Here is a 57,671-nt window from a genome sequence, read left to right as displayed (position 1 = left end):
ATTCAGAGTGGATGGACGGGCTTGGCGCAGCAGGCATGATTAAGTTAGCGGCCAGCCAGACTGTAGCGCGTATGCTAGAGCGTGATGATTTTAAAAAGCGTTATAACAATGGCCAACCTATTGCCATTCACGAGTTTCTATATCCGCTTGTACAAGGATGGGATTCGGTTGCGCTTGAAGCCGATGTTGAACTTGGCGGTACCGACCAGCGTTTTAACTTGTTGATGGGGCGCGAGCTTCAAAAAGAACAAGGTATTAAGCAACAATCGATAGTTATGGTTCCATTACTCGAAGGCCTAGACGGCGTACAAAAAATGTCTAAGTCATTGAATAACTATATCGGTATTACCGATGCGCCAAACGATATGTTTGGTAAGGTCATGTCAATTTCTGACGATTTAATGTGGCGTTACTACGACTTGCTAAGCTTCCGACCGCTCGATGAAATTGCTGAGCTTAAAGCTCGCGTCGAGCAGGGTGAAAACCCTCGTGATATAAAAATCATGCTGGCTAAAGAAATTATTGCGCGCTTCCATGATGACGCCGCAGCCGAAGGTGCGCATCAAGACTTTATTCAACGCTTCCAGAAAAATGCTATTCCTGATGATATGCCAGAGGTAGAGGTATCATTAGGTGAAGCGGGCATCGCTATTGGCAACCTATTGAAAGAGGCTAGCTTAGTGGGCTCTACGTCTGATGCCATGCGCATGATAAAACAGGGCGCGGTTAAAATTAACGGCGACAAAGTAGAAGATACGCGTTTGATACTTACTGATGAAGGTGAGAATGTGTATCAGGTAGGTAAGCGTAAGTTCGCGCGGATCACGTTAGTAAAGTAGCGCATCTACGGTTCATGATACGAAAAAAGCCCCATTTGAATGGGGCTTTTTTATGGGGGCAGCGTTTAACTATTCATTTTATGGATACTGCAAATTATGCTTCAAACCCTTCTAGAACAAGTTTTCCGCGCGCGGTGTGTGACTCTACTATACGGTGTGCTTCAAGAAGGTTTTCGGCAGTTATCGGCCCTAAGTGTTGCCCTAGTGTGGTTTTTAGGGTGCCAGCGTCAACGAGTTCGCTTATCTCATTAAGCAGGTTGTGCTGCTCAATCATGTCGGTTGTGGTAAATAGCGAGCGCGTAAACATAAACTCCCAATGTATCGATATACACTTTTGTTTGAATTTTAGAATGTCGAACGATACGGGGTCATCGATTAATGCAAATTTGCCTTGAGGCTTAATGCAGGCCACGATTTCATCTTGGTATTGCTCGGTATGTGTAAGGCTAATGACATAGTCAAACTCTGCTAGGCCTTTTTCGATACGTTGTTCGTTTAAACTTTTACTGTGATCAAGGACATGATCAGCGCCAAGTTCCTTTAGCCATGCCACACTTTCATCTCGAGAGGCCGTGCCAACAACGGTTAACCCAGTTAACTGCTTTACAAGCTGAACTAAGATAGAGCCAACGCCACCGGCTGCACCAATAACCAAAATTGACTGCTGTGTGTGCTGCTTGGTTTTCGAAACCTGTAAGCGATTAAACAACATTTCATAGGCGGTTATACTGGTAAGTGGCAGTGCTGCCGCCTGTGCATCATTGAGCGTGGCGGGCGCGCGGCCTGCAATACGTTCATCGACCAATTGAAACTGTGCGTTACTGCCTTGGCGCGACAAGTCTCCCGCGTAAAACACACGGTCACCGATATTGAAAAGTGATACCGATTCGCCAACGGCTTTTACAATGCCAACCGCATCCCATCCCAATACTTTATAGCCGTTTTCTGGCGCAACCTTTGCTCTTATTTTGGTATCGACCGGGTTGACTGAAATGGCACTGATTTCAACCAGTATGTCGTGCCCAGAAGCGGTGGGTGTTTCAAGCTCTATGGCTTTAATTGCCTCTGGTGTTAAGGTTTTTGAATTGCTGCTGTAACCAAATGCTTTCATGTAATTTCCTGATAATGAATATGACGTTTCGTTATTTACACAACGATGATTAAAGTCGAACAACGTTATCTACATTAAAACCGATAAGCGTACGCGAGATTTAAAAAGTCTACGCCGGGGTTTTTACTATTAAGTCCACCGTTAGAGTAATGCATGTATCGCACAGAGGTAGACTGTCGCAACTCGTGGCCAAATGCTAACGTTAATCCAAGTCGGTCTTCAAATTGATAATGTGAACCAATGTCTTTTCCTGCGAAGCGCGTGTCTTCAACAAGTGAAACGCCAATGCCTGCTTCCCATTTCAACGGGTATCGGCCGTCTACATGGTAAAAGGTTTTGCTAATAACAGGCGACAGCGCAAACACAAAGTTTGTTTCATGGTTATTGTCTGCACCGTACTCCCAAAAATTTACGCTAAACTCCCAATATATCTCCACACCATCAAAAAAGGGGATAGTAGTTATGTTGTGTGAATAGGGTCTATACGCCAATCGTACACCTGTTATATCGTCAGCGCCTATAAGAATGTCAACGGCCACTGCTTGCTTGTAAGTTGGACTCGCTAATGCGGTATTTACCGTTAACAGGCTTATTACCGCGGTTAGTACTATCGCTATTAGTGTTTGTTTCATTTTCACTGCTACTTTTTAAATTGGAGTAAGCAGTTATGGTGTTAATTCAATATAACTAAATTTGATAAATTCTATTAAATTAATCGAAAAAAAGAATAAGAGGCAAGGTAGTAGAGAAGGAAGTGAACTAACGCGTTACCGTCTACTTTGCTAAATGCACAAAACGTAAAGGTGGTGGTATCAGTTATTGCTTATCTTCGCCCATTTATACAAGGCATGAAGCGCTACTCTTCTTATGACGGGAAATGGATACCGAGGTAAAGGCGAAGAAAAAATAGGCAGGCTCTGATCGACTTGTTCACCCAACATGCGCTGAGCAAGCCGTTTTCCTGCTTGTGCTGCAAATGACACACCCGAACCACAGTATCCCATCGCATATCCCATACGATTGTTACCGTCCACGTAGACACGTGGCAAACTATCTAACGCGACACTTACCCAACCACTCCAAAAGTATGGCATGCCAATACCATTCAATGCAGGGAAACTTTCTACCATTGCCATGTACAGCCGTTTTCTTTCATTCGTATTGTTAGCATTTTTGCCTGTCACGGCACCGCGCCCACCAAACAATAACCGACCGTCGGGTAGTACGCGGTAGTAATACTTCATCATGCGCGTATCCATGAAACTCATCGGTCTACACAAACCTGTTGCGTGCTGTTGTTCTTCAGTCAAAGGGTCGGTGACCATGATGCTTGATTGGACAGGGAACTGACGTTTGTCTACAAGAGAATGAAAGGTTTTTGGCGTATAGGCATTTGACGCAATAAGAATATGGCGTGTGTTTATTTCACCTCCTGGCGTGGTTACCTTGAACCAATTACCAAACTCAGTAATATCGAGAGCGGGGCTGTTGTAATACAGTGATGCCCCTAACTGCGACGCGATGCGAGCATATTCGTCGGCCAGCTTTAAAGGGTGCAAGCACGCACCCGGCTGAATAACCGCACCGTGAGAGCCTGCAACAGTTAGACGTTTACTCAATGCATTCTGAGTTACGTTTTCAAGTGTGTCGCCATAGCGGTCACGCTGAGCATTGGCAGCACTAAAGAGTCCTTTTGCAGCTTTGGCGGTGTGGCCAATTTTTATATAGTCGCCAGAGGTATAATCTACCTGCATGGCATAGCGGTTTATTCTGTTCTCTAACAACGAAACGGCTTCGGTAAATTCGCTATGCATGCCATCAGCAACGGTGGCGCCCCATTTTTCAGCTATCGCGCTAAGCGATAATCGGCCGCTACCGCTTAATATAAAGCCGCCGTTTCGTCCAGCGCAGCCAAAACCTAGGGTATTACTGTCTATGACCACCACATCTTTTTGTTGCTCAGAGAGCGTAACTGCTGCGCTTAGCCCGGTATAGCCACCTCCTATCACGAGGTAGTCTGTAGATATCCCGCCGGCAAGTGGCGCATAGTGTGTGGGTGTATGAGTGGCATGCCAATAAGAGGGCGGAGATGAGTGTGTAGGGGTTACACCATTACTCACTAATGGGTCGTATATCTCACTGGTATTCATGAGGTAAACGTCAACATCATTTCAGCGCCTTCACATTCGCAATAATCAACACAAACAGGGCAGTCATATCCTTCATAAATAGACGCATGACGCCATTTCCCCGGGTGTTTATTGATAAGTACGCCGCCGTTTTTAGAGAAGTATTTAAAAGCACTGTTTCCTGGGCTGGCTAGCCATATGTGTGCAAGGCCTGCTTCTGCACCCTGTAACTTAGCCTGCTGAATAGACAGACGTAGTAGAGCACTACCTATACCTGTACCCTGCATGTGGGGCGATACGGTATTGCATTTGAAATAGCAAACATGGGACTCTGCAACCGGCCATTTAGACGGTGTACACCAACTATCACGTTGCCATTGGCTGTGCGCATACGTAAGACGAAAACCCACCACATTGCCTTGGTAAAGGGCAACAAAGCTTGCGTTGATGTCCTTATGCCAACCCTTTTGATAAATGGCTTCTAACAAAGACGGGGTTAAGTAATTTTCGCCGTGAACGTCATTCCCAAGTGCAATAACCTGATTGAAATGTGCTCGGGTTAGTGGCGTGTAGGTGATGTCACTTGAGGTTATCGTGGTCATGCTGTTGCTTCATTCCTTCTAAATGAAAATCTAAGGCTTCAACAGAAATAAGTATCTCTCGTACCGACATCCATAACGAATAGAGCAGTGATACGAGGCTTGCCGCGAATATCCAGTTTCCTACGTTTTGATAGTTAAGGTAGATAGTCAGCATCGATACGACGCAAAGGAAAAAGCTGCCCACACCGGCTATTTGCATCCGCTTAATAAGCTGAATACGTAGCCTTAGATTTTTGATTTGTGCCACAGTATTATCGTCTCGTTCTTCTTTTGAGAAGTTACGAATAAGCGTAGCGAGCGTTAAAAACCGATTGGTATAGGCCAACAGCAATAGCGATATAGCTGGAAAAAGCATGGCTGGCGTTGCGATATCAATTGTCATAGCGGGATAAAAAGGTCTGTCGCCTCGTCGATGTTTCTGAGTGTATCAATAGCACGTTGAATTGTCTTGTTAGGAATTGACGCGTTGTGTTGAGCGCGTGTTTACATACGGTCAACAGGCAGGCCTGCCGCACTCCACCCGAGCATATCACCCTCTAAATGCATAACTTCAGAAAAATCGAGCGCCTTTAATACTTTCATTGCTAATTTGGCACGTCGCCCCGAGCGGCAGTAAACAATAACAGGCTTCTCTTTGTTCCCTTCAAGTTCACTAATATAACCGTCTATCGCGTCGTAAGGCATATTGACAGCGCCAGGGATATGGCCTTCAGCGAACTCTTCAGGAGAGCGCACATCAATTAACATCCAGTCGTTGTTTTTTACCCGTTCAATTAGGTAGGGTGAGGGCTGAATTGATGGCTGAGTGGTTGCTTTAGCGGTGTATTGGAGAGAAGCAAAAATGGCGATTGCGATAGACACAAAAAAAACTGCTGTAACTATCCGCATCTTATTTTTTCCCGTCCGTTGTTTTCATTTAAGTATACTCGCTAAAATCGGTGGTTTATACCCTCACATAGCGTTTTTAGTTCATCAGCCAAGCGTAGCGTATACCGGCTTGTAATATCAGGGTTAACAGTAATCACAGGCGCATCGATAAAATCTGCGTGAGGCGCCCAAAATGTATTGAGTTCCTTTGACGACGATTTGCTCGCGGCAACGAGTATTTTTGGTTGTCGTAAAAGGACTTCCTTGATAGATACTTGCGGGTAATCAACAGGGCTATCTTTAAGTAGTGTTTGTGCACCGCAGATATTAAGCAGTTTATTAGGCCAAGCGTGAGGGCCAATTGACATAAGCGGTGCTGTCCACGAGTAGTAAAAAACAGGGATGCGTGCAGTGCGCTTGTAACTGTTCTCGAGCGTCACTATTTGCTGCTCAAAGTTACTCGCCAACGTTTGGGCTATGTCTTCCCGCTCGGTTATTTGTCCTAACGCTTTCAGCTCTTTTGAAATATCAAAAAGTTCATTGATGTTGCTTTTAAATACCCGATACCCCATTTGTTCGAGTTTGTTTATATCACTTGGCTTATTGCCCCCTTCCCACGCCAAAATAAGGGTGGGGGACAATGCCATTATTCTGGCAATATCTGCGCCTTGATAGTCAGCCACGCGAGGAAGTGACTTAGCTTGTTCTGGGTAATCACTGAAGGCGCTTACTGCGACAAGATGGCGCTCTAAATGTAAACTGTATACCCACTCTGTCAAATGAGGCGCGAGGCTTACGATACGCAGCGTACCATCATTTTGTGGCGCGGCATGGGCGTTTAATGAAAAGGCCAATAGGAAGAATGCAGCTATACCCTGAAGCCATTTTGAGGTTAACGTCATCATGTTATAAAAAGTCACCAAGTGATTGAGTGGATACCGCTATGCCGAATAAACATAGGCTAGCGAACGCCGCAACTACCGTCATTGCGCTGTAAATGGTGCGCTTACTTCTAAGCATGTCTGAATGGCGGACTTCACGTTTTCCCCCCACACGGGCATGCCTTACTTTTTTTCCACTGTAAATAGCAGGGCCGCCTAACTGGAAGCCATGAATGCCGCCAAATAACGCAAGTAATAGTGAGGTTTTATCTCTTGCCTTACTGTGCTTTATTGCTCTTATCCCGGCAATTGGATTGGTAATGATAAGCGTGCTACATGCCCCGAGAAACGCGGGAGGCAATAAGAGTATATTTACGATAACCCGTATTGGTTTGCTAAAGAGTGAAAAGCCCGGTAGTTGAGGGTGCCACTGCCACGCGGTGAGTAACAACAGACGGTAGGTTAGTGCGCCTATTGGGCCGGCAATAAGAAAATAGAAAATGACACCGCAATAAAGATACAAAAACTTGAGCCACAATGCCTCGATTGCTGCTTTTGCAGCGCCTACATCTGACAGTATATCGCAATCACGTGCAACGATAGTCGACAGTGTTTCTCGTGTAAGCACTTTCTTGCCTCTCCCTGTATTGGCGGTAACCCGTTTAAATTGCTGTCGCTGATAACGGAAATCTAGCATCGCAATGACGATAACGGCTTCGAAGAAGATGGGGTATTCTGCCATCTGGACGAGCAGTGCAAGACAGGCAATGAGGGGGAGCAGTAACACTGCGGCAGCAAGGCTGCCGGAAATATAGTGTTGCATCGGCGCATATTGTGAACTGGGTACGACGCGTTGTCCCATCCTTAAAATGAGATAGCGCATAAGCGTAAGCGGGTGGCTTTTGTGCGGCCACAGCCATATGGCGTCAACCGCAATCGCAAGCCACAGTACCAGTAATGACTGGTACCCTGCGTCGTTAAAAAAAGCGTCCACGCTGCGTTAGGCGATGTGTTTAATCATCGCCATAACCAATTGGGCAGAGTGTTTTGCAGCAGTTTCTAGATATTCTTTAAAGCTGACCGTCGAGGTTTTTCCAGCAATATCTGAAAGAGAGCGGACCACGAGAAACGGTACATTGAGCATGTGGCAGGTTTGTCCTATGGCAGCGCCTTCCATTTCTACTGCTTTCATATCCTGAAACTTTTGACGTAGTTCCGCCACGGCCTCATCGCTACCAATAAACGCATCACCGGTACAAATCAACCCTTGGCGAGATTGTACACCCTCAATGGAGGTTGTTGCAGATTGTGCAGCCTCAATTAATGCGCTATCGCATCGGAAGTCTTTGGGCATACCGGCACACTGGCCTAGTGCGTAGCCAAAATGCGTAAGGTCGGCATCATGATGAATAACATGCGTTGCAATAACAACATCACCAATGTTTAGGTCTTTGTCGAACCCGCCAGCAGAGCCAGTATTAACCACGGCATCGGGTGAAAACTTTTCAATCAACGCGGTAGTAGCAAGTGCCGAGGCCACTTTACCTATACCGCATTTTACGAGTACGACGTCGATACCGTGTAATTGGCCTTCAAAAAAGGTCAGGTGATTCCACGTTGTTTCTACAACATTAGATAACGATGCTTTTAGCAATGCGACTTCTTCATCCATTGCGCCTAAAATGCCAATTTTTTTCATAGTGATACCATCAAAATAAATACGGGGTGAGCGCTAATCTCGCCATAGGCAATGTGCCAGCAAGGCGGTAAACCAAAATAACAATACAGGCCGTATAATGGCTCGTTTACGCTAAGTGAGCTAATTGTATAAGGAATAGGGAAAAACTGATAGGAAAATGCCTTTGTCGCGGGGGTGGAGAGCGACAAAGGCGGGGGAAATGGTGCGTCTTTGTAAGATGGCTACGCGTTTTATGCCGCCGCTGGGCGACTTGAGCGTAGCGGTCGCGTTGGTCTTTTAGGCGTAGTGGGATTGTGCGTAGGTAACTGTGCCATCTTCTGTTGCAAGCGACGATAAGGGATCAATTTATTCTCAATACACTCACGAATGTCATCGACGCTGTATCCTGATTTCACTTTAATACGCGCATGAGGAACGCCCGCAGCGTCTAAAGCGCCAGAAACAAACCAATCTTTTTGTGCCTTGTAGCCGTCTTTACCTTGGTTATGAACAAGGTCAATGGCTAATACAGGGCTCATGTCCTCTTTGTCTACAAGTACAAAATCAAGTTGTCGAGATGATGCTCTTGAAATAGCCTGACTGGCTGTTTTTTTATTTGTGGTTTGTCGTACCGACACCACATCGCTTAATTTTACGCGACAGATAATGCGAAACTCTCTTCCCATTGCCTGTTCAATTAGGTTGAGAAACGTATGCTCGGCCGGTGTGAAAAGCTGCGCTTTTCGGCGAAATGGGAATGCCACGCCACCGTCTGATAACTTAATGGCACCTAATGCCACTACGATAAGTAACATCATTAAAATAATTGCCAATTCCATCGTAATCCTCACTCATCAAACACTATTGAGCGTCATAAAAATGACGTTTTCGTTGATACCTATTGGTTCATTGATGAAATTGCAAGGCAAGTGCCACTTTTGCAATGGGGAAACAAAATAGCGTAGAGCCCTTTAATTACAAGCGTTGGCACAGGCGCTTAGCAAAAAGATAGGGTAAAGCGAAACAAAACGTACTGCCAATAATGGGGTGCTCTGATTATGAGGGGGAGACTTATTCGGCAGGGTCTTTCATTACCAGTATATCGACTTGCGCGCCATTATTGTCGGGCGACACCACAACACGATACGTATTATCTGAAGAAACTATCAAAACACGTGAATTAATGGGGGTATGAACATGCGCGTTAGGAATGTTGTCTTGGTAGTAGCGGATGGTTTCGCCTGCTGAGTTTTTTGTAAAGTAAACTAAGCTGGCAGGTAGCCCTTCGTTAAAGGCCTGGCATTGGGTGGCGTTACTTGCAATGACTACCTGATGAAAAGCGCTAGGGCATGATGAAATGTCAGGCGATGATGCTGTGTTTGAGGTATCGGCAAGCGCATGCGTCACTAGGAGCCCTGAGCAAGCCATTGCACATGCACCCCATGTCACCATGCGTTTTATTTGCTGGCCTGCACTGGAACCAATAGTTGTTAGGTTGTTGAAATTCATCTTTAAAGCCTCACCACATACTTTAACGGTTGATTTTATGATAACCGCCGGACCGCTTACGCATACCATGATAGTAGATAGCTTTGCGTCACAGAGCAACTGAATATAGGTATGAATAGGAAGTGTCGAGTATATGGCGCATTGTCGGTAAGTGCGAAAAACAAAAAAAGCTCGCTGACATTTATGCCGCGAGCTTCTTATTAAATAACGCAACGTGTTGTTATGCGCCGATATAATCCATAATGCCTTCCGCGGCTTTACGACCTTCATCAATGGCAGTAACGACTAGGTCACTTCCTCTCACCATGTCTCCACCTGCAAAAATTTGCGGGTTTGACGTTTGGTAAGCAAATTTACCGCCACGAGGAGCGCGTACTCGACCTTTTTCATCAAGCATAATGCCAAACTCACCGAACCATGGTGATGGGCTTGGTTGAAAACCGAATGCGATAATAACGGCATCGGCTTCAAGAACGTGTTCAGAGCCTTCAATTTCAACCGGACGTCGACGGCCGTTTGCATCAGGTGGCCCCATTTCAGTTTTAATTAGCCTTACGCCACATGCATTACCATTTTCATCAACGGCAATATCAATGGGTTGTAAGTTGAACTGAAACTCTACACCCTCTTCTTTTGCGTTAACGACTTCACGGCGTGAACCAGGCATGCTTTCTTCATCACGACGATAAGCACAAGTAACCTGAGCAGCACCCTGGCGAATAGAAGTACGGACACAGTCCATCGTGGTATCACCACCACCTAGTACCACTACGCGTTTGCCTTTCATGTCGATGTAGTCGGCTTCATCTTTCTCCAAGCCCATAACACGATTGGTGTTAGCAATTAGAAATGGTAACGCTTCATGCACGCCGTGCACATGCTCGTTGTCGAACCCACCTTTCATCGACTTGTATGTCCCCATACCTAAGAACACAGCATCGTAATCTTTAAGCAAGGTTTCAAACGCGATATCTTTGCCAATTTCGGTGTTAAGAATAAACTCCACACCCATGTCGGTGAAGATTTCACGGCGTAGTTTAATGACGTCTTTTTCAAGTTTGAATGACGGGATACCGAACGTCAGTAGGCCGCCTATCTCTTCATACTTATCAAAAACAACGGGTTTTACGCCATTACGGACAAGAATATCAGCGCACGCTAACCCAGCTGGGCCTGCGCCAACAATAGCCACTTTTTTGTCTGTCCAAACCACATCAGACATATCAGGGCGCCAACCCATCTTAAAGGCGGTATCGGTAATATATTTTTCAATGCTTCCGATAGTTACCGCACCGAAATCGTCATTTAGGGTGCATGCGCCTTCACATAATCGGTCTTGTGGACACACTCGGCCACAGACCTCAGGAAGGCTGTTGGTTTTATGAGACAGCTCGGCTGCCTCTAATATTCTTCCCTCATTAGCCAGACTTAGCCATTGAGGAATATAGTTATGTACCGGGCATTTCCATTCACAATAAGGGTTTCCGCAGTCCAGACAGCGATCTGCCTGGCCTTCGGTTTGTGATTGGGTTAGCGGTTGATAAATTTCGCCGAACTCTTCTTTACGCACCATGATCGGCTTTTTAGGCGGATCGATACGTTCAACATCGACAAACTGGTATACGTTCTTTGCCATTAACTTAACTCCCCCTACTGCGCTTGAATGCGTAATTCAGCGCTAGAACGGCTGATGTGACCAAGCAAGTTCTTCACATCGCTGGTTTTTGGCTTAATAAGCTTAAAGCGTTTCAGCGTCGCGTTGAAATCGGTAAGTAGCGATAACGAATGTTCGCTTCCGGTTTCTTCGTAGTGCTGATTAATTAAACCACGTAGGTGTTCGGCAAGGATTGCCTTATCTTCAATAGACATAATGTCTACCAATTCAGCATTAACACGGTTATCAAGGTCATCATTGTCATCCATAAGATAAGCAAAACCACCTGTCATGCCCGCGCCGAAGTTCACGCCAACCGGGCCAAGGACCGCAATGATACCGCCAGTCATGTATTCACAACCGTTATCACCAATACCTTCAACCACGGCAATTGCGCCTGAGTTTCTAACACCAAAACGTTCGCCTGCGCGGCCCGCCGCTAGAAGCTTACCGCCTGTTGCGCCGTATAAGCAGGTATTACCCATAATGGCACTGTCATGCGCGTCGTATTCAATACCTCTAGGAGGGTGAATAACCAGCTTACCGCCTGTCATGCCTTTACCCACATAGTCGTTTGCATCGCCCGTTAGGTGCATGTGCAAACCGCCGGCGTTCCAGACACCAAAGCTTTGGCCTGCCGTTCCTGTGAGGTCTATTCTAATAGGCGTATCTTCGAAGTCTTGGTTACCGTGGTGCTTGGCAATTTCGCCAGACAATAGCGCACCGACAGAACGATCCGTATTTCGGATGTTATATTTCAGAGAAATAGACTTCGTTTCTACCACCGCTTGCTGGGCATCTTTAAGCATTTGCGCATTAAGTTCGCCTTTATCGATAGGCTCATTCGTTGTCTGAGAGCAGAACAAACGTGTGTGTTCGCCCGCTTCAGGCCGAACTAACAACGGCGATAAATCTAAGCGATTCTGTTTTGCGGTAATGCCGTCTAATACTTTCAACAATTCAGTGCGACCTACTAAATCATCAAACTTAGCGATACCAATTGATGCCATGATTTCACGTACTTCTTGTGCAATGAACTTAAAGTAGTTCATTACCATTTCTGGTAAGCCAATAAAGTGGTCGTCACGAAGCTTTTGGTCTTGCGTTGCTACACCGGTTGCACAGTTGTTCAAGTGGCAAATACGCAAGTATTTACACCCAAGCGCCACCATTGGTCCTGTTCCGAAACCAAAGCTTTCTGCACCTAAAATACCGGCTTTAACAACATCTAAACCTGTTTTTAAGCCGCCATCGGTTTGCACGCGCACTTTATGACGTAAGCCATTCTCAATAAGCGCTTGCTGGGTTTCCGATAAGCCTAACTCAAATGGGCTGCCAGCATATTTAACTGACGTAAGCGGGCTTGCACCCGTGCCGCCGTCATATCCAGAAATAGTGATAAGGTCGGCATACGCTTTGGCAACACCAGTCGCGATAGTGCCCACACCCGGCTCTGATACCAGTTTTACTGAGATAAGCGCCGTTGGATTAACTTGTTTAAGGTCGAAAATAAGCTGAGCCAAATCTTCGATAGAGTAAATATCGTGATGTGGCGGTGGAGATATAAGCGTTACCCCTGGCACTGAGAATCGAAGTTGTGCAATGTACTTATTAACCTTGTCACCAGGGAGCTGACCACCTTCACCAGGTTTCGCACCCTGGGCAACTTTAATCTGTATCACACTCGCATTAACTAAATAGTGCGGTGTTACACCGAAGCGGCCTGACGCAACCTGCTTGATTTTCGAGTTCTTTTCGGTACCAAAACGTGATGGATGTTCACCACCTTCACCCGAATTAGACTGACCACCTAAGCGGTTCATTGCAATGGCGAGTGCCTCATGTGCTTCGGGGCTAAGTGCGCCGATTGACATCGCTGCGGTATCAAAGCGTGGGAACAAGCTTTCTGCAGGCTCTACGTCGCTTACATCAATAGGGTCACAGTCTGGGTTTAACGCAAGTAAGTCGCGGATGTGCGCTGGCGCTCGTTCGTTAACCAGTGTGGCGTACGCCTGATAGTCAGTGTATTGCCCGCTTACCACCGCTTTTTGTAACGTTGTGACTACATCAGGGTTATATGCATGATACTCACCATCGTGGACATACTTCAACAAACCGCCGTGGGAAAGCGGCTTACGCTTGAGCCACGCGATACGGTTTAAATTAATGTGGTCTTGGTGGAAGTCATCAAAGCCAGCGCCCTGAATTCGAGAAGTAACGCCTTTAAAGCATAGCTCCATCACTTCACTGTTCACGCCTACGGCTTCAAACAGTTTTGAGCTACGGTAGCTGGCAACGGTGCTTATGCCCATTTTGGACATAATTTTATACAAGCCTTTGTTTATGCCTTTACGATAGTTCAATGTGGCTTGCATAGCTGAAATATCAAGTTCACCTTTTTCACACAATTGCTCAATAGTTTCATACGCAAGGAAAGGGTAAACCGCTGTCGCACCAAGCCCAATAAGCACGGCAAAATGGTGCGGGTCACGTGCGCTTGCCGTTTCGACAACCACGTTCGCATCGCAACGTAAAGACTTTTCAACAAGACGACGCTGAACTGCACCGACAGCCATAGCTGCAGGGATCACTAAACGATTCTGTTTAATGTTTCGGTCTGAAAGAATCACAAACGCAGCCCGTTTGTTTTTCACGAGCATTTCTACTTCGTTACAAATCCGCTCTATCGCTTTCTTCAAACCTTCTTGAGGTTGGTATTGAAGCTCAACAACCTCTGAGTAGTAGTTGTCAGGGTTGAATTCACGTAGCTGTTTCAGGTCGGTATACATCAGTATTGGTGAGTCGAACAATACGCGGTCAGCGTAACCTGACGTTTCACTGAATACGTTTTGTTCTCGACCAATACAGGTTGCTAATGACATCACGTGATTTTCACGTAAGGGGTCAATAGGCGGGTTTGTAACCTGAGCAAATTGCTGACGGAAGTAGTCATAAATAGTACGCTGGCGCGATGACATTACTGCCATTGGCGTGTCGTCGCCCATTGAACCAACCGCTTCTTGACCGTCTTTGGCTAGAACCTTGACCACTTGCTGTATTTCTTCGTAGCTGTAGGCATGTAGCTTGTGATAAACCGCCATGGCGTCATCATCAAACACGCGTTTGCCGATAAGCGATGCATCAAGTTCTTCGATAGGCGTGAGATGACGTATGTGCTTGTCGAGCCATTCTTTATAAGGGTGACGTGCTTTTAAGTCATCATCAATTTCGTTAGAGCGCCAGATCTTGCCTGTGTAGGTGTCAACCGCAAGCATTTCACCCGGCCCCACACGTCCTTTTTCGATAACGTCGGTTTCGCTGTAGTCCCAAATACCCACTTCAGAGGCAAGGGTGATAAACCCATTTTTGGTGATCACGTAACGCGCCGGACGCAACCCATTTCTGTCTAGGTTACATGCCACGTGGCGTCCGTTTGTTAATACGATACCAGCTGGCCCATCCCACGGTTCCATATGCATCGAGTTAAACTCGTAAAATGCACGTAGATCGCTATCCATGGTCTTGTTATTCTGATACGCAGGTGGGACAAGTAAGCGCATTGCGCGAAATAAATCCATTCCACCAGCTAAAAACAGCTCCAGCATGTTATCAAGAGACGATGAGTCAGAGCCTTCGGTGTTAACGAACGGCGCTGCATCTTTTAAATCTGGAATGAGCGGTGTAGAGAACTTGGCGGCACGCGCCATTGCCCAATCACGGTTACCCTTGATGGTATTAATTTCTCCGTTGTGCGCAAGAAAACGGAAAGGCTGCGCCAGCGGCCAGCGCGGTAACGTGTTAGTCGAGAAGCGCTGATGGAATACGCAGATTGCGCTTTTCATGCGTTCGTCAGCAAGATCAAGGTAAAAGGCTGGCAGGTCTTTCGGCATGACCAAGCCTTTATAAATGGTTACCAAGCCAGATAAACACGCTACATAAAAATCAGGATCAGCTTCTAAGCGTTTTTCCGCACGACGTCGAATCATATATAGTCGGCGTTCAAGGTCGCGTTTACGCCAACCCGCGGGCGCATTAACAAATACTTGCTCTATTTGTGGTACACCGGTTAGTGCAAGTTCACCCAGTACCGATACGTCAACAGGCACTTCGCGCCAGCCGACCACAGAGAGGGTTTCTTTTTCTAACTCTTCGTTTAGTACGTCGCGAGCGATTTGAGCACGTTCAGGGTCCTGACTTAAGAAAATCATCCCTACGCCGTATTTTTTGCTGAGCTTCCAGCCATTTTCTTCGGCAATAGTATGAAAGAATGCGTCGGGTTTTTGTAGCAGTAGGCCACACCCATCACCTGTTTTTCCATCGGCTGCAATGCCGCCTCGGTGCTGCATGCGGTCAAGACCGTGTATTGCAGTTTCTACCAATTCGTGACTGGCTTCCCCTTGAGTGTGGGCGATTAAACCAAACCCACAGTTATCCCGGGAATCGTTGGGATTGTATAAACTCATCTCTTAACTCCTTCAACCTTTTGACTGGGCAAGGTATGTGTTGCGTGTAGATGCGCCTAGGTATTGCGTATCACAACATTGTTCAGACGTCTTTTATTGTCAGGCAGTATTACCCGATACAAGCGCCTTTCTTGTCGTTAATTATTATTAGAGGATTCCAGTCGTATTCCGCATTTTTATGCATTATTGCGTTGCGGGCCGTACAAAATACCCACATTGAAAAGTAAAATCAAACCATAAAATGGCTCATCATCTAGTGAATTAGTATAATTGATATAAAATTCAATAATATCAATTTGTTATAGTTGGTTAAATTTTGAAATGTAACAAAAATGTAAAGACATAATGAACAAGATTAGTCATCCATTTGCTAATTGATAACTCTTCTCAATTAGAGAGTATGTTTGAATAAAAATTCATTCACTGCATGGCTTTATAAAGTCACAGTTTATCGTGGCTAGCGCTGCTAGCGGTATGAAAAGTTACCATTTCTACAGACTTATAAAGACTAAATCTGCTTTTTGCTTACCCCGTTATTAGCGCTTAATAGATATGCTTGGGTTATTAGCGTTTCGCGAACAGTTACCGAATGTTCTTTTTCCTGATAGGATATCGCCAAACTACTCATTAAAAAGCGCTTATGCATTCAGATTCTCCAAATGACTCTTGGGCCATTCGATTCGCTCAGTTTGTACAACGTTTCGGTACATTGAAACTGAGTATTCTCTTTGTGGTTCTTTCCTTGGTATTTACCCTAGGCGGCTCTTACGTCATCCGCGTGAGTATGGGCAGTCAGGTTGAACCTGACGACTTTATCAGCGCTGTTGTGCTTACCATGCTTTCTGCACCCTGGGTGTTGTATTTTTTCAGCGAACTTATAAAGCAGCTAGAGAATTCGAGAACGAATTTGAAAGATGTAGTGAGTCAGTTAGAGCATCTTCGAGAAGAAGATGTGTTCCTTAACCGGGAGCTACAGTCGAATATTAGGCAGCTCAATCACGAGATTGAACAGCGTAAGCAGGCACAAGAAGAGCGAGAAGCCTTATTTAAGGATTTAGAAAACGAGATTCAAGATAAGTCATTGCAAGAAGCTCAGGCAAGGCGCTTGTCAACGCTATTGCGCTCTATTATTGATGCTTCTCCAGATCTTATTTATTACCGGAATGAAGAAGGGCGCTTTGCAGGCTGTAATCGAATTGCAGAGCTAATGACTGGGAAAAGCGAGCAAGAGCTTTTAGGGTTAACGCCACAAGATGTTTATGAAGAAGATTTGGCGCGCCAAATAGTCGCGAGCGACCACGAGGTCTTAGAAACCAACGCAAGTATTACCGAAGAATTATGGCTTCGCTTTGCTGACGGACGTCGACGTTACTTCGAAATGAAACGTGTACCTTTCTTCGACAAAGAAGGCAATCGCCTTGGTTTGCTTTCGTTTGGGCGTGATATGACCGAGCGTAAACAGGCTGAGAATGCAGCAGCGAAAGCCAGTACTGACAAAACACGATTTATAGCTACGATAAGTCACGAACTACGTACGCCGCTAAATGGCATCGTAGGGTTAAGTCGCATGTTACGCGATACTGAATTAAGCGAAGAACAATTTAATTGGGTAAGCACAATTTATGCTAGTGCGATTACGCTTGGCAATATTTTTAACGATATCATTGACCTCGATAAACTAGACAGAGACAAACTTGAACTAAGTTTAAAAACCATATCGCTGAAAGATTTTACGGAAGAACTAAGCAGTATTATTCGCCTGTTGGCTGGCGATAAACAGTTAGCGTTTAAAACACGAATAAAAGATCCGCTTCCTCGTTTGGTCGAGATTGATGGCACGCGCTTGCGTCAAATTCTGTGGAACATCCTGTTCAACGCTGTGAAGTTTACCCAAAAAGGGCACGTGAGCCTTTCTGTATCATCAACGAAGCCTGATGGCGACAAAGCATTCGTCACCTTTGTTATTGAAGATACTGGCGTGGGCATCCCTGAAAGTGAAATAGATAAAATCTTTGCGATGTATTATCAGGTCGACCATCCCGACCATCAGTCTGCTACGGGCACGGGTATCGGGCTTGCTATATGCAAGCAAATGGTTGACTTGATGAATGGTGAAATACACGTATCAAGTACAGTGGGGAAAGGCACACGCTTTGAAATTATATTGCCGGTAAGCATTTCAAACCGACCGATGCAGGTGGCGCAGCTTGAAGTTACTGGGTTAAATATTCTGCTTGTTGAAGATATAGAGCTTAACGTCATGGTGGCAAAAGCGCTGCTTGAGAAGCTTGGTCAAAAAGTTGATGTTGCCATGACAGGGCAAGAAGCAATAGACAAGGCGCGTGAAACACAATATGACCTTATTTTACTTGATATTCAGTTGCCAGATATGACGGGCTTTGATGTGGCCAATACCTTGCACGAAGAAGACTTGGTAATGCAAACGCCTATTGTTGCGCTGACCGCGAACGTGATCAAAAAACGTGAAGAGTATCTGCAAAATGGGATGGATGACGTTATTGCCAAACCTATTAAAAAGTCACGCGTTATTGAGGTTTTTAACGACTTGTTCCATGCGCCACCGGCGCCACTGGAAATTGATGGTGAAGTTGAGCGGCCAGAACCAAACAAAACGTTAAGCAACATTTTAGATATGGACTTGTTGCAGATGTTGGTGGATACAATCGGTGACGATATGGTGCGCGCTAGCGTCAAGGTCTTTCAGGAGAAAATGCCCGAATATATGGAGATTCTCCAGCTTAGTTTGAGCGCTGATGAGAAATCTGAAGTATGTTCACAAGCGCATAAAATTAAAGGTGCAGCAGGGTCTGTTGGCTTGGCGAGAGTACAGCGTATAGCAAATCAAATACAACAAGGCGATCATCCTACATGGTGGGAGAATGTTCATGATTGGGTTGAAGAGCTTCAAATGGCCGTACTTTATGACATGTCTGCGCTGACAAACTGGTTAAACGAGCAGCAGGTTGATGACTAACTGATATAATTTCATTTAGCAAAGAGGTGGGCAGCGCTTTCGCTGCTCTCTTTTCATGTGTAGATATCGCGTTGTTGTAGTGAATAAAGTAGGGGTAAAGAATAATGACAGGGATACCGTCGTCTGCCACAACGACCTTTTCAAATGAACAGCTCACTTCAGAAGGTGTACCTGCGCTGGAAGCACTCGTATTAACCGATGTTTCTCCACGCTATCGTATCGTGAATGTATCGTTGGCGTTGTGTACTACTACATTGCTTTTAACAATAGTCTGCACGCTGCGCCTGCAACCCTTCTTCATTTTGCCCGAGCCCTTGCAAGTGGCCTTTCCTTTTGTACTTGCCGGAATAATCACCCTAGGCGCTTGGTGGGTGACTTATCATGTTCTGGCCGACGTGCGTGTTAAGTACAGTGTTCGAGAGCAAGATTTAAACTTACAATCTGGATTAATTTTTCAAACGCTGGCTTGCCAACCCATTCTTCGCGTACAGCATGTGGAAATAAAGCGTGGCCCCTTGGCGCGACTCGCAGGGCTCGCGTCGTTACAAGTGTTTTCAGCAGGCGGCGCATTGCATACATTTGAAATACCAGGCCTGCCAGTGGAGCGCGCGCAGCAGCTTCGACAGTTTGTATTAGATCACAAAGCGTTAAGTGCGAAGTAACGGCAGTGGATAATGAAAACATCACAAATAACAAAATAGCAGGCTCCGAATCAATAGATACGGGCGGCCAATGGCAGCGTTTATCAGTAATCGCTATTTTATATTTTACCTTTAGCAACCTTAAAAACTTAGCTCAAGGCTTGATATACATTGTGCCTGCGCTAGCCGTCACCGCCAACGTGACGGATAATATCCATTCAAACAGTACATACATCGGTATCGCGGTATTAATGCTGAGTACCACCATTAGCGGTGTTATTAGCTTCTTTATGTATACGTTTCGCGTTCATAATGAACATATTGAAATACATCATGGCGTTTTTTCTCGTCGTTTCACCAACCTCCCTTTTTGGCGTATTCAAAATGTCAAAATAGAGCATCCTTTTTATTATCGCCCGTTTGGTTATGCCTTGGTAGTGTTAGATACGGCTGGCAGTGCATCAGAAGAAGCCAATATTGTGGCGGTACCACACGACTATGCGCAGGCGCTGAAAAAACAAGTACTGGCGTTTAATGCCCAAAATTCGGACCCACACCCAGAAGAAAGTGAAGCCGAGGTGGCAGTACCGCAATACAGTGATGAAGTTGTGCTAAACCGGCGGTCAATCACTGACCTCGTTATTCACGGTATTACGAATAATCGCGTATGGATTTTATTAGGTGCTGCTGCGCCTTTTTACGATGATGTATTTTCACGCATATCCGGGTGGCTCGCCTCAAAGGGGCTTCAACTTAATCAACTTGTTGGCGAACAAACTATCGCGTGGTGGCAGTTTGGTTTATATGCCTTGGTTATTGTAATGATGCTTATGGCGGCCATTGCGTTGGTGAGCGTGGGTGGGGCGCTATTTACTTTTTACGGCTACACCCTTTCAAAACAAGATGACAGATATATTCGCCGCAGTGGGCTGCTAAATAAACAGGAAGTGAGTATGCGCGCCTCTCGCATACAAATGATTACGGCAAAACAAGACTGGTTAGACAAAGTGCTCAAACGGGTAAACCTGTATTTTGAACAAAATGTGTCTACGCAACAACACGGCCAAGAGCTTATGTCGCCCAATAAGCTTATTGTCCCGTCGGTTACTGAAGCCGAAGCGCTGGCGCTTGCCCAAGAGGTAATGCCTAACAGCTCGTATCAACGCCATGATTACCTGTCTATTAGTAAGCGCTTTATCTTACATTGGAGTATTGTTGGCTTAGCTGTGCCTTTTGGTGTTTTATTTACTGTAGGTATCGTTACCGCACATCTTGATATCGTTGTGATGAGCATAAGCGTATGTTTATTACTTCTGGTGGTTATCGGGCTAAGGTGGTGGCGCTGGGGTATTGCGACAGACCAAAAGCACATCTATGTACGTCGCGGGCGAGTAGGCGTGGATTATCTGTGTTTTGAGCCCTATAAAATTCAACAATTGGTTATAAAGCAAAGTATCTTTATGAAGCGTAGAAAACTGGCCAGTATTAAGTTTGTACTGGCCTCCGGCAGTGTAACCGTGCCTTTTCTACCCGAAGGCTATGTGTTCTCGTTAGCCGATAGGGTAGTGCACAATGTAGAGTCGACACAGCGCTCTTGGATGTAGCCTAAGCAAAAGCGCAACGAAGCGCCTTACCTTTATGCTTCATCACGTGTAATGATTTGATTTTTTCCCGCGTGCTTGGCGTGGTATAGACGCGCATCAGCAACTTCTAGCTGTGTTTCAAGACAGGTATGCTTTTCTGCGCATACGCCAATACTGCACGTCATATTAAATTTATGTTGGGTGAATTTGGTGGTTCGTACCGCATCCATAAAGCCTGAAAGCGCAGCTAAATAAGTTTTAGGCGGCCTGATAGACACCACTGAAAATTCCTCGCCGCCATAACGCACGATGAGATCGTCAGGAAAATGCTCACTTAGTAGTGCAGCAAACTCCTGAAGCAAAACATCGCCCGTTTTGTGGCCTAGCGTATCGTTCACATTTTTAAAGTTATCCATGTCTATCATAGACGCGGTAACGTGGGCTTTAGGATGGCCTAAAGAGAAAATCTCCTCGCCATATTCGTATAAATAACGACGATTATAAACCTTGGTAAGCGCATCTAAATTCGCGGAGTCTCTAATGGTTTGAATCATTTCCTGAGACTCAAGGTTTTGCATGATGCGGCAGTAAAACTCCTCGTGATAAAAAGGTTTAGATAAAAAGTCATTGGCGCCGCTTTTTATAAATTTAGAGGTTAGAACGCTGTCACCTGTTGCGGATAAGCCAATAAAGATTAAGTCTTGCAAGCGTCGCTCACGACGAATTGCTTTTACTAGTTCGTAGCCGTCCATATTGGGCATTCGATGGTCGGAGATCACCATTTTGATGTCTTTGTGTTGCTCTAACGCTTTGAGTGCTTCGAGTCCATCTCCAGACTCTAACACTTGAAATCGAAACTTTTTAAGCAGCGAGCAAATATAGCTTCGGCTTGTTTTTGAATCTTCAACGACTAAAACCTTGGTGTCTACATTCTTTCTAAGCCTATCAATAAGCTTAGAAACTTGGATGTAAGAATAACGAGACTCTTTGGTGATGTAATCTAATACACCTTGATCGAGGAGTTGTGCGCGGGTGAACTCATCAAAATTACCCGTTAATACAACGGTCGGAACGTGGTAAGAGAGGCTCAGTTCAACACTTTCACCATTGGGGGCATCGGGCAAATTCAAATCGACAATAGCAGCAAGGAAGTCCTGATCTTTTTCGAGCGCTTCTTTTGCTTCTGCGAGGCTTTCACATAAAACACAGGTGAAGTGAGGGTTATCTTCAATAAGTTTATTAACGATTTTTCGAACCGTTAAGCTGTCTTCTACTACCAATACTTTATACATCATGAGCACCTGTTCTTACAGTGAATCGAAGCATAACGAAAAAAGAGGCGGTCTGCCTCCTTTCTCGCGTCAATGTAGACTGATGTATAATACGGTTCGCGTTTACTTGTCGGTTGGCGGAACTCTTACCCATCCTTCCATCAAGATTCTGGCACTGCGACTCATGATTGCCTGCTCAATTTGCCATTGTCCGCCATTGCATAATGCTTTCGCGCCTACGCGCAACGTACCTGATGGGTGACCAAATGTGACCGCTTCTCGCTCAACGCCACCCGCGGCGCTATTCACCAACGTACCGGGTATAGCAGCTGCTGCTGCAATGGCGACGGCGGCAGTACCCATCATAGCGTGGTGTAGCTTACCCATGGACATTGCCCTTACCAGAACGTCTATATCGTCAGCATTTACAGCCTTACCACTTGATGATGTATAGGATTTTGCTGCTGCAACCATGGCTACTTTGGGCGTGTGCTGACGCACAGCTGCTTCACTAATGTCACTAATGAGCCCCATTTTTACTGCGCCGTACGCCCTAATGGTTTCAAATTTTTCTAATGCTTCAACGTCGTTGTTGATGTCGTCTTGCAGTTCGGTTCCGGTGTATCCGATGTCATGGGCATTAACAAATATAGTAGGAATGCCCGCATTTATCATGGTCGCCTGAAGCGCCCCGATCCCAGGAACATCTAACGTTTCATTAAGTTTTCCCGTTGGGAAAATGGCGCCTTCACCGTCAGCGGGGTCCACAAAAGCGACTTCCACTTCGGCAGCAGGAAACGTGACGCCGTCAAGCTCGAAGTCACCTGTTTCTTGTACTTCACCGTTGGTGATAGGAACTTTTGCGATAATCGCTTTGTTAATATTCGCTTGCCAAATAGTCACCGTAGCAATGCCATTTTCTGGAATGCGGTCAGCATCGACTAGGTTGTTGTTAATCGCAAACGCGCCGACGGCGGCGGTAAGGTTTCCGCAGTTTCCGCTCCAATCTACAAAGGGTTTATCAATGGCCACTTGACCGAATAAGTAGTCAACGTCATAGCCTGCACGCTCACTTTTACTGATGATAACGGTTTTACTTGTACTTGACGTTGCGCCGCCCATGCCGTCGGTTTGCTTGCCGTATGGGTCTGGGCTGCCAATGACACGAAGAAGTAGTGCATCTCTGTCAGGCCCTGGCACTTGTGCCGATGGCGGCAAGTCAGTTAACTTAAAAAACACCCCTTTGCTGGTACCGCCTCGCATGTAGGTGGCGGGAACACGAATTTGCGGTGCATGTACTGTCATGATGTTTCCTGTTTTTTTGCTATTGCTTATCGATGAGGCGATAACACGTAATGTTCAGAATACGGAACCTAACTGACCATAATAAAATGGCCCGTTAGGTTCATGGTGACGTGTTTCTGAAATGCTATTGTATTACTGAGCTTCAGACTCTAAGAAGTCCTTAGCAAAGCGTTGAAGCACACCGCCAGCACTATAGATAGACACTTCTTCAGCGGTATCTAATCGGCAGGTCACGGGGACCTCTACGCTTTCGCCATTGGTACGGTTTACTACCAATGTAAGCGTAGCACCAGGAGAAGGTTCGCCCTTCACGTCATACGTTTCCGTGCCATCAAGGCTTAAGGTTTTGCGCGTAGTACCAGGTTTAAATTCAAGCGGTAATACCCCCATGCCTATCAGGTTGGTTCGGTGAATACGCTCAAATCCTTCCGCGACAATAACTTCTACACCTGCTAGGCGTACCCCTTTTGCCGCCCAGTCCCGAGAAGACCCTTGGCCGTAGTCAGCACCGGCAACAATGATAAGCGGTTGTCGACGTGTCATGTAGGTTTCAATCGCTTCCCACATGCGCGTTACTTTACCTTCAGGTTCTAAGCGAGCAAGCGAGCCTTGTTTTACCTCACCATTCTCCATCACCATTTCGTTGAACACTTTTGGATTCGCAAGCGTTGCACGCTGCGCGGTTAAGTGGTCGCCACGGTGAGTTGCATAAGAATTAAAGTCTTCTTCAGGTAAGCCCATTTTCGCCAAATACTCACCAGCCGCACTATCAGCCATAATGGCGTTTGACGGTGATAAATGGTCAGTCGTGATATTGTCACCCAATATGGCTAACGGGCGCATGCCGGTCATAGTGCGTTCGGCATCCATTGCACCTTCCCAATAGGGAGGGCGACGAATATAGGTGGTTTGCTCTCGCCATTGGTAAAGCGGGTTAATATCTTTACCGTAGTTTACGCTTAAGTCGAACATCGGCTCATACACTTTGCGGAAATGCTCGGGCTTCACGCTGCTCGCAACGATGGCATCGATTTCTTCATCTGATGGCCAGATATCTTTAAGCGTTACCGGCTTACCGTCGTTGTCGATGCCAAGTACATCTTTTTCAATATCAAAGCGAATAGTGCCAGCGATGGCGTAAGCAACAACCAGCGGTGGTGAAGCTAAGAATGCCTGTTTTGCATAAGGGTGTATACGACCATCGAAGTTTCTATTACCCGATAACACTGCGGTTGCGTAGAGATCTCGGTCAATAATTTCTTGCTGTATTTTAGGGTCTAGTGCCCCACTCATGCCATTACAGGTGGTACATGCAAACGCGACCACGCCGAAACCGAGATCTTCGAGTTCGGTCATTAAGTTTGCCTCTTCAAGGTATAACTTAACGGCTTTAGAACCGGGGGCTAATGAACTCTTCACCCAGGGTTTACGCGTTAAACCGCGTGCATTAGCATTTCTGGCAAGTAATCCGGCTGCAATAACATTTCGTGGATTTGAGGTATTGGTACAGCTTGTGATAGCGGCAATAATCACCGCGCCGTCCGGCATTTTACCTTCTTCCTCTTCCCACTTGCCAGCAATCCCACGGCTTGCTAAATCGCTTGTAGATAAGCGAGCATGTGGATTTGACGGTCCTGCCATATTTCGGCCTACTGACGAAAGGTCAAAGGTCAATACACGTTCATACTCTGCGGTTTTAAGATCATCGGCCCATAGTCCAGTGTGCTTTGCATACTGTTCAACTAACGCAATTTGTTTTTCTTCACGGCCCGTTAAACGCAGGTAATCGATGGTTTGCTGATCGATATAGAACATGGCCGCTGTCGCACCATATTCTGGTGTCATGTTCGAAATAGTTGCTCTGTCGCCTAACGTAAGGTGAGATGCGCCTTCACCATAAAACTCAAGATAGGTAGAGACCACACGCTCTTTACGTAAAAATTCAGTGAGTGCTAACACGATATCGGTTGCAGTTATCCCAGGTTGAGGTTTGCCCGTAAGCTCAACGCCAACGATATCAGGAAGGCGCATGTACGATGCTCTACCTAACATTACGCTTTCTGCTTCAAGCCCACCAACACCAATAGCAATAACCCCTAAAGCATCAACATGCGGCGTATGGCTATCTGTTCCTACGAGCGTGTCAGGAAAGGCGACACCGTCACGGGCTTGTACAACCGGTGACATACGCTCTAGGTTAATTTGATGCATGATGCCATTGCCTGGAGGAATAACATCAACATTTTTAAAGGCGGTTTTCGTCCAGTTGATGAAGTGAAAACGGTCGTCGTTACGTCTATCTTCAATGGCACGGTTTTTCTCAAATGCGTCTTCTTCAAACCCTGCATGCTCAACGGCAAGAGAGTGATCAACGATAAGCTGAGTAGGGACCACCGGATTGACTTTAGATGGATCGCCACCTTTTGCAGCAATCGCGTCTCGTAGACCAGCTAGATCGACCAGCGCAGTTTGCCCAAGTATATCGTGGCATACCACTCGGGCTGGAAACCAAGGGAAATCGAGGTCGCGTTTACGATAAATAAGCTGTTTTAGTGATTCTGTTAACGCGTCAGGAGAACACTTTCGTACCAAGTTCTCAGCAAATACGCGAGATACATACGGCAGCTTGTCATAAGCCCCTGGCTCGATATTATTCACCGCTTCGCGAGTATCGAAAAAGTCGATACCCGCGTTAGGGAGCGGCTTACGGTAATCAATATTCATTGCTATAGCCTCTATGCGCGCTCACTAATAGGTGGAACTGGACGAATGTCTTCACCCGTATACTCGGCTGACGGACGAATGATGCGATTATCAGCGCGTTGCTCCATAACGTGTGCAGCCCAGCCCGTTAAGCGAGACATCACGAAAATTGGTGTAAACAACGGCGTAGGAATTCCCATGAAGTTGTAGGCAGAGGCGTGGAAGAAATCAGCATTACAGAAAAGCTTCTTCTCGCGCCACATCACTTCTTCACAGCGAACTGAAACAGGGTAAAGCACTTCATCGCCAACGTCTGTAGCCAGCTTTTCTGACCACTGTTTTATGATTTCATTACGCGGGTCAGAGTCAGCATAAATAGCATGACCAAAGCCCATAATCTTCTCTTTACGCTCAAGCATACCCATCATTTTTTCTTCAGCGTCATCAGCAGACGTAAACCCTTCAATCATTTCCATCGCCGCTTCATTTGCACCGCCGTGAAGTGGGCCGCGAAGTGAGCCTATCGCGCCTGTTACGCACGAGTGCATGTCGGAAAGTGTTGATGCACAAACTCGTGCGGTGAACGTTGACGCGTTAAATTCATGCTCTGCATATAGAATTAACGAAACATGCATAACCTGTTCGTGTAGCTCACGAGGCTTTTCGCCGTGAAGCATGTGTAGGAAGTGGCCACCGATTGAATCGTCATCGGTTTCTACGTCAATACGAACACCGTCGTGTGTAAATCGGTACCAATAACAAATGATGCTTGGGAAGCACGCTAACATGCGGTCGGTTGCATCTTGCTGTTGTTCGAAGCTTTCTTCCATTTCAAGGTTGCCAAGCATTGAACAACCGGTGCGAAGTACGTCCATTGGATGAGCATTTTTTGGAATGCGCTCGAGTACTTCTTTAAGTGCCGTAGGTAGTCCACGCATACTTTGAAGTTTCGTTTTATAAGCGTCTAGCTCAGACTTATTGGGTAGCTTGCCTTTAAGAATAAGGTACGCTACTTCTTCAAATTGACAGTGTTGCGCTAAGTCTTTTACGTCATAGCCACGATACGTTAAACCAGAACCTGATTTACCTACGGTTGATAATGCTGTTTTACCTGCAACTTGGCCGCGTAAACCCGCGCCACTTAACTGTTTAGCCATCTTGTTGTCTCCGGTCTTGTAAAATTTGTAGGGCAATTTATTAAAAATTTGAGAAATAAAAATTATATTGAACTCAGCAGTCGATAAGGGGCGTTGTAACGCTAGGCCTCAATGATGCCTCGTCCCTCATTCGCTTTTTGCTGTTTCGTATTCGTGTTAGTTTTTACCTTCTGCAAAGAGAGCATCTAGCTTTTGCTCGTAGTCGTGATAGCCAAGGTAGTCATATAGGTCCATACGGGTTTGCATGGTGTCGACAACCGCTTTTTGATCGCCGTTTTCAAGTATAGATTTGTACACCATCTCTGCCGCTTTATTCATGGCACGGAACGCACTTAATGGGTAAAGCACCATGTCGGCTCCCCATTCGCCAAGCTCTTCTTTGTTCCATAGCTCGGTTTTACCAAACTCTGTGATGTTGGCAAGGATCGGCACATCCAACGCTTCTGCAAATGCGCGGTAGTGTGCTTCGGTTTGTACTGCTTCAGCGAAGATACCGTCAGCCCCTGCAGCAACATAGGCTTTAGCGCGTTCAATGGCGCTTTCTAGGCCTTCTTGAGCAAAAGCGTCAGTGCGCGCCATAATGAAAAAGTCTGGGTCGGTTCTGGCATCTACGGCTGCTTTAATGCGGTCTACCATTTCACCAGTACTTACAATTTCTTTGTTAGGGCGATGACCACAGCGTTTTTGCGCAACCTGGTCTTCCATATGCACTGCCGCGGCTCCCGCTTTTTCCATATCACGAATAGTCTTAGCAATGTTAAATGCACCGCCCCATCCTGTATCGATATCTACCATAAGCGGAAGGTCGCATGCACTGGTGATGCGCTGAACGTCTGCAAGCACATCATTCAGTGAGGTCATACCTAAATCGGGTAGGCCATAAGAGGCGTTCGCGACACCGCCACCGGATAGATAAATCGCGTGGTGGCCGATGGCCTTCGCCATCATGGCAGTATAGGCATTAATAGTGCCGACAATTTGTAGAGGCTTATTGTTCTCTAATGCGGTTCTGAATTTCTTTCCTGCACTCATGATAATCACTCGCTTATTTGAAAGTAGGGTAAATGGGATAAAAAGAAGCGGCTTTGATGTTATTCATGATTAAGCTTCTTCTCGATATTATTTTTTGAATAAAGAATGTGACGGCGCATTAGCATCTCTGCTAGCTCTTCGTCTCTGTTTGAAATGGCATTTACGATGTGGCGATGTTCCTCAAACGCGGTGCTTACCCGTGGGCCCGCCATACCTAATTGCACACGATACATGCGAACTAGATGGTATAGCCCATCAATAAGTACACTGATGAGGTGATTGTTTTTACTGCCTGTGACAATGCGATAATGAAAGTCGACATCTCCCGCTTCTTGGTAGTAATTCTCCTCGCCTTTCACTTTGTTAAAGTGACTGTCGAGTAATTGCTGCATGGCCGCGATTTCTTCATCGGTCATATTTCTCGCTGCAAGGCGTGCGGCCATACCCTCTAGCGCCTCTCGCACTTGGTAAAGTTGAATTAAACCTTGTGTCGATAACGCGACTACACGTGCGCCGACATTCGCTTTTCGTTCTACCAAGTGACAGGTAGCCAAACGGTTGATGGCTTCCCGAATAACCGCCCGGCTGACTTCATACTTTGTCGACAACTCGGTTTCACTGAGTTTGCTACCTGCGGCGATGACTCCCTCGACAATATCCTTCCTTAATTGGAAGAACGTACGGTCAGCATTGGTTACTGCATTTTCGTTTGATAACGGCACGAGTATTATCTTTATTCTTTATTTGTGTCGACAATATAGGCTTTAAATTGCATTTTGTAAATAAAAGTGGCTTATATTGTCGACATTTTGGGTGGGTGGTTGATTTGATAAGATGAAAGTAGCGTGTCGACTAAAACACATCGAGGTGAAACGAACGTCTCGTATCGTCCCCTTACGTTGTAATAGTGAGCGTAATGATTAATATATAACCACTTAGTCAACTTTTTTCCATAACGGGCTAATTTTACTGTGCATTTGCTTTAAACGTCGGTATCATATCGTTCCAGTCTTCAGGCCTAAATTCAAGTGGCGATGAACGAAGGCTGGAACATGAAGTGCCATGACTCTGAGTGAATTATTCTTTTTCGCGCTCTGGCATTGTGACAGCTCACGTTACGACCCTTTTTCCTTGATTTTCGCTTTAGTAAAAAGCTCCATAGAGAGTTTTGAAGCACCATAGCACCTAACATACCCAACACTCACGCAAAGGGGTTTACCATGATATCCAATACTGATGTGTCTAAGACACTTGCCAGTAAACTTTCGCCTGTCGCTCTTGCAGTGGCATTATCTGTTCCGTCTATCGCATTTGCACAAGAAGCTGATGAGTCAGCAGCAGAACAAGAACAAAAGTTCGAAGCAATTACGGTTACCGCTACGAAACGCCCACAGGTCATCTATGAAGTACCAATCGCACTCAGTGCTTTTGACGGCGATAAACTAGCAGAGCAAGGTATTACTGACTTAACTGACGTGGGTAAATTCGTACCAAACCTTAACGTTACGGGGTTCTCGGCTGGTCATACGTCTTCTGTTAACCCATTCATTCGTGGTATTGGACTTCAAGATCACCTTATTACTACCGATCCAGGTGTAAGTGTTTACGTTGATGGGGTTTATTTAGGGCGTCAGGTTGGCCAAAACTGGAGCTTAAATAACATTAAGCGTATTGAAGTGCTTCGTGGTCCACAAGGCACGCTTTACGGACGTAACTCAATCGGTGGTGCAATTAACATTATCACCAAGGAACCTGATCAAGGCGACGTTACCAAGATCAATACTGAGTTTGGTACACGCGGTCGTGTTAAGGCTGACCTTTTCGTAAACCACGGATTGTCAGACACGCTAGCGTTCAATATGAACCTAGCGTTCAATAAGCGCGATGGGTTAGGCGAATTTATTAATGTACCTAACGCTGAGTACGATGTGGGTGAAACGGAAGATATCTCAGGTCGTATTTCCGTTAAGTGGGAGCCATCAAACGACTTCCGTATGGTATTAACTGCCGATGCAAACAACGGTGACGGTGGTCTTCGCCCTTACACTGTGCTTATTGATGAAGTCGGTTCTGCACGTTATTTTGGCGGCGGAAACGGTCTAGGTGTTGAGTTACGCAATAGTGACGTGACACCAGAAGGATTTGATAGATACGATAATGCGACCGGCACAGAAGCGGTAACTAGCGTATCGAACGAAGCTCGTGGACTTTCATTAACTGCCGAATGGGATGTGAATGAAGATTACACGGCTAAAATTGTCGCCAGTCAACGTAGCTCTGAATATAAAGCGGGCCTTGACGATGATGGCACGGTGTTCTCACTCGACCAATTCCCTGAGCGCGGTGAAGCAGATCAAACTTCAGTAGAATTACAACTGAACGGCTACATCAACGAATATACTGACTTTGTTGCGGGCCTTTATTACTTCAACGAAGAAGGGAGCAACCGTCAGGGTGACGATTCAAACTTTGATGGTGGTCCTAATTTACTTGAATTAGACCAAGAAACCACATCGAAAGCGGCGTATGTTAACGTTCGCCACGATATTAATGATGCGCTAACCGTGTCGGGTGGCCTGCGTTACACCGAAGATGAGAAAGACGCATCAGCAAATGTATTCTCTGCATTGGGTACTATTTTCGACGCAAATGATTGGGACGAGCTTACATGGGAACTAGCCACCAATTATACGTTTGAAAACGGTATGACAGGGTATGCGACTATTCAGTCTGGTTACCAGTCGGGCCAATACCCTGCACGTCCTTATTGCCTAATTGGCCAATTCTTTGGTGCGGGTGGTTTTGGTGATATTCCTGCTGCACAGGCGGCGGTGCGAGCAAATAACTGTTTCACTGCATCTGACAACATTACCGCAACCAACTATGAAGTGGGTATTAAAGGTCGTGTTAATGATTACATTGACGTGAGCGTAGCAGTCTTTAACACCGAGTTTGAAGACTTGCCTTATCAGGTAAGCCGCGTTAGCGAAGGTGGTTTCGATACGGCAAACCTTGTTGTTGAGCAAACGTCGCGTGGTATTGAGCTTGATACGACACTTAACTACGGCAACTTCAGCATGATGACCAGTATTGGTTACATGGACGTAGACGTAGAAGAGCAAGACGGCTTTAATCCCGTTGCACCACTAACGCCAGATTTGACGTTTGCTATTGGTCCACAATATACGTTTGAGTTAGATGGCGGCGATTCAATTCGTGTACGTGCTGACTACTCTTATCGCTCTGAAATGTACGGTGAGCCAACGGCGGCGCCTGAGCGTATGACTGAGTTAGATAGCCGCGAGTTAGTTAACTTTGACATCGCCTACACACCTGCAAACGACGCTTATACAGTTGCCTTGTATGGTCGCAATATATTTGATGAGCGCTATGACAACGCACGATTGAATACAGGTGACTATATCCTTCAAATTCTTAGCAATGATGCGAGCGAATTTGGTGTGAGGTTCTCAACAGAATTCTAAGTAAGTCTGTTGCGAAAGTAGAATGAAATGCCGGTCAGCTGACCGGCTTTTTTATCACTTGAAATATTTTCTTGGGTGAAAGCAATCTATTCGGGCAGCGTTATTTTTGACAAAAGGGCAACAAGCTTTTCTTTACAAAAGGGTTTTGTAATAACATGCTTAACGCGTGTTGATACGAATTTTTGCAATACGTCACTAATCGCATCTGCTGTTTGTGCGATTATGATAGGTGAATGAGGCAATGCTAGTGCTTCTATTTTCTTTGCCGTTTCTACGCCATCCATTTCAGGCATATTTACGTCCATGAAAATAATATCATAGTGGTTAGCTTGTACTTCTTTAATGGCTTGCCTTCCGCTTGTAGTAACGTCTACATATGAAACGTGTTCTTCTAGAAGTGTTTTAGCGACAATCGTATTTATTTCATTATCGTCTACTACAAGGGCCTTACATTTTCGAACCTCCGGGGCAATGCTATCAACATGTTTATTGTCTTCCTTGAACTTACGTTGTTCTCGTATTACCTCCCCCAATACTAGACTGAATGCTGTACCGGTACCAACTTGAGAGGTAACTGAAAGTGCAATGTCTAATTTTTCACACAATGCTTTTACAATGGCTAATCCTAATCCGGCTCCTTGAGTTTTAGACTCTGCAGTGCCTTCTTGAACATAAGGGTTAAATATAGAGTGAGTATCTTGTATACCAATGCCAGAATCTGAAACTGAGACCAACAACTGTTCATTTTCAATTTTAGCGGCAAGCGTAACATGTCCCTTATCCGTGAATTTCAAGGCATTCGATAGTAAGTTCGACAGTATCTGATTAAGTCTAATCTTATCTATGTTGATTAAGACTGAATGTTGTTCGGTGACATTATGAAATGTGTAAACGAGGTTTTTGGAGAGTGCCTTGTCTTCAAACAGTAAAAAGGTATTTTTAAGGATGGGGATAACGTCTAACTCATCCCGTACAACGTACAAGGCATCTTCCTCAAGCTTTGAAATGTCGAGGATGTCATCAATCAGTGACTTCAATAACTCGCCACTTTTATTAATATTGTCGATATGATGGGCTATGTCATCAGGAAGGCGTTTTCTCGAAAGATGGTCAGCGGTACCTAAAATTCCATGAAGTGGCGTACGTATTTCGTGAGACATGCGTGCGAAAAACGTATTCCTCACTGACAACGCGTGTAGCGCTTGCGCTTCTGCATGTTTTAGCGCGGTGACATCGGTATGCGTACCAGTAAAGCGAGTAGGGTTGCCGTCGCTATCACGCTGCACTACTTTACCTCTGTCTAATATATAACGCCAGGTACCATCAGCATGCATCATTCGATGCGTATTTTCATAAAAATCAACATGACCATCAATATGTGCCTGAATATCTTTAAAGCATTCATCGATGTCGTCCGGATGAACTCTATTTTGCCAATCGGAAAGCGTTTGTGTCAGGTCTGTTAATGTCACGCCGAGCATGTTTGCCCACCGTTCGTCAAACACAACATCGTTCGTCTGAGGGTTCCAATCCCACATACCCAAGCGTGTGCCTTCTAATACTAACGAAAGACGATTACTCACTTGGGAAAATTCATCACGTTGCTTAGCAAGTGCTGTTATTTCAGTAAACACCGATACATAGTCGCCATTCTCGTCGTGAACTATCTCTTCCAGTAAGTAGGTGGTCCCATTAATCCCGCGTACGGGGTAAGTGAGCCTTGCTTTGTGAGTGTTCTCCAATGTTTGAATTGCTGTGCGTCTAACCTCAATATCAGACGGTTGTTTAATGAATAGATTGAAATCAGATTGTTCCAAGCGTAAATCTGCAGTGAGCTCAATAAATTTGAGCGTATTTTTTGAAGTGTATTCGATGAATGAGCAGTATTTATCGGCCCATTTTATTGCAAATAGGTGAGATAATTTTTCAAGTATTCTGAAGTCTTGCATGGCTAAAAATACGCTTTTTTTTTAACTGTAGCTCAATAATCACAGTTATCTAGCCATCTATGAATTTTTTGCTTGCTGTATCGATCACTGCTGACTATAGCCACCCTTTTTGTATGGCGATACGAGCAGCATCGACACGGTTGGTCGCATCAAGCTTTGAAATTGCCTCTGACAGATAGTTACGCACAGTACCTTCAGATAGAAATAAAGCGGTAGCAATGTCGTGTGTTTTCACCCCATCGCTCGCAAGCTTTAACGCGGCACATTCTTTGTCTGTCAGCGGGTTGTTATCATCAAGCGCCATTAAGGCTAATTCAGGGGCAATTATTCGCTCACCTGCGTGTACTTTATAAATAGCATTAAGCAAGTAATCACTGTCTGCCTCTTTGAGTACAAAGCCTTTTGCGCCTAGTGTTAACGCTCGTTTTACATACCCGGTTTTCGCGAATGTAGTCATAAATATAAGCTTGCAGCGGCAGCGCTGTTCTTTCATTGCTGCCGCTAACACCAGCCCTGACATTTGCGGCATTTCAATATCGCTTAATACAATATCGGGTGCATCATGTGAGGCTAAGTAAGTGAGCGCCTCTTCACCATTACTACATTTCCCGACAATCTCAATATCGTCTTCCAAGGCAAGTAGCGACGCGATAGCGTCCCTTATCAGTGACTGATCTTCTACAATAAGTATGTTAATTAGTTTCATAGCACTATCGCATTATCCGTGTAGAGGAAGGTTAAGTGTCAAGCCCGTGCGCTCAGCCCAGCTAAAGGTTATCTCTGCGCCAATTAGGGTAGCGCGTTCTTTTATACCGGCTAACCCATTTCCTTCAACGGGCTCGGTGGTATTCCCATTATCAAGTAGGACTAAAGTAGCCGTATTATCATGTTGGCTGAGTGAGACTGTGACGTGGGTTGCGTTGCTATGTCTCAATATGTTGGTCACTGCTTCTCTTGCTATTAGAGCAAGCTGCGTTTCTTGCGTAGGGTCCAGGACAGCAATTACGCTTGCGTCTATGGTTGACGTCACTCTCTTGCCATCATCACTTAGCTTTTTCGTTAGGCTAATAAGCTCTTGTTCAAGAGGGCGCTGTTTTATTCCTGAGATAGCCTCACGTATTTCACTGAGCAACTGTGAGGACAACGCCGCTAATTCTTTTACTTCTTGCTGCGCTTGCGAATAGCGCTGTCTTTCCAGAAGCTTGTCAGCAAGTTGTGCCTTAATAGATATACTGCTTAAAGCATGGCCAGCAATATCATGCAGGTCGCGGCCAATGCGTTCTCGTTCAGCAATCGCGGTAAGCGTCTCGATAGCGGCCGCTTGCTCATCGCGTTTCATTTGATGAATGGTTTCTTTGCGTTCCATTACTCCGTAGATGAACAACACGATACTATTTAGTGCAGATGCAAGGATAAAAAAGCCTTGCTCTTTTGCTCCTAATACCTGAATGGCTATAAGTGTAGATACGACTAGGCCAATAAAGACTGCCCCATATTTTATTGAATAGTAGTACCCAATAATGAACGCTAAAAAACCAAAAATGATTGCGCCACCGGGATTGAATATACTTATCACATAGCCAAGTACTAAGAGGCTAAAAAGGTAAAATGGTAGTGTTTTCATGCTTTGATGAAGTGTGACAAGGTAGACCACAACGAAGGTTAAATACCCGCCAACCATGAGTATGATGGTGGCGGTTTCAGGGGCCTGCGTGAAAAATAACGGGACAAAGTAAAACAGCGAAAAAAACAGTGAGCCATAAGACCATTTTTTCTTACGGCCCTCAGCAAGTCGAGGTAGGGTAGGAGAGCTTTGCATTAGCGCATTTCGTCCTTATTGAAATACAACGGCCGATTTACTGGTAATAAGAATCGTACCTGACACAATAAGCATAATACCGACTATGGCATACATGTCGAAAGATTGTTTCCAAAAAACAACCGATGCGGCTGTGATAAGCGCGATGCCCATTCCAGACCAAATCGCATAGGCTACGCCAATTCCCATATTTTTAAGCACGGCGGCAAATATAATGCCCGATATCGTATAGAAAAAGATAGACGCAGAACCGTATTCCCATTTTTCCCAACCGTTTGATGCTTTAAGTAATAAGGTGGCTGTAACTTCTGTTGCAATAGCGAAAGCAAGTAGTAAATAGGTCATGTCGTTGTCCTTAATGTTGTGGTGATATGGAAAGAGAGCTTGTCATTGAGATGTTCTGGTACCGCGACTCTAATGCCACCAAAGAAATGAGGTAGACGACAACAATAACGGCAGAGATAGCCTCTACACGAGCCTCGGGAAAGAGATACCACACAGTGACAATGCCCAATGTACGAGCTGTTGTATGAAAATAACCAACCCAGTGTTCGATAGCCCAAGAAAGCGGCATCCACATCAACCCGGCTAAAATTCCAAGGCTTAGCGGCAATGTAGTATGGTCAATAGCGGCTACAGGAAGCGCTATAGCAAATACGAGTAGACTCATCACCATACCAACATAGAAAAGTGTATCAAAGCTGGTATGTTGACGCTGTTTAGAAAAGAAACGCTCTCCGGTGACGTAAGAAAGGCCGGCGCCTAAGTAAAAAATCGCTCCTGTACCAATATAAAGTGCCCATGTAATGATGTAGTCGCTCACGAAAGGGGCCATTAAGCCTAGTGTGGCCCATACGATTGTCCCTGCTAGTGGCATAGCGACAAATCTATGTTGTTTAAAGATAATGCGTTCTTGTTCAAGTGTTAATGACGGGGCCATGATTTTGTCCTTTGGCGTTGAAAACAAAATCATTATGTCTAACATCATCGCGGGGCGTAATTCACAAAGGTAATCAATGTAAGATGACAATTGTCATGCGAAAGAATGTTGCTGATGCCGCGCTTATTTGGCCTTGCTATTAATGCGCTTTGTTAGCAGGTTTTCACCATCATGTTTTGAAAGCATTACGCTATCGGTAATGCTAATCAGTGAGAGCAGTGCCATTATGAGCATGGCCAGAGCAAAGGTGTCCAGAGACGGTTGACCCAGCGTATCTCCTATAAATAATGTCGCGCCAGCAACCGCAAGTGCTGACAAGGTGATGCCTAACCCTCGGTTCATTTGCATGAGAATAGCACTTAGCGTATTGGCATCTCGCATTTCATTGGTAGGCACGTCGGCAAAAGCGATGGTGTTCAGTAGCGTGAGGTGCATAGAGCGTGTCATGCCATTTATGAAGAGCAGGCTAGCAATAATAGCAGAGGGCGTTTCTTCTCGAATAAAAGCCAATGCGAAAAATCCCGCTGAAATCAATAACCCATTAGCAATGAGAACAGGTTTGAAGCCAAACGCGTTCATGATCCACGTTGTGGCGGGTTTTATCGCAAGGTTCCCTGCAAACAGCCAAAGCAAAATAGAGCCTGCTTCTACAGGGCTGTAATCCATGCCCAGCTGCAGCATTAACGGGATCAAAAATGGTGCGCTGCCCAGTGCAATACGCACCATTGACCCGCCATAAAGAGATAGCCTAAACGTGCGATACTGCATGGCCGAAAATGAAAAGAGCGGTGAGGGGGACCGTTTAATATGGACGATAGCCAGCCCCATTAACAGTAAGCCAATAGCAATGACAACAGCACTTGTGGTTATTGCGTGCATATTGCTTGCAAGGTGTTCAATACCTGCCATAAAGGCGGCAAAGCCTAACCCGGTCAGTAGAAAGCCTTTAACGTCAAAGCGGTGGACGGTTTTTTTGGCATTGTTGAGTAGGTAATACGACGCAACGATAGCGCCTAACCCAAGGGGCACATTCATATAGAATATCCACTGCCAACTAAAGTGTGTAGCAATGTAACCGCCAAGAACAGGGCCTAATAGTGGCGCACTTAAGGCAGGCCAGGTAATAATGGCAACCGTGCGTACCAGTTGCGCTTTAGGAAGGTCACGTAAAACGACGAGGCGCCCTACGGGTACCATTAAGGCACCGCCTATCCCCTGTAATACCCGTGCTGCGGTAAATTCTGCTAATGTTGTACTTAACCCGCAAAGCACAGAGGCAAGCGTGAAAATAACAATCGCGGCAATAAAAATTGTGCGCGCCCCAAATTTGTCAGCCACATAACCACTTAAAGGAATGAATAGGGTTACTGCAACGAGGTAGGCAGATACACCAATCGATAGATGGGGGGCAGGGACACCGAAGTCATTGGCAATAACCGGAAGCGCGGTGGTAATAACCGTCGCATCCAGTATTTCCATAAATAATGCGCCGGCAACAAGCAGTGCCGTAGCGACGTCTCGACTAATTAATTTCAAATGCACGTACTACTCGTGCTACACCCGATACATTACGAGCAATGTCTACCGCAGCAGTAGCCTCTAGATTCGAGAGACGGCCCATTAGAAACACTTCAGCGTCTTGAACTACCACTTTGACTTGAAGTGCTGGCACCCGTTCATCGGCGATGATTTTTGTTCGTACCTTTGACGCCAGCCAAATATCGTTGGCTTGGGTTGTGGCCGCTATTGGAGATGCAACCCGTATTTGATTGTGAATTTTCTTAATGTAATCGACTTCTTGCGCCAATCGTACCGCTTCATCTACTAACAATTGGCTGGGAGCCTGTCCGGTCAATAATGCCACGCCGTTATAGACATCTGCCTGTAAATTAGCTTCTTCTTTTAACGCGTCGCTTTTTGCCCAGTGGTAAGCAATCGCGCTATTTGCATTTTGGTCGTCTAATTGTGTACCCACTGTGCGGCGATCATTCGCAACTTTTGCCGCCATGGCCCCAGCAGCGCCGACCGCTACGACACAGCCTTGTAAGTGTGTGACTGCCAGTGCCATCACAAGTAATAGGTAAATTGGGGGTCGTTTTTTCATTGCGGTTCTATTCATCGTCAAAGTCTGCAGGGAATAAGCTGTCGTCAATACACTCGCATAGGTTATGAATGACCAACATGTGTACTTCTTGAATACGTGCGGTACGGTTTGAAGGCACACGTATCTCTACATCATGCTCGTTCAAAAAACCGGCCATTTCACCGCCATCTTTACCCGTTAAAGCAACAATCGTCATGTCTCGGGATAACGCAGCTTCCATCGCCGCAATCACGTTGCGTGAATTCCCGCTTGTTGATATAGCGAGTAGAATATCCCCTGGCTGACCTAAAGCACGTACTTGTTTTGCAAAAATATCGTCGTAGGTATAGTCGTTTGCTATCGATGTAAGTGTAGAGGTATCAGTGCTAAGCGCAATGGCAGGAAGGCTTGGGCGGTCTCTTTCATAACGGTTAAGCATGTTAGAAGAAAAGTGTTGCGCACCGCCTGCAGAACCACCATTGCCACAGCTTAACACCTTATTCCCGCGTATTAAGGCTTCGACCATCATCATTGCCGCTTTTTCAATTGCTTCAGATAACACTTCTGAAGCCGCTATTTTTGTTTGAATACTTTCGGTAAAGTTTGCTTTTATCTGTTCAATCATACTGCTTATTCTCTCGTAATGGCTGAAAGCTAAAGTAGGCTTTTAGGCGCGCTACCCTACATTTTTCAACCATTGAAGGTCTGGGCCATCGATGGCGATAACATCTATGCGCAAGGGTGTAGATGCTGGATTAAGATTATTATCTAACAAATAGTGTGTGAACGCAGCTTGAATTCGTTGTAGTTTTTTCGCAGTGACAAATTCAACAGCATGACCATACTGTTGGTGCTTGCGGTATTTTACTTCAATGCACACAACGGTATCACCGTCTTGCATGACGATGTCTAGTTCGCCTCGCCGTGTTCGAAAGTTTTGACAGCGAAGTATAAGACCTTGCTTCTTTAAATAAGTAACCGCTTGATTTTCACCCGCATTCCCTTGCAGTACTGACATAGTTTACTCCGTAAGCCGTTGAACCTCTTCGTTTCGAATAATGCCCTGTGGCAATAGGCGAATCACTTCCCCGTGTTCGTTTATCGAGAGCTGTCCGCTTAACCCTTCATACGATGCATAGGGTAGGGTACTTAGATAGCCTACATTAGACAGTAAGTTATACGCATCGTAACCAAAAGCAAATAAGCGGTTTTGTAATGTTGTGCGTTCTGGCCACGTTTCTTGGGTTAATTGTGCAAGAGACTGCCACTTATGCTCGGGCATTAACCACGGCATGTCTAAAAAGTGTATGTTTTGAAGGTCTCGCCATTGGTTTTTACCACTGTCATAGTCCATAGAACGTGACGTTGCATAAACGGGTACTTGTTTGCCGTCGTATGGGTTAAGGCTTGCTTCAATAATAGGGTTTAGTAACTCTGTATCTTGTGGAGAAGCAAATGCAATAATGGCATCAATATCACGTCTGCTGCGAGGCATGTTATATACCTCGTCATTTGTCATGTATTCGATTTGATTGATACGCTCATTACTCTGCGCAACGTCGAGTGCTTCGGTTATCCCATCTTTTAGTGAGCCGCTGTCACTAAAACTTACGGATGTCACATTCGCTGTTATACGGTGAATATCAGATAGCCTATTCCATTTATCGACGAAGGTATCGTTCATCCGCTCGTATAGACTGTTTTGTGAGGCAATAACAATAGGTGCACGTAGCCCTTTATCAAAAATATACTGCGCTAATTGCAGCGCTTCATCTTCTGGGGCTAATGCAAAGTACTTTATATCAGCGAACGTGGTTTCTGGTAGCGCCGTTTCATTAAGAAGCTCCATCGTTCCGACTATTCCATCAGGGCGATTTAGTGCAAGCATATTTACCGTAGGGGGCAGTAAAGGGATAAGTGCATCAATGGTATCTTTTAATAACGGGCCGATGACAAAGCGAGTGTCGCCGAGCGACGCGATAATCTCTTCAGGCGTTTTATCTGCGGTATCAACAAAATCTAACCTTGGCAACTTTGCTTCTGCTGAGGTATTACTACTGGCGTTGAAGTAAGCGGCCATGATGCCATCTTTTACCGCTTGTCCGGTACGAGCTAACCTGCCGCTCAACGGTAAAAGTACTGTCAGCTGTTCAGGTTTCACCGCTTGTATCGTCATCGCTAACGTTACGTTATCAGGCAATACTCTTGATAAAATGTGCCCACGATAAACGTTTTGAAATTGTGAGACGGTATCCGCGTTAAAGGTCTCATCAAGCGACAGCGCACGCAGTGCGACAAAAGGCTGTAATGCTGGGAATTTAAGATTGACTTCATTTAGCTTGTCCGGTGACAAATGGGTAAGACGCTGCCACACGTACTGCACTTTTTCATGATCAGGCAAGGGAGAGGCCAGTGCACTATTTGCAGCATTAAGTGGTTTGCCTAATGCGGTAAACAATTGCATTTCGTATTGTGAGCGAGCTTGGTCATTAACATATTCACTAGGCATACTATCTAACAATGACAGTAAAATCTCTGGGTCGCTGCTTGAATCATCAATGTAAGCATTAAATAATAGCGCGTTAAATTCGGTAGACAATGATGAAGGTACACCGTCTTTCTTCATTGAAATTAGTATTGATTTGGCCTGAGCAATATCATTTTGTGCTAAATACAGTGAAGCGGCGTCGAGAAGTAATCGGTCTCGTGCTTCTTTGTCTCGGCTCGATTGCCATACTTGCTGCGCAGCGTTAAGTTTTTCGCTGGGTAACGCCACTTTTTTTTCAACGACAGTTTGTTCGGGCTTTTCGGTTGCGACAGAGGTTGTTGAAACCGGTTTCGGGGTGCTACCACACCCTGCTAAAAGCAATAAGCTAGTGGTAGTGGCAAAGACAATACGTTGACTAAGTTGTCCTATATGACGCACAGTTTCATTCCTTTCACTTCAAAGTTACATCAGTTTATCTTAACTACACGTAAAATCTACGTTTGGACGCATAATCTGGCCCAATGCCATGGTACAATTTCATCATTACAGCGTACGTTGAAACTATTATGACCGATTTTGCCACCCTTTATATTGTTCCCACTCCAATTGGTAATTTGGACGACATGAGTGCTCGCGCCATTTCCACGCTTAACGATGTCAACTGGATTGCAGCAGAAGATACGCGACATAGCGGAAGGCTATTGCAGCATTTCAGTATTAATACTCGGACCTTGTCGTTGCATGATCACAATGAGGACAAGCGCACGGCAATGCTATGCGAACGGCTTAAAAGTGGCGAGTCTGTCGCATTGATCAGTGACGCGGGAACGCCGTTAATTAGCGATCCTGGGTTTGTTTTCGTCAGAAAATGCCGAGAAGAAGGCATTCCTGTTATTGCGCTACCGGGGCCATGTGCGGCGATTACAGCGCTCAGTGCATCTGGGCTTCCCACCGATAAGTTCATTTTTGAGGGCTTCTTGCCGGTGAAAACACAGGCTCGAGACAGCGTTATTCTTTCGCTGTCAGAACGCCCGTTTACGAGCGTGTTTTATGAAGCGCCGCGCCGAATTCTGGATACCGTTAAAGATATTGAGCGACTGCTTCCTGGCAGAGATATGGTGATTGCCAAAGAAATCAGTAAAACGTTTGAAACGTATGTAAGCGGCAAGCCTAACGATGTTATCGCTTATCTCGAATCAGAGCCTGCGCATCAAAAAGGGGAATTCGTCGTCATGATTTCGCCTGCACAGATAAATACGTCTGAAATAAGTGAGGAGGCAATGTCGTTGTTAGTGACCTTATGCGAACATATGCCTCTCAAAAAAGCGGCAGGGGTAGTGGCTCAGCATTATGGGCTAAAGAAAAACGCGCTTTATCAAGCGGGTTTAGACATGAAGGACTAGCCCTTATTTGCGATCAAAAAAACCGCCATTGTAGGCGGTTTTTTTATGGCGTTAATGATAAAACCTCAACGCTTAAGATAAGCGCGTTTTAAAATCTTCATAGGTAAAGGTGCGAACCAATTCGAAGTCGCCATTTGTACGTAAAATGCCAATGGCAGGGTGCTCAACACCATTAAAGAAGGTTGTTTTAACCATGGTGTAATGCATCATGTCTTCAAATTGGAGCCTGTCACCTCGTTGAAGGGGCGCGTCAAATGAATAGCTATCAATCACATCGCCCGCCAAACAAGAATTACCTCCAAGTTTAGCCGTGTACGCTTTTTCATTCGCCTCACCTGCATGAAGCACCTTTGGTCGGTAAGGCATTTCTAATACATCAGGCATGTGCGCTGTTGCTGAAATATCCAATATAGCAATGTCACCTTCGTTATTCACGATATCGACCACTTCGCAAATAAGAGGGCCGGTTTGCCATGCAACAGCTGAACCTGGCTCTAAAATGACATCAAGGTGCGGGTGACGCTGCTTGAAGGCTGTTAATGTCGAAATGAGATGTTCAACATCATAGCCTTCACTTGTCATTAAGTGACCGCCACCTAAGTTAAGCCATTTTAGCGCGCCAAGCCATTTACCAAACCGCGCTTCAATAGCATCGAGTGTTCGCGCAGTCGCATAGGAATCACACTCACATAAATTGTGACAGTGAAAGCCTTCAATACCTGATAAATCGACGCCTTCTAATTCAGATGCGCGAATACCTAAACGTGATCCTGGTGCGGCAGGATCGTAAAGCGGCGTCTCAGCCTCTTGATGCTCTGGGTTAATACGAAGGCCCAGAGACACGTTTTTCAGTGCCTCTTTGTGCGTATCATACTGCGACAAACTGTTGAACGACAGATGGTTAACAAGTAATGCCATTTCAATAGCATCAGCTTCTTTATACGCTGGGGAGTAGGCATGTACCTCTTTTCCCATTTCAGCGGCAAGCTTTGCTTCCCACACCGAGCTCGCGGTGGCGCCTTGTAAGTATTGCTTAATAATGTCAAAGCAAGACCACATGGAAAACCCTTTCAATGCTAGGATAATTCGAACGCCAGATTCATCTTGAACCCGTTTCATTATCTCTAGATTGCGAATAAGTTTTGCTTCTTCCAGCACATAGCACGGTGAAGGAATATCTCTACGCTGCGTTAAATCTGTCAACCTTATAGCTCCAAATACGACGATATTATTTTGCGAACGGACTGCTATCACATTCGATTACATGCCATGGTAGGCCGTGTTCATTAAGCATGTCCATGAACGGGTCAGGATCGAATTGTTCCATGTTCCATACACCAGACTCTTTCCACGTTCCATTAAGCATTAATGCCGCGCCAATCATAGCAGGTACACCGGTAGTGTAAGATACGGCTTGCGCGCCCACTTCTTCATTACATTTTGCATGGTCACAGTTGTTGTAAATGAAGATGGTCTTCTCTTTACCGTCTTTAATACCTGTGATGTACGTGCCAATACACGTCATTCCCGTGTAGCCTTCTGCCAGTGAACCTGGGTTAGGAAGTACCGCCTTTAAAAACTCTAACGGTACGATTTGTTGGCCTTGGAATTCGACAGGCTGAATGCTTGTCATGCCAACGCTTTCAAGTACGCGTAAATGGGTAAGATAAGCGTCGCCAAATGTCATCCAAAAACGTGCACGTTTAAGGGTTGGGAAATGCTTTACCAGAGACTCTAATTCTTCATGGAACATCAGGTATGACGCACGCACACCTATATTTTGATAGTCTAAATCTTCACGTACACTTAGTGGATCTGTTTCTTTCCACTCGCCATTTTCAAAATAACGGCCACGCTGCGTAATTTCTCGAATATTAATTTCTGGGTTGAAATTAGTTGCGAATGCTTGACCGTGATCGCCACCGTTACAGTCAACAATATCAAGATAATGGACTTCGTCAAAATAGTGCTTTGCGGCATAGGCGGTATAAACGTTTGTTACGCCCGGATCAAATCCGCTGCCTAGCAATGCCATGATACCCGCTTCTTTAAACTTATCTTGATAAGCCCACTGCCATGAGTATTCGAATTTAGCTTCATCTTTAGGCTCGTAGTTAGCTGTATCAAGATAATCAGTGCCAGTCGCTAGACACGCATCCATAATAGGTAGGTCTTGGTATGGCAGCGCTAGGTTAATAACTAAGTCTGGCTTTACGTTGTTGATTAACGCTTCTACTTCTTTTGCGTTATCAGCATCAAGAGCAAATACGCCCTTAACCCTATCGACACCAACTTCCTGCTGAAGTGCTTCACATTTTGATACAGTGCGGCTTGCAAGATAAATTTCGTCAAAGTGCTGGGGTAAACGAGCACATTTTTTTACGGTAACTGACGCTACGCCGCCAGCTCCAATGATCAATACGCGAGACATAGAAAGTAATCCCTAATTAAACTAATGAATTTTGCGCTGAATGCTAGCAGACAAAATTGGTTTGGCAAGCATAGTTAGCGCGCGATTAACTAAATATTTTAATCGTTAGATTAAAAATTGAAAGTCGACTGATGTATTTACCTGTCTTGTGTGTTTAAAGACAGTGGTTGATAGAAAGCAGGTGACGACGGTTTGCCTTTTGACTAATTGGGCATGGTATTAATTGGAGGAGAAATAACAATCTTATTACCCACTCTATAATACGGATACAACAATAATTGCTCATCATTCTCATGGCCTGAGATAGCGATAGCGATGGCGTCCATGTTATTTTCTCTATGTGTACGCACCGTGGCTGCATATACTAAAATACTGTAACTGTCTGTGCCTGTCGTGGTATCAATAATTCTCCACTGTAGTTTTTCTATCAGTTTGGTTTCGGTTTCTTTTTCTTCCGTTTCGTGGGCAAATACACAGCAAATAACATCATTGGTGTTAATGGCGGCAAAGGGGTAGAACACACTAACGTTAGTAAGGAGTTGTTCACACATCGTCAGCGCTCGTGAAATGAGTTCACGAACAGGAGCAGGCATAAATTCTGGGTTGTTCATTGTTATTTTCATCCGCAGTTGTTGTTATTAAACATATAAAGCGCATACATAACGTAAAATTTTTAAAACTTGTTAAGTTAGAAACGGTAAATTGATGGTGTAAGATCAACTCGTTTAAATCTACCGAGCCCCTTGAAGCCCTCCCGTATGTAAAATAACGATACGTTCTCCGTCTTCAAAGCAACCTTGCGCCAACATTTCTCGCAAAGCCCAAAAAACCTTTCCTGAATATACACCCTCAATGCGAAAAGGCATAACCGCATTAAACGATGCGCAAAAATCTGCTAAATATGGGGGGATTTTCGCATAACCACCGCAATGATAATCGTGGTTTACAGACCAGTTAGTGGAACGGGTGGGGAGTAAGGTAGACACAAGTGATTCAAGGTATCCTTCTCCTTTTAATACGCCGATACCGAGGGCTTTTTGTTTTGGCTGCAACTGTGCCACGATGCCTGCCAGAGTGGCACCGCTGGCTACAGGGGCGATTATTGTATCGACGTCGTCGTCAAGTTCAGTGACTAATTCAGCCACGCCACGCAATGCAGATACCTGGCTTCCTCCTTCTGGAACAATAAGGTACCCAGGATATTCTAGTTGCAAACGCCTCCAGTAGTTGTCGTCGTGACGAAGCGCATACGTTTTCCTATCCACATAGGTGATGTGAACATTCCAGCGCATCAAATCCACAATCATAGGGCTAGGGTGCTGGGTATAATCACCACGAATAATAGCATTAAAGGCAATACCTAACGAATGACACACAAACCCTAGCGCGTGGAGGTGATTGGAGTATCCTCCTCCAAAACTAACGATGCCTCGTACCGAGCTAGGCGCTTGCCCCAGCGTATACTTCAACTTTCTCCACTTATTTCCCGATATAACGGGGTGAATCAAATCATCTCGTTTAACACTTAATGAAACGCGCTCAACACCTTCCCAATCTGGCGTGAAGGGAACAATGGGGGACGGCAGTTGTAGCGTATTTTCTATTTTTTCTACGTTCAAAGGGGGCTGCGATAATGATCATGACGGGGATATTAAAAGTATAACGTTATATAGAAAGGAAAAACATTACGTAAATGCTAAGACAAGTAAGTGTAAAACGTAGCAAACACGAGACTGAACAATAAGGAATAATAGGATGAATAGAAATAGAGGAACGCTGATGAAAAGCATTTTTCTCATTGTTATAGGCTTGTCATTTATGTCTCATGCGTCACAGGCAACGGTTGTATCTGAACACGTTGACAATCCTCAGGTGGTAGGGAAAAAAATGTTTTCTTACCTTTTTTGGGATGTGTATGAAGCGTCATTACTTGCGCCTGATGGCAAATATGATTCATCGAAGCCATTCGCCTTAATGCTAGATTACCAACGTGATTTAGATGGAAAGAAAATTGCTGAACGTTCCATTACTGAGATGGAAAAGCAAGGGGTAACTGACAAGTCAAAGCTTGATGAGTGGCTGGCAATAATGACGGACATTTTCCCCGATGTTTCAGAGGGAGACGTTATCACGGGGATAGCAACCAAAGAGAACAAAAGCCTTTTTTATCTCAATGGTACGCTTATCGGTACGGTTGACGACAAAACGTTTACCGACCGCTTTTTTGCGATCTGGTTAAGTGAAAAAACATCCGAACCGGCGTTACGCCGCGCATTGTTAGGGAATTAATAGGGTAAAATTATGATGAAAAATAGAGGATTACGCGCCGTAGGATTCGCACTAGGGCTAGGTTTACTTTCTGGCTGCTCGGTAAATATAGAAGGTGAGGATTATGTGTCGACACAGCCCGCCTTCAACATAACAGAGTTTTTCGATGGCGATGTTCGTGCGTGGGGTATTGTTCAAAACCGGTCTGGTGAAGTTGTTCAACGCTTCGTTGTTGATATTGAGGGTCAAGTAGATGGAAACACATTAACACTCGATGAGTCATTTACCTATGGTGTTGGTAAAGGCGCAATGAAACGAGTGTGGACCATCGAAAAGCAAAGCGACGGTACGTTTGTTGGTAATGCCGGTGATATAGACGGTCCGGCAACAGGGACGTCGTACGGAAATGCGTTTAACTTTCATTATATGATGGACTTGCCGGTCGATGGCGATACATATTCAGTCACGTTTGACGATTGGTTTTGGGCATTTGACGAAAATGCGATGATGAACCGTTCATACATTCGCAAGTTTGGGCTTGTGATGGCTGAAGTAACTATATTTATGCAGAAACAGTGATATAGATAACAGGCCGCCCACGCTCTGGCATCAAACGCTATCGCGTGGGCACTATCAAAGGAATTGAGAGCACTACGCCTAGCCCACTTCCTCGCATGAGCGGGTCATGCACAAACCAAACATGGCCGCTGTGTAGCCTGACAATAGCAGACACCAACGATAAACCCAGGCCATTTCCCGGTGTCGTTCTGCTGCCATCGGCTCGATAAAACCGTCGTTCTAAATTGACAATATCATGCTCAGTTACGCCAATACCGCTGTCGTTAATAATGATAACCGCATTCGTTGGGGTTGTTGTCAGTTCAACCGTAACCTCGCCCCCCGTTGGGGAATATTTTATGGCGTTATCGACGATATTTGCCACCGCTTGAAACATTAAATTAGGGTCGGCAAACAGTGATACGCTATTAATATCAAATGTTAGTGCAATATTTTTCTCTTCGGCAAGAGGGTGGTAGAGGTCTACAACATCTTCTACCACGCGATCTATCTGAGTGGTGGTGAAACCATCTTTCTTTTGATTAGACTCTAAGCCGCTGATACGCAACAAACTATTGAACATATTTAATAGGTTATCGGCCTCTTGCGTTGTATCGTGGCGTAACTCCTCATCGTCAATACGCTCTAACGTGTTTCGCAGCCGAGCGAGGGGGGTACGTAGGTCATGAGCAATGCTGTCAGTTACCGTCTTTATGTTATTTACTGAACTTTCGATGGTGTCGAGCATGTGATTGAACACCACAGATAGCCGACTTAAATCATCCCAGTTGCTGTCGATTTCTAGCCGTTCCTCTAAACTTCCTGTGCTGATAATGTTATCAGCCGTTTGACTCATTCTGTTAATGCGCTTAACGACATAAATAGCGACCGTAAAGCTAACAATACCAAGCAGGCAAAGGAGAACGATGATTACCCAGCTAAAGGTTTTTCCAAGCCATTGCGCGCTATACAAGTCGTTAATGTTTCTGCCAACAAACAATGTGTAGTCGCCCAATGAAATCACTTGGTAAAGAATATTTTGCTGGGTTAGTGTTCCTGTTTTAGCATCTTTTACCGCTAGCGCAACCATCGCTGTATTGGTCACTGACGATTGCGCGTCGTTCTCAATAATATTCTTTGGCCATGCAGAAAGGTTGCCTGCAATAATGTTCGACATCTTATCTTGAAGTGCAAAAACGGTTTTGTCGTCGTAGGATGCGGGCGCAGTATCTACGGTGCCGATAAAGCCAATAACTGGCTGAACGCCTAAGTTATCGTAAAGTTGAGTGAGTGCAAAAGCTTCAGCGTTCACGGCTGCTTTTGCTTCTCGAATAAATACATCACTGCTCGCTAAGCGCCAAAAATAGATAATGAAGACGATGGCAATAATAGCGAGCGATGAAAGAAGAGCCCCAACACGAAAACTTGAGCTTCGTGTGAAGTCTCTTATGGCTATCACGTAAGCACTTCCGCTATGCGATAGCCAGTCCCTCTTACTGTCTCGATAAGCGGAACGTTAAATGCTTTGTCTACCTTTTGACGTAATCTGCTGATATGCACGTCAATGACATTAGTTTGAGGGTCGAAGTGATAGTTCCACACTTGTTCAAGCAGCATGCTGCGCGTCACGACTTTTCCCTTATGACGAAGCAGGCATTCAAGCAGTTGAAACTCTTTCGCTTGGAGGTCTATCTCAGTGTCCCCACGTTGTACCTTGCGATTAACTAAATCAAGAGTGAGGTCGCCCACCTTAATTAACGTTTTATCTCCGCTGTCTCGTGCTTGTCCTGCAAGACCTTCCACTCTTGCTAACAGTTCTTCGAATGCGAAGGGCTTAGTAAGATAGTCGTTGGCGCCAGTTCGTAAACCACGTACTTTGTCGTCAACTTGGCTTTTTGCACTAAGCAGTAAAACAGGGGTAAGCACTTGCGACTCCCGCAGCTTTTCAAGCACAGTAAAGCCATCCATGATGGGGAGCATTACATCGAGAATAATAACATCACTGTTTTCAGATAATGCTTCTTGCAGGCCCTGGCCTCCATCACATACTGATCTACAATCATGCCCTTGGCCCACAAGCCCTTGCTCTATGTGAGCGGCAACTTTCGGATCATCTTCTATCAGCAGCACATTCATGATTAACTTATCTACTCTATCAACCAAAGTTAGTTGCTATTAATACAGCGAAAAGTGACTATTCCGATCACTTTTCAACTCAACGGGACAATAAGAAAGAGCGTGCCTCTTAACATGTGGCGCTAATAAACAAAACGCGTAAAAACTGCGATGCAGCGCAAACACTGACTAACGCTTAAAACACATCTCTTTATTATAAGGGGTGAAATGCTGTACATCGTTACTCGCACACTTTTTTTGTACCCCGCGCCAGTATTCGGCGGTCATAAGGTCTCCGTGAAGTGATTTTAAGATATCTTTCAGCTTTCTTTTTCCCACAATAAAATGTTCGAATTGTTGTGGAAACACATCAGCAGGCCCTACTGACAGAGTATCTAATGCATAAGGGTCGTCAGAGACCGGAAGCTCGCGAAAGTTTCGCTCGTGCATTAGGCATATTTCGTCATAATCATAAAAAATAACGCGTCCGTGGCGGGTGATGCCGAAGTTCTTATGAAGCATGTCGCCGGGAAAAATATTTGCCATCGCAATCTGTTTTATACAAAGGCCTAGCTCATGTAACGCACTTTTTATTTTTTCCTCGTCAGTTTCCTGTTGCAAGTACAGGTTTAACGGTGTCATTTTTCTCTCGATATAAAGATGCTTTATGATCATTTCATCTTCAGTAAACTCTAGACTACTTGCACAGGTTTCTTTTAGCTCTTCAATTAGCGCAGATTCAATACGAGACAATGGAAAGCGAAAGTTAACGTATTCATGTGTATCTGCCATTCGACCCACGCGGTCTGACATTTTGACCAAACGATAGCAGTCTTTTACATGCTCTCGCGTTATTTTTTTGCTCTCGGCAAATTCATCTTTAATAATTTTAAAGACCACGCCATAGGAAGGAAGGTGAAATACCATCATGACCAGCCCGCGAATACCAGGTGCCGCCTCGAACTTATCGTCAGACTCGTCCATATGCTGAAGGAAGTTGCGGTAGAAAACGGTTTTACCATGCTTATAGTGGCCTAACGCCATATAAAGTTCGAAATGCTTTTTATTCGGTAATAGTTCTTGCAAAAATGCGGCTACTTCAGCGGGGTTTTGCGTATCGGCCATGAAGTAACTTCGCGCAAAACCAAAAATCACGCTTAAATCTTTTCTGTCGGTAAGTAATGCATCTACGAATAGTTTATGCTCATCACTACGTTGCATAGAGATAACAAAAGGCATCGTTTCATCTGGCATACAGATCCTGCCAATTAAATACGCTGACTTCCCGCGAAAGAAAGTAGGGCGCAGAATTTCAACCGCTTGTACACTTGCTAACTGCTCTGTTGACAAGCGGGCGCGTAACGCGCTTTCAAGATTTGCTAAGTCTGCTTCGAAGTCTTCAAAAGCAATGTTATAACGATAAATTTTGAAGATAGCATCATACATTTCTCGCACTGTCGTAGTGGTATCAAAGCTGTATATCACTTTATGCCTATCTTGACCGGGTAAAAAGCATCGGCTGGGCAGAACAAACATCATGCTGTTATCTATTTTACGGTGTTTGAATAACCGGCCAATTACCGAGTTATAAAAGGTTTCTGCTAGTTCAAACTGTGGGTGGCCTTCAAGCTGAGAGGCAAAGACCTTTTTTAGGTTTTGCCAAAAGGTGTCGTCTTTCTGATGCACTTCTGTCAGATGGTAAATCTCAGCGACGGCATCGGATAAGCTTTGTTCATAAATCGTAATACGCTGCTTTGACGCCAGTTGCGTGGCTTTCCAATCACCTTGCTCAAAACGTTGCTGTGCACCACGCGTAATTCGCGTGAACCAACGGTAACTTTTATCAAAATGGGTGAGTACTTGATAAGCCACTTTTTTTTCTAGAACTAGGTCTTGCATGGTATTACCTTTATATAAGCGAGCGAGGTAGCATAGTTATTTCATTTTATACGGCTAGATCTACCACAAAATTAGTGTGAATAACGACATTTACCTTCAAGAAACGGTATAAATTAGTGTTTTTTCTTGTAGTTATGTTTAATATAGAAAATTCCTTATTCTAATAATAATAAAAAATATAGGTATAGTATGGGCTTCAACGTACTGATTTGTGACGACTCTGCACTCGCTAGAAAAATGGCTAAGCGTAATATCCCTGCTGGTTTCGCAACTGAAATTTTAGAAGTATGCAATGGCATGGATGCGCTAGAAGCTTTAGCTCATCACCGTATTGATCTTATTTTACTTGATTTAACTATGCCTGTATTAGACGGTATTGGCGTACTTGAAGAAATGAAACGAAGACAGCTAAAGTCTTTCGTTATTGTCATTTCGGGCGATATTCAGCCAGTAATGAAAGAAAAAGTGTTGTCGCTTGGAGCACTTGCGTTTATTGAAAAGCCGATTAAACAGCAGTTGTTAGAGGACGTACTTAAGCGTTACGGCTTTATACTGCCTGAGAACGTCGCGGTGTAATCACGCAGAAATAATGAAGAAAAAAGGTGCTTTAATAAGCACCTTTTTTCGTTAAAGCGCATGGTGCTTGTCCCACCCCACTATTGGTTTTGCTCGACTAAAGGGATGAAAGACATACTTACCGAAGTGTTGTGTTTTGCATTGTAGCCGCTAATCGCTTCACCCATAAATGTGAACCAGGTTACGTTAGGTTGCCAAATGTTTAGTAAATCCTCTTTAGCAAGGTTCTCATCTTCACCAAGCACAGTAATTCGATACAGGTAGGTAAAAGATGCACCCCGCCAGTTCAATTTGCAGTGAGTAAGGACTTTTTCTTTATCTGGTTCTGCTTGTGCCATCGCCAAGATATATTGCTCAAAGTGTTCAACAGTGGGGTGTTCCCAATCCACAGGAATATTGGTGTACTGTAGCCCAAGGGCGCGCGTTAAGCCGGCTTCGTCACTTCTGTCCCCAGGGATTAAATCGATAACATGGGTAACGCCTGCTGCTTTTAAAAAGGCAAAATGTTCAGGGGCGGGTAAACCAGAACTTTGCATAAAACTATTGTTGATTTGATAATTAGTCAGGCTGTCTAATGAAACGATATTGTTTTTCATCGGTTGCTCATCGGCCTGAGTATTGGCATCGGCAATGGGCACTACTGCAATAGCAGTTGCCAACGTCAACGATAGCAGCACGTTTGGCACATTTCTTATTGTTTGAAGAAGCGTAAAGGCAATCATTTTCCATTCCTTATCTGTTTTCTAAACGGTTAAAGTCCAAATAGCCAAATTCAATAGGATAGTGTGTCTTAAAGTACTCGTGCATGTTATCGGCAAATGCCCAGAAATGAGGGTTTGTTCGTCTTACGCCATAGGCATCTAATAGCGCTGCATAATCTGCCTCAGAAGACATGGTTGAAATGTGTTGTGCAAAACCATTAATGTCAGACACGTCTACTTGCAAAAATGCGTTGGGGTGCGACGTCATAAACCCGCTAGCAAGGGTTACCGTGTCCTCTTCGGGTAATCGTCTGTCATCTTCATTAAAAAGGTGGGAGATATTGGTATGAGCACTGTGTCTAAGCATGGTGTAAAAGTGCTGTTTCCCGTTGCTTTTATCAAATAGTCGCACAATAGTGGATTCAGGCAGTAGCGATACATGTTTACCTTTCTGTTTATTGATTTTTGCAATATTACTTAGCACCACATCACTATCAAACCCATTTTTTACACTATGTCTATGGCTTATAGTGCGTTGATACTTGCGCTTAATTTTATCAAGCAACTCTTGGTATGGGTCATTGGTTTCGTATTCGATATTTGTTTTAAGTTTTGATGTATTGCCTTTGTAGACAAACTCTTCAACTTCGCTTACCGATCCTCTGTACCATTTGTTGCGAATATCTTCTTTGGTTTGGATTGGAAGCAATGATAAGAAGTTGAATTCGCCTTCCATGCGTAAAAAGTCCATATACATTCTGCTATTAAGCTGATGGCCTACGTTGCCATACACGTCATACCCAGCAACAAGCAAATAGTGAATACGTTCAAACAAGGGGTAGGTAAGTACCCAAGCGGTTTGTGGTGTTTCGCCGACGAGCCCTTTCACTACGCTGGCAGCGTCGTTATGACGGAAAATGGTTAATGCCATATTGGGGTTGTCGTTATCACCGTCCCACAATAGATTTAAATCGATACTGATCTTATTTTGAATTTGCGTTTCGATAAATTTCGATTTTGCAGTGAGGTATTCTCGCTCCATTGCCGCATAACTCATCCATGCCGTCGGCAGGGCAGTACTTTCTTCTTCTGCGGGAAGAGCAATATTTTTAAGCGCTTGTTGTATAAATTCGCCATTATTTTGAACAAGATCTAAATCAGGCTCTGAGAAAACAACCCAGAAATGATCGTTAATAACGTTCAACGCCATTTGACCGCGGCAAACCGGGCCTTTAATAAACTGCATGATGGTATTTTGTGCCTCATCAAGCATGTATTTATATCTTGCGTTTATCGGTATTTGAGCAAACGTGATAAACGGGTTAGAGGCTTCTTCCGGAAGATAGGAGGGAAGCGTGGTTACTTGATAACCGTCGTGTAAAAACCATGCTTTCCACTTAGCCATGCGGTTGTCGTTTAACAATACCGGCATATGTGATTTATGGACCAGCGTTTGTTTGACTGGCACAATCCGATAGTAAACACGCTCTATTTTAGGGTCGTCAAAAGGACGACGTGTGTTTACACTTTTTACAGTTTGACCTGGTGCAGTAGAAGACCGGACTACTTTAAAAAACTGTTGTGGTGTTTCGGCAGTAAAATGTAAATGCACTAAAAATAGGTGTTCGAATAAATAGCGGCTCATCAGTTGAGACTGTAATGAATCGCCGTTGAGAAACCGTTCCCATTTCTCAATCTGTTGATGATTGTTATCGGTTACTACTACGTTATCGTTACCCTCTGCGCCTTGGGCAATCCAGTTCATCAATAGATTGTTGTGTTCTTTACTAAGTGCAGGTAAGGCATACGGCATTCCCCATAAAGGGTAGTCGTTTTTATAGGTTTCGATATCGTCGATAGTGGGGCACTGGTATTCACGATTAATATTCAACGGGTACTGCTGTTTATCCAAACGGTTGGGCGATGTTTTGTCTTTTAATAGAGGGTTGTCTTGCTTTAGTTGGAGTAAATGGGCCATCACGCTGGTGGATAAATTGTGAGTTGCTGCTGATTGGTACGCTGGCGAGGAAAATGAATCTGTTGTTGATTGTGAATTATCTGAAATAACGGGGAAGAAGTCTTTTGCTCGCCATTGGTCGAGAGTGTGAGCATCTTCAAACAACCGCGTTAAGTTTGCCTTTACTAGCCTTTCTCCGTCGTAAACCCGTTCCTTATTGGCGCCGCGTTCAATGCCCGTATAAGATCCCATTTTAAGTTGACATGGTGCATCATAACACGCGTGACAGACCACGCAGCGCTGCTCCACAACTGGCTTCACCTGTTGATGATAGTCGACTCTTTCATTTGCAAGGGGGGCTACAATAGGAAGCGGTTGTGCTTTAGTGTCCGAGTAAAAAAAATGGTAAATGCCAGCACTCGCCCCTAGCATTAGTAAAATCAAAATGGAAGAAAACCATCTGTTCATGCAAAGCTCCCTTATGTATTTTTATGGCTTTGCATTTAATTGCACGGTACGGATACTATACAGCGTCGCTAGCCAAGATATTCTCTATTATCGAGAGGATACCTTACCCAGTCATTAAGAAGATAGGGGAAGGGTATAAAATAAACCCGATGAAAACACCGGGTTTATTCAGCTATGTCTCTATTTGTCCATGTGTACAACTGAGCGAATGCTTTCACCTTTGTGCATTAAGTCAAAGGCATCATTAATACCGTCTAACCCCATCGTGTGAGTGATGAACTCTTGCAAGCCAAACTCGCCGTTTAAGTATTGCTCTACTATGCCAGGTAGTTGAGAGCGACCTTTCACACCACCGAAAGCAGAGCCACGCCACACGCGACCGGTAACCAGTTGAAATGGACGTGTAGAAATTTCTTGTCCCGCACCTGCCACACCTATAATGACAGATTCGCCCCATCCCTTGTGGCAGCACTCTAAGGCAGAGCGCATAACATCGACATTCCCAATGCATTCAAATGAATAGTCCACACCACCGTCTGTGATATCAACGATATGTTCTTGAATAGGTTTATCGACGAGCTTAGGGTTAATGAGGTCGGTGGCACCAAGTTGTTTCGCAAGGTCGAATTTACTTTCGTTGATGTCGATTCCAATGATGCGACCTGCGCCTGCCATTCGCGCACCAATAATTGCCGAAAGGCCGATACCACCTAAGCCAAAGATAGCCACGGTGTCGCCTTTTTGTACTTTTGCTGTGTTCAATACCGCGCCCATTCCCGTCGTAACACCACAACCCAATAAGCACACTTCATCAAGTGGGGCAGTCTTGTTTACTTTGGCCAAGGAAATATCTGGTAGAACGGTATATTCAGAAAAGGTAGAGCAACCCATATAGTGATATATGGTTTCGCCATTTTTGGAAAAACGGCTGGTTCCATCTGGCATTAGCCCTTTGCCTTGCGTGGCTCTTACTGCTTGGCACAAGTTCGTTTTACCCGACGTACAGAATTTACATTCACCACACTCAGCGGTATAGAGAGGGATAACATGATCACCGACCGACACACTGGTAACGCCTTCGCCGACCATTTCTACGATACCGCCACCTTCATGGCCCAATACTGATGGGAATACACCCTCTGGATCTTCGCCTGACAGCGTAAACGCGTCAGTGTGACATACGCCAGTAGCAACAATGCGAACCAGTACTTCCCCTTTTTTAGGTAGTTCTACATCAATTTCTTCCATTTTAAGTGGTTCGCCTGGGGCCCAGGCCACGGCAGCTTTTGACTTAATATGGGTTTGCCCTTCACTGATTTGTAATGTCATTTAAAATTCCTGTGGTTGCGATTTTTCTAAGTCGCATAAGTATAGAGAGCGAAAAAGACTAGATAAATGCGCTGTACGTAATTTATTATTACTTATACGTAATAATGAAGTGTGACAAAAAGAGAGTGTTTATGACGTGGGAAGGTATTGTCGAATTTGAAGCTGTGGCGCAAACACGAAGTTTTACCCTTGCGGCTACAAGACTAAACACATCAGGCGCGCAAGTCAGTAGGAAGGTTGCCTCGTTAGAGCGTCGTTTGGGAGTGAAACTTTTTAACCGAACTACACGCAGTGTGTCACTAACTGAAGCCGGCGTATTGTACTACGCGAAAGTTAGTGATGCGCTTTCATTGCTGTCTGATGCTGACAATGCCATGAGTGAACTTCAAAAAGCGCCAACAGGTTTGATTAAAATGACAGTTCCTGTGGCCTATGGAGAGGCGTTCATCGCGCCATTAGTCAATCAATTCTTGCGTCGTTATCCCGATGTTCGTATTGACTGCCAATTTACTAATGACCGAGTCGACATCGTAGAGCAGGGGATTGATGTGGCTATTCGCATTGGTGCGCTAGAAGATTCTACATTAGTGGCCAAAAGGTTAGCGACGAGGCAGTTGTATGTTTGCGGAAGCCCCGACTATTTTCTCAAATACCCGCCACCCTCGACCCCTTTTGAGTTAAAAAATCATCAGTGTTTAATTGGGTCGCAAACGCAATGGCGTTTTCGTACCGATAAAAAAGCAATCAAACTGACAGTGAAAGGACGTGCGCGGTATAACAGT

General features: G+C 44.9%; 49 protein-coding genes (2 of these 49 cut by a window edge). 10 read left to right on the top strand and 39 right to left on the bottom strand.

Annotated elements, in window-relative coordinates:
- Positions 1-839 carry the 3' portion of a tyrosine--tRNA ligase gene (tyrS, locus tag AC27EZ_RS05550; protein ID WP_487134372.1) on the top strand. Its footprint begins 364 nt before the window's first position, so the window shows 839 of its 1,203 coding nt (coding positions 365-1,203); its start codon lies off the left edge, out of view; the stop codon is at positions 837-839.
- A gap of 94 nt (positions 840-933) precedes the next feature.
- Here tyrS and AC27EZ_RS05545 read toward each other — a convergent pair whose 3' ends face one another.
- From AC27EZ_RS05545 to gltB, 13 genes are all read right to left on the bottom strand, one after another.
- Complete coding sequence (locus AC27EZ_RS05545) at positions 934-1,950, bottom strand: zinc-binding alcohol dehydrogenase family protein (RefSeq protein ID WP_487134371.1); 1,017 nt, start codon at positions 1,948-1,950, stop codon at positions 934-936.
- A 74-nt stretch (positions 1,951-2,024) separates the two neighbouring features.
- A complete protein-coding gene (locus AC27EZ_RS05540; protein WP_487134370.1) occupies positions 2,025-2,582 on the bottom strand; it encodes an acyloxyacyl hydrolase in 558 nt (185 codons plus the stop codon).
- 180 nt (positions 2,583-2,762) lie between these two features.
- Entirely contained in the window at positions 2,763-4,100 is a 1,338-nt protein-coding gene (locus AC27EZ_RS05535) for an NAD(P)/FAD-dependent oxidoreductase (protein ID WP_487134369.1), read from the bottom strand.
- Positions 4,097-4,681: a GNAT family N-acetyltransferase gene (locus AC27EZ_RS05530; protein ID WP_487134368.1), complete on the bottom strand. Its 585-nt coding sequence runs from the start codon at positions 4,679-4,681 to the stop codon at positions 4,097-4,099. Before AC27EZ_RS05530 ends, AC27EZ_RS05535 begins: the two co-directional genes overlap by 4 nt.
- Positions 4,659-5,063: a DUF2721 domain-containing protein gene (locus tag AC27EZ_RS05525; protein ID WP_487134367.1), complete on the bottom strand. Its 405-nt coding sequence runs from the start codon at positions 5,061-5,063 to the stop codon at positions 4,659-4,661. Before AC27EZ_RS05525 ends, AC27EZ_RS05530 begins: the two co-directional genes overlap by 23 nt.
- 101 nt (positions 5,064-5,164) lie before the next feature.
- Complete coding sequence (locus AC27EZ_RS05520; RefSeq protein ID WP_487134366.1) at positions 5,165-5,569, bottom strand: rhodanese-like domain-containing protein; 405 nt, start codon at positions 5,567-5,569, stop codon at positions 5,165-5,167.
- Positions 5,570-5,610: 41 nt separating this feature from the next.
- Positions 5,611-6,453, bottom strand: a complete 843-nt coding sequence (locus tag AC27EZ_RS05515; RefSeq protein ID WP_487134365.1) for a helical backbone metal receptor — start codon at positions 6,451-6,453, stop codon at positions 5,611-5,613.
- A 1-nt stretch (position 6,454) separates the two neighbouring features.
- Entirely contained in the window at positions 6,455-7,423 is a 969-nt protein-coding gene (locus AC27EZ_RS05510) for a cobalamin biosynthesis protein CobD/CbiB (protein ID WP_487134364.1), read from the bottom strand.
- 6 nt (positions 7,424-7,429) lie between these two features.
- A complete protein-coding gene (locus AC27EZ_RS05505; protein ID WP_487134363.1) occupies positions 7,430-8,128 on the bottom strand; it encodes a 5'-methylthioadenosine/adenosylhomocysteine nucleosidase in 699 nt (232 codons plus the stop codon).
- 230 nt (positions 8,129-8,358) lie between these two features.
- Positions 8,359-8,946 carry a DUF2726 domain-containing protein gene (locus AC27EZ_RS05500; protein ID WP_487134362.1) on the bottom strand — a complete coding sequence of 196 codons (588 nt, stop codon included), beginning with the start codon at positions 8,944-8,946 and terminating at the stop codon, positions 8,359-8,361.
- Between the two features lie 232 nt (positions 8,947-9,178).
- Positions 9,179-9,616, bottom strand: a complete 438-nt coding sequence (locus AC27EZ_RS05495; protein ID WP_487134361.1) for a hypothetical protein — start codon at positions 9,614-9,616, stop codon at positions 9,179-9,181.
- Between the two features lie 220 nt (positions 9,617-9,836).
- The gene (locus tag AC27EZ_RS05490) at positions 9,837-11,252 is read right to left on the bottom strand and encodes an FAD-dependent oxidoreductase (RefSeq protein WP_487134360.1); all 1,416 of its coding nucleotides are present in this window, start codon (positions 11,250-11,252) and stop codon (positions 9,837-9,839) included.
- 14 nt (positions 11,253-11,266) lie between these two features.
- Complete coding sequence (gene gltB / locus AC27EZ_RS05485; RefSeq protein ID WP_487134359.1) at positions 11,267-15,733, bottom strand: glutamate synthase large subunit; 4,467 nt, start codon at positions 15,731-15,733, stop codon at positions 11,267-11,269.
- A 640-nt stretch (positions 15,734-16,373) separates the two neighbouring features.
- On the opposite strand from gltB, the gene arcB reads away from it, so the two are divergent.
- The 3 genes from arcB (at position 16,374) to AC27EZ_RS05470 (ending at position 20,973) form a co-directional block, all read left to right on the top strand.
- Complete coding sequence (gene arcB / locus AC27EZ_RS05480) at positions 16,374-18,728, top strand: aerobic respiration two-component sensor histidine kinase ArcB (RefSeq protein ID WP_487134358.1); 2,355 nt, start codon at positions 16,374-16,376, stop codon at positions 18,726-18,728.
- 104 nt (positions 18,729-18,832) lie between these two features.
- A complete protein-coding gene (locus AC27EZ_RS05475) occupies positions 18,833-19,390 on the top strand; it encodes a PH domain-containing protein (protein WP_487134357.1) in 558 nt (185 codons plus the stop codon).
- A 5-nt stretch (positions 19,391-19,395) separates the two neighbouring features.
- Positions 19,396-20,973, top strand: coding sequence for a PH domain-containing protein (locus AC27EZ_RS05470; RefSeq protein WP_487134356.1), 1,578 nt, complete (start codon positions 19,396-19,398; stop codon positions 20,971-20,973).
- A 32-nt stretch (positions 20,974-21,005) separates the two neighbouring features.
- Here the strand turns inward: AC27EZ_RS05470 and AC27EZ_RS05465 are convergent, their stop codons facing one another.
- The 6 genes from AC27EZ_RS05465 to AC27EZ_RS05440 all read right to left on the bottom strand — a co-directional run bounded on the left by AC27EZ_RS05465 (position 21,006) and on the right by AC27EZ_RS05440 (position 29,142).
- A complete protein-coding gene (locus AC27EZ_RS05465; protein WP_487134355.1) occupies positions 21,006-22,247 on the bottom strand; it encodes a response regulator in 1,242 nt (413 codons plus the stop codon).
- A 99-nt stretch (positions 22,248-22,346) separates the two neighbouring features.
- Entirely contained in the window at positions 22,347-23,528 is a 1,182-nt protein-coding gene (prpF, locus tag AC27EZ_RS05460) for a 2-methylaconitate cis-trans isomerase PrpF (RefSeq protein ID WP_487134354.1), read from the bottom strand.
- A gap of 132 nt (positions 23,529-23,660) precedes the next feature.
- The gene (gene acnD, locus AC27EZ_RS05455) at positions 23,661-26,252 is read right to left on the bottom strand and encodes a Fe/S-dependent 2-methylisocitrate dehydratase AcnD (protein ID WP_487134353.1); all 2,592 of its coding nucleotides are present in this window, start codon (positions 26,250-26,252) and stop codon (positions 23,661-23,663) included.
- A gap of 11 nt (positions 26,253-26,263) precedes the next feature.
- The gene (gene prpC, locus AC27EZ_RS05450) at positions 26,264-27,388 is read right to left on the bottom strand and encodes a bifunctional 2-methylcitrate synthase/citrate synthase (protein WP_487134352.1); all 1,125 of its coding nucleotides are present in this window, start codon (positions 27,386-27,388) and stop codon (positions 26,264-26,266) included.
- A 156-nt stretch (positions 27,389-27,544) separates the two neighbouring features.
- The gene (gene prpB / locus AC27EZ_RS05445) at positions 27,545-28,420 is read right to left on the bottom strand and encodes a methylisocitrate lyase (protein WP_487134351.1); all 876 of its coding nucleotides are present in this window, start codon (positions 28,418-28,420) and stop codon (positions 27,545-27,547) included.
- A gap of 59 nt (positions 28,421-28,479) precedes the next feature.
- Entirely contained in the window at positions 28,480-29,142 is a 663-nt protein-coding gene (locus tag AC27EZ_RS05440) for a GntR family transcriptional regulator (protein ID WP_487134350.1), read from the bottom strand.
- A 498-nt stretch (positions 29,143-29,640) separates the two neighbouring features.
- Here AC27EZ_RS05440 and AC27EZ_RS05435 point away from each other — a divergent pair, with 498 nt between their 5' ends.
- The gene (locus tag AC27EZ_RS05435) at positions 29,641-31,905 is read left to right on the top strand and encodes a TonB-dependent receptor (protein WP_487134349.1); all 2,265 of its coding nucleotides are present in this window, start codon (positions 29,641-29,643) and stop codon (positions 31,903-31,905) included.
- 86 nt (positions 31,906-31,991) lie between these two features.
- On the opposite strand, the gene AC27EZ_RS05430 is transcribed toward AC27EZ_RS05435, so the two are convergent.
- The 10 genes from AC27EZ_RS05430 to AC27EZ_RS05385 form a co-directional block, all read right to left on the bottom strand.
- On the bottom strand, positions 31,992-33,854 hold the full coding sequence (locus tag AC27EZ_RS05430) for a PAS domain-containing protein (protein WP_487134348.1): 1,863 nt from the start codon (positions 33,852-33,854) through the stop codon (positions 31,992-31,994).
- Positions 33,855-33,948: 94 nt separating this feature from the next.
- The gene (locus AC27EZ_RS05425) at positions 33,949-34,560 is read right to left on the bottom strand and encodes a response regulator transcription factor (protein ID WP_487134347.1); all 612 of its coding nucleotides are present in this window, start codon (positions 34,558-34,560) and stop codon (positions 33,949-33,951) included.
- 12 nt (positions 34,561-34,572) lie between these two features.
- The gene (locus tag AC27EZ_RS05420) at positions 34,573-35,673 is read right to left on the bottom strand and encodes a sensor histidine kinase (protein ID WP_487134346.1); all 1,101 of its coding nucleotides are present in this window, start codon (positions 35,671-35,673) and stop codon (positions 34,573-34,575) included.
- Between the two features lie 15 nt (positions 35,674-35,688).
- A complete protein-coding gene (locus AC27EZ_RS05415; RefSeq protein ID WP_487134345.1) occupies positions 35,689-36,018 on the bottom strand; it encodes a DMT family transporter in 330 nt (109 codons plus the stop codon).
- 10 nt (positions 36,019-36,028) lie between these two features.
- The gene (locus tag AC27EZ_RS05410) at positions 36,029-36,613 is read right to left on the bottom strand and encodes a DUF7010 family protein (protein ID WP_487134344.1); all 585 of its coding nucleotides are present in this window, start codon (positions 36,611-36,613) and stop codon (positions 36,029-36,031) included.
- Between the two features lie 123 nt (positions 36,614-36,736).
- Positions 36,737-38,149 carry an MFS transporter gene (locus AC27EZ_RS05405; RefSeq protein ID WP_487134490.1) on the bottom strand — a complete coding sequence of 471 codons (1,413 nt, stop codon included), beginning with the start codon at positions 38,147-38,149 and terminating at the stop codon, positions 36,737-36,739.
- Positions 38,136-38,717, bottom strand: a complete 582-nt coding sequence (locus tag AC27EZ_RS05400) for a BON domain-containing protein (RefSeq protein WP_487134343.1) — start codon at positions 38,715-38,717, stop codon at positions 38,136-38,138. The genes AC27EZ_RS05405 and AC27EZ_RS05400 overlap by 14 nt, the downstream gene beginning before the upstream one ends.
- A gap of 7 nt (positions 38,718-38,724) precedes the next feature.
- Positions 38,725-39,321 carry a phosphoheptose isomerase gene (locus tag AC27EZ_RS05395; RefSeq protein WP_487134342.1) on the bottom strand — a complete coding sequence of 199 codons (597 nt, stop codon included), beginning with the start codon at positions 39,319-39,321 and terminating at the stop codon, positions 38,725-38,727.
- A 51-nt stretch (positions 39,322-39,372) separates the two neighbouring features.
- Positions 39,373-39,714, bottom strand: coding sequence for a YraN family protein (locus AC27EZ_RS05390; protein WP_487134341.1), 342 nt, complete (start codon positions 39,712-39,714; stop codon positions 39,373-39,375).
- Between the two features lie 3 nt (positions 39,715-39,717).
- Positions 39,718-41,622 (bottom strand): penicillin-binding protein activator, encoded by a 1,905-nt coding sequence (locus tag AC27EZ_RS05385; protein ID WP_487134340.1) that lies wholly within the window; start codon positions 41,620-41,622, stop codon positions 39,718-39,720.
- 128 nt (positions 41,623-41,750) lie between these two features.
- On the opposite strand from AC27EZ_RS05385, the gene rsmI reads away from it, so the two are divergent.
- A complete protein-coding gene (gene rsmI, locus AC27EZ_RS05380) occupies positions 41,751-42,587 on the top strand; it encodes a 16S rRNA (cytidine(1402)-2'-O)-methyltransferase (protein ID WP_487134339.1) in 837 nt (278 codons plus the stop codon).
- A 72-nt stretch (positions 42,588-42,659) separates the two neighbouring features.
- Here rsmI and nspC read toward each other — a convergent pair whose 3' ends face one another.
- The 4 genes from nspC to AC27EZ_RS05360 form a co-directional block, all read right to left on the bottom strand.
- Positions 42,660-43,790, bottom strand: a complete 1,131-nt coding sequence (gene nspC, locus AC27EZ_RS05375) for a carboxynorspermidine decarboxylase (protein ID WP_487134338.1) — start codon at positions 43,788-43,790, stop codon at positions 42,660-42,662.
- A 25-nt stretch (positions 43,791-43,815) separates the two neighbouring features.
- The gene (locus AC27EZ_RS05370; protein WP_487134337.1) at positions 43,816-45,018 is read right to left on the bottom strand and encodes a saccharopine dehydrogenase family protein; all 1,203 of its coding nucleotides are present in this window, start codon (positions 45,016-45,018) and stop codon (positions 43,816-43,818) included.
- 203 nt (positions 45,019-45,221) lie between these two features.
- A complete protein-coding gene (locus AC27EZ_RS05365; protein ID WP_487134336.1) occupies positions 45,222-45,629 on the bottom strand; it encodes a hypothetical protein in 408 nt (135 codons plus the stop codon).
- 120 nt (positions 45,630-45,749) lie between these two features.
- Positions 45,750-46,637, bottom strand: coding sequence for a 1-aminocyclopropane-1-carboxylate deaminase/D-cysteine desulfhydrase (locus AC27EZ_RS05360; protein ID WP_487134335.1), 888 nt, complete (start codon positions 46,635-46,637; stop codon positions 45,750-45,752).
- Positions 46,638-46,773: 136 nt separating this feature from the next.
- On the opposite strand from AC27EZ_RS05360, the gene AC27EZ_RS05355 reads away from it, so the two are divergent.
- Complete coding sequence (locus tag AC27EZ_RS05355) at positions 46,774-47,307, top strand: chalcone isomerase family protein (RefSeq protein ID WP_487134334.1); 534 nt, start codon at positions 46,774-46,776, stop codon at positions 47,305-47,307.
- A 12-nt stretch (positions 47,308-47,319) separates the two neighbouring features.
- Entirely contained in the window at positions 47,320-47,865 is a 546-nt protein-coding gene (locus AC27EZ_RS05350) for a DUF3833 domain-containing protein (protein WP_487134333.1), read from the top strand.
- Positions 47,866-47,902: 37 nt separating this feature from the next.
- Here AC27EZ_RS05350 and AC27EZ_RS05345 read toward each other — a convergent pair whose 3' ends face one another.
- From AC27EZ_RS05345 to aceK, 3 genes are all read right to left on the bottom strand, one after another.
- A complete protein-coding gene (locus AC27EZ_RS05345; protein WP_487134332.1) occupies positions 47,903-49,303 on the bottom strand; it encodes a HAMP domain-containing sensor histidine kinase in 1,401 nt (466 codons plus the stop codon).
- Positions 49,300-49,980, bottom strand: a complete 681-nt coding sequence (locus AC27EZ_RS05340; protein WP_487134489.1) for a winged helix-turn-helix domain-containing protein — start codon at positions 49,978-49,980, stop codon at positions 49,300-49,302. Before AC27EZ_RS05340 ends, AC27EZ_RS05345 begins: the two co-directional genes overlap by 4 nt.
- A 168-nt stretch (positions 49,981-50,148) precedes the next feature.
- Complete coding sequence (gene aceK, locus AC27EZ_RS05335; RefSeq protein WP_487134331.1) at positions 50,149-51,858, bottom strand: bifunctional isocitrate dehydrogenase kinase/phosphatase; 1,710 nt, start codon at positions 51,856-51,858, stop codon at positions 50,149-50,151.
- 189 nt (positions 51,859-52,047) lie between these two features.
- On the opposite strand from aceK, the gene AC27EZ_RS05330 reads away from it, so the two are divergent.
- Positions 52,048-52,434: a response regulator gene (locus AC27EZ_RS05330; protein WP_487134330.1), complete on the top strand. Its 387-nt coding sequence runs from the start codon at positions 52,048-52,050 to the stop codon at positions 52,432-52,434.
- An 80-nt stretch (positions 52,435-52,514) separates the two neighbouring features.
- On the opposite strand, the gene AC27EZ_RS05325 is transcribed toward AC27EZ_RS05330, so the two are convergent.
- The 3 genes from AC27EZ_RS05325 to AC27EZ_RS05315 all read right to left on the bottom strand — a co-directional run bounded on the left by AC27EZ_RS05325 (position 52,515) and on the right by AC27EZ_RS05315 (position 56,889).
- A complete protein-coding gene (locus AC27EZ_RS05325) occupies positions 52,515-53,156 on the bottom strand; it encodes a protein tyrosine phosphatase family protein (protein WP_487134329.1) in 642 nt (213 codons plus the stop codon).
- 10 nt (positions 53,157-53,166) lie between these two features.
- Entirely contained in the window at positions 53,167-55,560 is a 2,394-nt protein-coding gene (locus AC27EZ_RS05320) for a fatty acid cis/trans isomerase (RefSeq protein ID WP_487134328.1), read from the bottom strand.
- 180 nt (positions 55,561-55,740) lie between these two features.
- Positions 55,741-56,889: an S-(hydroxymethyl)glutathione dehydrogenase/class III alcohol dehydrogenase gene (locus tag AC27EZ_RS05315; protein WP_487134327.1), complete on the bottom strand. Its 1,149-nt coding sequence runs from the start codon at positions 56,887-56,889 to the stop codon at positions 55,741-55,743.
- Between the two features lie 131 nt (positions 56,890-57,020).
- On the opposite strand from AC27EZ_RS05315, the gene AC27EZ_RS05310 reads away from it, so the two are divergent.
- Positions 57,021-57,671: the 5' portion of a LysR family transcriptional regulator gene (locus tag AC27EZ_RS05310; protein ID WP_487134326.1), read on the top strand. Its footprint extends 225 nt past the window's final position; only the first 651 of its 876 coding nucleotides appear in the window; its start codon is at positions 57,021-57,023; its stop codon lies off the right edge, out of view.

The organism is Alteromonas sp. 4NH20-0056 (assembly GCF_057539655.1).
The sequence above is the reverse complement of the archived record's forward strand: the minus strand, read 5'-3'. Positions and strand labels throughout refer to the sequence as shown.

Excerpts from the sequence above, each read along its gene's own strand:
- AC27EZ_RS05545 (WP_487134371.1), bottom strand. The coding sequence starts at position 1,950 with ATGAAAGCATTTGGTTACAGCAGCAATTCAAAAACCTTAACACCAGAG.
- AC27EZ_RS05540 (WP_487134370.1), bottom strand. The coding sequence starts at position 2,582 with ATGAAACAAACACTAATAGCGATAGTACTAACCGCGGTAATAAGCCTG.
- AC27EZ_RS05535 (WP_487134369.1), bottom strand. The coding sequence starts at position 4,100 with ATGAATACCAGTGAGATATACGACCCATTAGTGAGTAATGGTGTAACC.
- AC27EZ_RS05530 (WP_487134368.1), bottom strand. The coding sequence starts at position 4,681 with ATGACCACGATAACCTCAAGTGACATCACCTACACGCCACTAACCCGA.
- AC27EZ_RS05525 (WP_487134367.1), bottom strand. The coding sequence starts at position 5,063 with ATGACAATTGATATCGCAACGCCAGCCATGCTTTTTCCAGCTATATCG.
- AC27EZ_RS05520 (WP_487134366.1), bottom strand. The coding sequence starts at position 5,569 with ATGCGGATAGTTACAGCAGTTTTTTTTGTGTCTATCGCAATCGCCATT.
- AC27EZ_RS05515 (WP_487134365.1), bottom strand. The coding sequence starts at position 6,453 with ATGATGACGTTAACCTCAAAATGGCTTCAGGGTATAGCTGCATTCTTC.
- AC27EZ_RS05505 (WP_487134363.1), bottom strand. The coding sequence starts at position 8,128 with ATGAAAAAAATTGGCATTTTAGGCGCAATGGATGAAGAAGTCGCATTG.
- AC27EZ_RS05500 (WP_487134362.1), bottom strand. The coding sequence starts at position 8,946 with ATGGAATTGGCAATTATTTTAATGATGTTACTTATCGTAGTGGCATTA.
- AC27EZ_RS05495 (WP_487134361.1), bottom strand. The coding sequence starts at position 9,616 with ATGAATTTCAACAACCTAACAACTATTGGTTCCAGTGCAGGCCAGCAA.
- AC27EZ_RS05490 (WP_487134360.1), bottom strand. The coding sequence starts at position 11,252 with ATGGCAAAGAACGTATACCAGTTTGTCGATGTTGAACGTATCGATCCG.
- gltB (WP_487134359.1), bottom strand. The coding sequence starts at position 15,733 with ATGAGTTTATACAATCCCAACGATTCCCGGGATAACTGTGGGTTTGGT.
- arcB (WP_487134358.1), top strand. The coding sequence starts at position 16,374 with ATGCATTCAGATTCTCCAAATGACTCTTGGGCCATTCGATTCGCTCAG.
- AC27EZ_RS05475 (WP_487134357.1), top strand. The coding sequence starts at position 18,833 with ATGACAGGGATACCGTCGTCTGCCACAACGACCTTTTCAAATGAACAG.
- AC27EZ_RS05465 (WP_487134355.1), bottom strand. The coding sequence starts at position 22,247 with ATGATGTATAAAGTATTGGTAGTAGAAGACAGCTTAACGGTTCGAAAA.
- prpF (WP_487134354.1), bottom strand. The coding sequence starts at position 23,528 with ATGACAGTACATGCACCGCAAATTCGTGTTCCCGCCACCTACATGCGA.
- acnD (WP_487134353.1), bottom strand. The coding sequence starts at position 26,252 with ATGAATATTGATTACCGTAAGCCGCTCCCTAACGCGGGTATCGACTTT.
- prpC (WP_487134352.1), bottom strand. The coding sequence starts at position 27,388 with ATGGCTAAACAGTTAAGTGGCGCGGGTTTACGCGGCCAAGTTGCAGGT.
- prpB (WP_487134351.1), bottom strand. The coding sequence starts at position 28,420 with ATGAGTGCAGGAAAGAAATTCAGAACCGCATTAGAGAACAATAAGCCT.
- AC27EZ_RS05435 (WP_487134349.1), top strand. The coding sequence starts at position 29,641 with ATGATATCCAATACTGATGTGTCTAAGACACTTGCCAGTAAACTTTCG.
- AC27EZ_RS05430 (WP_487134348.1), bottom strand. The coding sequence starts at position 33,854 with ATGCAAGACTTCAGAATACTTGAAAAATTATCTCACCTATTTGCAATA.
- AC27EZ_RS05425 (WP_487134347.1), bottom strand. The coding sequence starts at position 34,560 with ATGAAACTAATTAACATACTTATTGTAGAAGATCAGTCACTGATAAGG.
- AC27EZ_RS05420 (WP_487134346.1), bottom strand. The coding sequence starts at position 35,673 with ATGCAAAGCTCTCCTACCCTACCTCGACTTGCTGAGGGCCGTAAGAAA.
- AC27EZ_RS05415 (WP_487134345.1), bottom strand. The coding sequence starts at position 36,018 with ATGACCTATTTACTACTTGCTTTCGCTATTGCAACAGAAGTTACAGCC.
- AC27EZ_RS05410 (WP_487134344.1), bottom strand. The coding sequence starts at position 36,613 with ATGGCCCCGTCATTAACACTTGAACAAGAACGCATTATCTTTAAACAA.
- AC27EZ_RS05400 (WP_487134343.1), bottom strand. The coding sequence starts at position 38,717 with ATGAAAAAACGACCCCCAATTTACCTATTACTTGTGATGGCACTGGCA.
- AC27EZ_RS05395 (WP_487134342.1), bottom strand. The coding sequence starts at position 39,321 with ATGATTGAACAGATAAAAGCAAACTTTACCGAAAGTATTCAAACAAAA.
- AC27EZ_RS05390 (WP_487134341.1), bottom strand. The coding sequence starts at position 39,714 with ATGTCAGTACTGCAAGGGAATGCGGGTGAAAATCAAGCGGTTACTTAT.
- rsmI (WP_487134339.1), top strand. The coding sequence starts at position 41,751 with ATGACCGATTTTGCCACCCTTTATATTGTTCCCACTCCAATTGGTAAT.
- AC27EZ_RS05370 (WP_487134337.1), bottom strand. The coding sequence starts at position 45,018 with ATGTCTCGCGTATTGATCATTGGAGCTGGCGGCGTAGCGTCAGTTACC.
- AC27EZ_RS05365 (WP_487134336.1), bottom strand. The coding sequence starts at position 45,629 with ATGAACAACCCAGAATTTATGCCTGCTCCTGTTCGTGAACTCATTTCA.
- AC27EZ_RS05355 (WP_487134334.1), top strand. The coding sequence starts at position 46,774 with ATGAATAGAAATAGAGGAACGCTGATGAAAAGCATTTTTCTCATTGTT.
- AC27EZ_RS05350 (WP_487134333.1), top strand. The coding sequence starts at position 47,320 with ATGATGAAAAATAGAGGATTACGCGCCGTAGGATTCGCACTAGGGCTA.
- AC27EZ_RS05340 (WP_487134489.1), bottom strand. The coding sequence starts at position 49,980 with ATGAATGTGCTGCTGATAGAAGATGATCCGAAAGTTGCCGCTCACATA.
- aceK (WP_487134331.1), bottom strand. The coding sequence starts at position 51,858 with ATGCAAGACCTAGTTCTAGAAAAAAAAGTGGCTTATCAAGTACTCACC.
- AC27EZ_RS05330 (WP_487134330.1), top strand. The coding sequence starts at position 52,048 with ATGGGCTTCAACGTACTGATTTGTGACGACTCTGCACTCGCTAGAAAA.
- AC27EZ_RS05325 (WP_487134329.1), bottom strand. The coding sequence starts at position 53,156 with ATGATTGCCTTTACGCTTCTTCAAACAATAAGAAATGTGCCAAACGTG.
- AC27EZ_RS05320 (WP_487134328.1), bottom strand. The coding sequence starts at position 55,560 with ATGAACAGATGGTTTTCTTCCATTTTGATTTTACTAATGCTAGGGGCG.
- AC27EZ_RS05315 (WP_487134327.1), bottom strand. The coding sequence starts at position 56,889 with ATGACATTACAAATCAGTGAAGGGCAAACCCATATTAAGTCAAAAGCT.